General features: G+C 68.5%; 53 protein-coding genes and 1 pseudogene (1 of these 54 running past the window's edge). 33 read left to right on the plus strand and 21 right to left on the minus strand.

Annotated elements, in window-relative coordinates:
* Positions 1–452 precede the first annotated feature (452 nt).
* The 4 genes from AB0H43_RS02205 to folE all read left to right on the plus strand — a co-directional run bounded on the left by AB0H43_RS02205 (position 453) and on the right by folE (position 7,254).
* Positions 453–3,587 carry a S8 family serine peptidase gene (locus AB0H43_RS02205; protein ID WP_359995069.1) on the plus strand — a complete coding sequence of 1,045 codons (3,135 nt, stop codon included), beginning with the start codon at positions 453–455 and terminating at the stop codon, positions 3,585–3,587.
* Between the two features lie 224 nt (positions 3,588–3,811).
* Entirely contained in the window at positions 3,812–4,384 is a 573-nt protein-coding gene (gene hpt / locus AB0H43_RS02210) for a hypoxanthine phosphoribosyltransferase (protein ID WP_359995072.1), read from the plus strand.
* A 159-nt stretch (positions 4,385–4,543) separates the two neighbouring features.
* Positions 4,544–6,565, plus strand: a complete 2,022-nt coding sequence (ftsH, locus tag AB0H43_RS02215) for an ATP-dependent zinc metalloprotease FtsH (protein ID WP_359995075.1) — start codon at positions 4,544–4,546, stop codon at positions 6,563–6,565.
* A 14-nt stretch (positions 6,566–6,579) separates the two neighbouring features.
* Positions 6,580–7,254, plus strand: a complete 675-nt coding sequence (gene folE, locus AB0H43_RS02220) for a GTP cyclohydrolase I FolE (protein ID WP_359995078.1) — start codon at positions 6,580–6,582, stop codon at positions 7,252–7,254.
* A gap of 3 nt (positions 7,255–7,257) precedes the next feature.
* Here folE and AB0H43_RS02225 read toward each other — a convergent pair whose 3' ends face one another.
* From AB0H43_RS02225 to AB0H43_RS02250, 6 genes are all read right to left on the minus strand, one after another.
* Complete coding sequence (locus AB0H43_RS02225; RefSeq protein ID WP_359995079.1) at positions 7,258–8,124, minus strand: hypothetical protein; 867 nt, start codon at positions 8,122–8,124, stop codon at positions 7,258–7,260.
* 110 nt (positions 8,125–8,234) lie between these two features.
* Positions 8,235–8,495 (minus strand): hypothetical protein, encoded by a 261-nt coding sequence (locus AB0H43_RS02230; protein WP_359995082.1) that lies wholly within the window; start codon positions 8,493–8,495, stop codon positions 8,235–8,237.
* Between the two features lie 27 nt (positions 8,496–8,522).
* Entirely contained in the window at positions 8,523–9,224 is a 702-nt protein-coding gene (locus AB0H43_RS02235) for a hypothetical protein (protein WP_359995085.1), read from the minus strand.
* The gene (locus tag AB0H43_RS02240) at positions 9,221–11,935 is read right to left on the minus strand and encodes an FtsK/SpoIIIE domain-containing protein (protein ID WP_359995088.1); all 2,715 of its coding nucleotides are present in this window, start codon (positions 11,933–11,935) and stop codon (positions 9,221–9,223) included. The genes AB0H43_RS02235 and AB0H43_RS02240 overlap by 4 nt, the downstream gene beginning before the upstream one ends.
* A 104-nt stretch (positions 11,936–12,039) precedes the next feature.
* Positions 12,040–12,660, minus strand: a complete 621-nt coding sequence (locus tag AB0H43_RS02245) for a YDG/SRA domain-containing protein (protein WP_359995091.1) — start codon at positions 12,658–12,660, stop codon at positions 12,040–12,042.
* Complete coding sequence (locus AB0H43_RS02250; protein ID WP_359995755.1) at positions 12,584–12,982, minus strand: YDG/SRA domain-containing protein; 399 nt, start codon at positions 12,980–12,982, stop codon at positions 12,584–12,586. Before AB0H43_RS02250 ends, AB0H43_RS02245 begins: the two co-directional genes overlap by 77 nt.
* A gap of 83 nt (positions 12,983–13,065) precedes the next feature.
* On the opposite strand from AB0H43_RS02250, the gene AB0H43_RS02255 reads away from it, so the two are divergent.
* On the plus strand, positions 13,066–13,545 hold the full coding sequence (locus AB0H43_RS02255) for an SRPBCC family protein (RefSeq protein WP_359995094.1): 480 nt from the start codon (positions 13,066–13,068) through the stop codon (positions 13,543–13,545).
* A 97-nt stretch (positions 13,546–13,642) separates the two neighbouring features.
* Here AB0H43_RS02255 and AB0H43_RS02260 read toward each other — a convergent pair whose 3' ends face one another.
* The 4 genes from AB0H43_RS02260 to AB0H43_RS02275 form a co-directional block, all read right to left on the minus strand.
* Positions 13,643–14,392 (minus strand): hypothetical protein, encoded by a 750-nt coding sequence (locus AB0H43_RS02260; RefSeq protein ID WP_359995096.1) that lies wholly within the window; start codon positions 14,390–14,392, stop codon positions 13,643–13,645.
* Positions 14,385–14,855 (minus strand): SigE family RNA polymerase sigma factor, encoded by a 471-nt coding sequence (locus AB0H43_RS02265; RefSeq protein WP_359995098.1) that lies wholly within the window; start codon positions 14,853–14,855, stop codon positions 14,385–14,387. Before AB0H43_RS02265 ends, AB0H43_RS02260 begins: the two co-directional genes overlap by 8 nt.
* 37 nt (positions 14,856–14,892) lie before the next feature.
* Positions 14,893–16,434 (minus strand): sodium:proton antiporter, encoded by a 1,542-nt coding sequence (locus AB0H43_RS02270; protein WP_359995101.1) that lies wholly within the window; start codon positions 16,432–16,434, stop codon positions 14,893–14,895.
* A gap of 61 nt (positions 16,435–16,495) precedes the next feature.
* Entirely contained in the window at positions 16,496–17,023 is a 528-nt protein-coding gene (locus tag AB0H43_RS02275; RefSeq protein WP_359995104.1) for a hypothetical protein, read from the minus strand.
* A 138-nt stretch (positions 17,024–17,161) separates the two neighbouring features.
* Between AB0H43_RS02275 and AB0H43_RS02280 the strand changes: the two genes are divergently transcribed.
* The 3 genes from AB0H43_RS02280 (at position 17,162) to AB0H43_RS02290 (ending at position 20,601) form a co-directional block, all read left to right on the plus strand.
* The gene (locus AB0H43_RS02280) at positions 17,162–18,742 is read left to right on the plus strand and encodes a hypothetical protein (RefSeq protein WP_359995106.1); all 1,581 of its coding nucleotides are present in this window, start codon (positions 17,162–17,164) and stop codon (positions 18,740–18,742) included.
* Between the two features lie 38 nt (positions 18,743–18,780).
* Positions 18,781–19,857 (plus strand): S8 family serine peptidase, encoded by a 1,077-nt coding sequence (locus tag AB0H43_RS02285; RefSeq protein ID WP_359995109.1) that lies wholly within the window; start codon positions 18,781–18,783, stop codon positions 19,855–19,857.
* 240 nt (positions 19,858–20,097) lie between these two features.
* Complete coding sequence (locus AB0H43_RS02290) at positions 20,098–20,601, plus strand: hypothetical protein (protein ID WP_359995112.1); 504 nt, start codon at positions 20,098–20,100, stop codon at positions 20,599–20,601.
* On the opposite strand, the gene AB0H43_RS02295 is transcribed toward AB0H43_RS02290, so the two are convergent.
* Genes AB0H43_RS02295 through AB0H43_RS02325 form a run of 7 tightly spaced genes read right to left on the minus strand, consistent with a single transcriptional unit; the run spans position 20,579 to position 28,409 of the window.
* Positions 20,579–21,169, minus strand: coding sequence for a hypothetical protein (locus tag AB0H43_RS02295; RefSeq protein ID WP_359995115.1), 591 nt, complete (start codon positions 21,167–21,169; stop codon positions 20,579–20,581). The two genes, AB0H43_RS02290 and AB0H43_RS02295, sit on opposite strands and share 23 nt — an antisense overlap.
* Before the next feature lie 18 nt (positions 21,170–21,187).
* Complete coding sequence (locus AB0H43_RS02300; protein ID WP_359995118.1) at positions 21,188–22,339, minus strand: M23 family metallopeptidase; 1,152 nt, start codon at positions 22,337–22,339, stop codon at positions 21,188–21,190.
* Positions 22,336–22,878: a hypothetical protein gene (locus AB0H43_RS02305; protein ID WP_359995121.1), complete on the minus strand. Its 543-nt coding sequence runs from the start codon at positions 22,876–22,878 to the stop codon at positions 22,336–22,338. Before AB0H43_RS02305 ends, AB0H43_RS02300 begins: the two co-directional genes overlap by 4 nt.
* Positions 22,879–22,880: 2 nt before the next feature.
* A complete protein-coding gene (locus tag AB0H43_RS02310) occupies positions 22,881–24,731 on the minus strand; it encodes an MFS transporter (protein WP_359995124.1) in 1,851 nt (616 codons plus the stop codon).
* Between the two features lie 4 nt (positions 24,732–24,735).
* Positions 24,736–27,720, minus strand: a complete 2,985-nt coding sequence (locus tag AB0H43_RS02315) for an ATP-binding protein (RefSeq protein WP_359995757.1) — start codon at positions 27,718–27,720, stop codon at positions 24,736–24,738.
* 41 nt (positions 27,721–27,761) lie between these two features.
* Positions 27,762–28,124: a hypothetical protein gene (locus tag AB0H43_RS02320; protein ID WP_359995127.1), complete on the minus strand. Its 363-nt coding sequence runs from the start codon at positions 28,122–28,124 to the stop codon at positions 27,762–27,764.
* A gap of 9 nt (positions 28,125–28,133) precedes the next feature.
* Positions 28,134–28,409, minus strand: a complete 276-nt coding sequence (locus AB0H43_RS02325) for a hypothetical protein (RefSeq protein WP_359995760.1) — start codon at positions 28,407–28,409, stop codon at positions 28,134–28,136.
* 297 nt (positions 28,410–28,706) lie between these two features.
* On the opposite strand from AB0H43_RS02325, the gene folP reads away from it, so the two are divergent.
* The 6 genes from folP (at position 28,707) to AB0H43_RS02355 (ending at position 33,777) form a co-directional block, all read left to right on the plus strand.
* A complete protein-coding gene (gene folP / locus AB0H43_RS02330) occupies positions 28,707–29,522 on the plus strand; it encodes a dihydropteroate synthase (protein WP_359995761.1) in 816 nt (271 codons plus the stop codon).
* Entirely contained in the window at positions 29,507–29,878 is a 372-nt protein-coding gene (gene folB / locus AB0H43_RS02335) for a dihydroneopterin aldolase (RefSeq protein WP_359995764.1), read from the plus strand. Before folP ends, folB begins: the two co-directional genes overlap by 16 nt.
* The gene (folK, locus tag AB0H43_RS02340) at positions 29,875–30,396 is read left to right on the plus strand and encodes a 2-amino-4-hydroxy-6-hydroxymethyldihydropteridine diphosphokinase (protein ID WP_359995129.1); all 522 of its coding nucleotides are present in this window, start codon (positions 29,875–29,877) and stop codon (positions 30,394–30,396) included. Before folB ends, folK begins: the two co-directional genes overlap by 4 nt.
* Positions 30,397–30,415: 19 nt before the next feature.
* Entirely contained in the window at positions 30,416–30,943 is a 528-nt protein-coding gene (locus AB0H43_RS02345) for a DUF3180 domain-containing protein (RefSeq protein WP_359995132.1), read from the plus strand.
* Positions 30,944–31,160: 217 nt separating this feature from the next.
* On the plus strand, positions 31,161–32,405 hold the full coding sequence (locus AB0H43_RS02350; protein ID WP_359995135.1) for an ABC transporter permease: 1,245 nt from the start codon (positions 31,161–31,163) through the stop codon (positions 32,403–32,405).
* 223 nt (positions 32,406–32,628) lie between these two features.
* Positions 32,629–33,777 carry an NADH-quinone oxidoreductase subunit D gene (locus tag AB0H43_RS02355; RefSeq protein ID WP_359995138.1) on the plus strand — a complete coding sequence of 383 codons (1,149 nt, stop codon included), beginning with the start codon at positions 32,629–32,631 and terminating at the stop codon, positions 33,775–33,777.
* A 30-nt stretch (positions 33,778–33,807) separates the two neighbouring features.
* On the opposite strand, the gene AB0H43_RS02360 is transcribed toward AB0H43_RS02355, so the two are convergent.
* The 4 genes from AB0H43_RS02360 to AB0H43_RS02375 form a co-directional block, all read right to left on the minus strand.
* Positions 33,808–35,097, minus strand: coding sequence for a hypothetical protein (locus AB0H43_RS02360; RefSeq protein WP_359995141.1), 1,290 nt, complete (start codon positions 35,095–35,097; stop codon positions 33,808–33,810).
* 76 nt (positions 35,098–35,173) lie between these two features.
* Complete coding sequence (locus AB0H43_RS02365; protein WP_359995144.1) at positions 35,174–35,458, minus strand: hypothetical protein; 285 nt, start codon at positions 35,456–35,458, stop codon at positions 35,174–35,176.
* Positions 35,428–36,381: an SAM-dependent methyltransferase gene (locus AB0H43_RS02370; RefSeq protein ID WP_359995147.1), complete on the minus strand. Its 954-nt coding sequence runs from the start codon at positions 36,379–36,381 to the stop codon at positions 35,428–35,430. The genes AB0H43_RS02365 and AB0H43_RS02370 overlap by 31 nt, the downstream gene beginning before the upstream one ends.
* Positions 36,382–36,386: 5 nt before the next feature.
* Positions 36,387–37,361, minus strand: coding sequence for an aldo/keto reductase (locus AB0H43_RS02375; RefSeq protein ID WP_359995150.1), 975 nt, complete (start codon positions 37,359–37,361; stop codon positions 36,387–36,389).
* A gap of 39 nt (positions 37,362–37,400) precedes the next feature.
* Between AB0H43_RS02375 and mqnC the strand changes: the two genes are divergently transcribed.
* The 19 genes and pseudogenes from mqnC to nuoN all read left to right on the plus strand — a co-directional run.
* On the plus strand, positions 37,401–38,591 hold the full coding sequence (gene mqnC, locus AB0H43_RS02380) for a cyclic dehypoxanthinyl futalosine synthase (RefSeq protein WP_359995153.1): 1,191 nt from the start codon (positions 37,401–37,403) through the stop codon (positions 38,589–38,591).
* Between the two features lie 68 nt (positions 38,592–38,659).
* Entirely contained in the window at positions 38,660–39,475 is an 816-nt protein-coding gene (locus AB0H43_RS02385) for a hypothetical protein (RefSeq protein WP_359995156.1), read from the plus strand.
* A 44-nt stretch (positions 39,476–39,519) separates the two neighbouring features.
* Positions 39,520–40,281, plus strand: a complete 762-nt coding sequence (locus AB0H43_RS02390; protein WP_359995158.1) for a hypothetical protein — start codon at positions 39,520–39,522, stop codon at positions 40,279–40,281.
* A 35-nt stretch (positions 40,282–40,316) separates the two neighbouring features.
* On the plus strand, positions 40,317–41,009 hold the full coding sequence (locus AB0H43_RS02395) for a demethylmenaquinone methyltransferase (RefSeq protein ID WP_359995160.1): 693 nt from the start codon (positions 40,317–40,319) through the stop codon (positions 41,007–41,009).
* Positions 41,010–41,382: 373 nt separating this feature from the next.
* Positions 41,383–42,639, plus strand: a complete 1,257-nt coding sequence (locus AB0H43_RS02400) for a geranylgeranyl reductase family protein (RefSeq protein WP_359995767.1) — start codon at positions 41,383–41,385, stop codon at positions 42,637–42,639.
* A gap of 19 nt (positions 42,640–42,658) precedes the next feature.
* Positions 42,659–43,024 carry an NADH-quinone oxidoreductase subunit A gene (locus AB0H43_RS02405; RefSeq protein WP_359995163.1) on the plus strand — a complete coding sequence of 122 codons (366 nt, stop codon included), beginning with the start codon at positions 42,659–42,661 and terminating at the stop codon, positions 43,022–43,024.
* Positions 43,025–43,039: 15 nt separating this feature from the next.
* Complete coding sequence (locus tag AB0H43_RS02410) at positions 43,040–43,750, plus strand: NADH-quinone oxidoreductase subunit B family protein (protein WP_359995165.1); 711 nt, start codon at positions 43,040–43,042, stop codon at positions 43,748–43,750.
* Positions 43,747–44,442 (plus strand): NADH-quinone oxidoreductase subunit C, encoded by a 696-nt coding sequence (locus tag AB0H43_RS02415; protein ID WP_359995168.1) that lies wholly within the window; start codon positions 43,747–43,749, stop codon positions 44,440–44,442. The genes AB0H43_RS02410 and AB0H43_RS02415 overlap by 4 nt, the downstream gene beginning before the upstream one ends.
* Positions 44,442–45,770, plus strand: coding sequence for an NADH-quinone oxidoreductase subunit D (locus tag AB0H43_RS02420; RefSeq protein ID WP_359995171.1), 1,329 nt, complete (start codon positions 44,442–44,444; stop codon positions 45,768–45,770). Before AB0H43_RS02415 ends, AB0H43_RS02420 begins: the two co-directional genes overlap by 1 nt.
* Positions 45,767–46,438, plus strand: a pseudogene (gene nuoE, locus AB0H43_RS02425) (NADH-quinone oxidoreductase subunit NuoE); the annotation flags it as partial. The gene AB0H43_RS02420 and the pseudogene nuoE, both read left to right, overlap by 4 nt.
* A 26-nt stretch (positions 46,439–46,464) precedes the next feature.
* Positions 46,465–47,766: an NADH-quinone oxidoreductase subunit NuoF gene (gene nuoF, locus AB0H43_RS02430; protein WP_359995174.1), complete on the plus strand. Its 1,302-nt coding sequence runs from the start codon at positions 46,465–46,467 to the stop codon at positions 47,764–47,766.
* Positions 47,766–50,243 carry an NADH-quinone oxidoreductase subunit G gene (locus AB0H43_RS02435; RefSeq protein ID WP_359995177.1) on the plus strand — a complete coding sequence of 826 codons (2,478 nt, stop codon included), beginning with the start codon at positions 47,766–47,768 and terminating at the stop codon, positions 50,241–50,243. Before nuoF ends, AB0H43_RS02435 begins: the two co-directional genes overlap by 1 nt.
* The gene (nuoH, locus tag AB0H43_RS02440; RefSeq protein ID WP_359995180.1) at positions 50,240–51,589 is read left to right on the plus strand and encodes an NADH-quinone oxidoreductase subunit NuoH; all 1,350 of its coding nucleotides are present in this window, start codon (positions 50,240–50,242) and stop codon (positions 51,587–51,589) included. The genes AB0H43_RS02435 and nuoH overlap by 4 nt, the downstream gene beginning before the upstream one ends.
* Before the next feature lies 1 nt (position 51,590).
* Positions 51,591–52,127 carry an NADH-quinone oxidoreductase subunit NuoI gene (gene nuoI / locus AB0H43_RS02445; protein ID WP_359995183.1) on the plus strand — a complete coding sequence of 179 codons (537 nt, stop codon included), beginning with the start codon at positions 51,591–51,593 and terminating at the stop codon, positions 52,125–52,127.
* Entirely contained in the window at positions 52,124–52,900 is a 777-nt protein-coding gene (locus AB0H43_RS02450) for an NADH-quinone oxidoreductase subunit J (protein ID WP_359995186.1), read from the plus strand. The genes nuoI and AB0H43_RS02450 overlap by 4 nt, the downstream gene beginning before the upstream one ends.
* 5 nt (positions 52,901–52,905) lie before the next feature.
* Positions 52,906–53,205: an NADH-quinone oxidoreductase subunit NuoK gene (nuoK, locus tag AB0H43_RS02455; protein ID WP_359995189.1), complete on the plus strand. Its 300-nt coding sequence runs from the start codon at positions 52,906–52,908 to the stop codon at positions 53,203–53,205.
* Positions 53,206–53,212: 7 nt separating this feature from the next.
* Entirely contained in the window at positions 53,213–55,099 is a 1,887-nt protein-coding gene (gene nuoL / locus AB0H43_RS02460) for an NADH-quinone oxidoreductase subunit L (RefSeq protein ID WP_359995191.1), read from the plus strand.
* A 13-nt stretch (positions 55,100–55,112) separates the two neighbouring features.
* Entirely contained in the window at positions 55,113–56,648 is a 1,536-nt protein-coding gene (locus AB0H43_RS02465) for an NADH-quinone oxidoreductase subunit M (protein ID WP_359995193.1), read from the plus strand.
* A protein-coding gene (gene nuoN / locus AB0H43_RS02470; RefSeq protein ID WP_359995195.1) for an NADH-quinone oxidoreductase subunit NuoN crosses the window boundary here: on the plus strand, positions 56,648–57,038 show its 5' portion. The gene runs 1,154 nt beyond the window's last position; only the first 391 of its 1,545 coding nucleotides appear in the window; the start codon lies at positions 56,648–56,650; the stop codon falls past the right edge of the window. Before AB0H43_RS02465 ends, nuoN begins: the two co-directional genes overlap by 1 nt.

A 57,038-nucleotide genomic window follows, 5' to 3' on the forward strand; every position in this document is an offset into this window, starting at 1 on the left:
ATCCCCCCTCGGTTTCCCTCTTTATCTGTTTTCTCGGACTAACTACCCCCCAAGATTCGACCGAGAACCCTGATCCAGCGCCGTGAGGCAGCTAGCGCCGTGAGGCAGCTAGCGCCGTGAGGCAGCTAGCGCCGTGAGGCAGCTAGCGCCGTGGGGGAGCCGGCGCCGGGGGGAGCCGGCGCTGTGGGGAGCCGGCGCTGTGGGGAGCCGGCGCTGTGGGGAGCCGGCGCGTACGGGGGGAGGGGCGGCGAGCCGGGTGACGGCTAGGCGACAGGTCGAAGTGTCGGCGGGGTCGCGCGGCCGAACTGCGGCAAGATCTGCGTATGTTTTCGCGGCTTTTGTTGCCACTTGCACTAGTTGTCGTATCCATCCCGGCCCTCGCGAACGCGGCGGCGCACGCGACAGGGGCGACTCAAGCGACAGGGGCGACGCAGGAACAACGAGTCAGTCTGGTGTCGCGCTACACGGCCGCGAAGACGAGTGCGATCGCGCGTACCGACCGCTCGCTGCTGGGGCGTACGGACGCCGCTCAGGTGAGCGTGCTCGTGAAGCTGGCTCACGATCCCGTGGCGACCTATCGGGGCGGCGTACCGGGGTTCGCGGCGACGAGTCCGGCGGTCACCGGGCGGCCGCTGTGGGGCGGTCCCGCCGAGCAGGCGTACGAGCGGTTCCTGGCGCAGCAGGAGGACGTCTTCGGCAAGGCGGCCGCACGGGTGCCCGGCGTACGCCTGGGCCAGGGTCTGCGCACCGTCTACGGGGGACTGGCGTTGACCGTCCCGGCGAACCGGGTCGGCGATCTGCTCAAGATCCCCGGTGTCGGGGCGGTGCAGCGCGACGAGGTACGCCAGCCGCTGACCGACGCCAGCACCCAGTTCATCGGGGCCGACACCGTCCAGCGTGCCCTCGGCGGCCCGGCCGACGCGGGTGAGGGCGTGATCTTCGGGGTGCTCGACACGGGCGCGTGGCCGGAGCATCCGTCCTTCGCCGATCACGGCACCCTGTCCGCGCCACCGGCGAAGGCCGACGGCAAGGCGCGGGTCTGCGACTTCGGCACGAACCCGTTGACCGGCGTGAAGTTCCGGTGCAACCACAAGCTCATCGGCGGGCAGCCGTTCCTGGACGCCTACCTGAAGACCCACGGCAAGGAGAAGTACACGTCCGCCCGGGACAGCGACGGCCACGGTACGCACACCGCGTCGACTTCGGCCGGTGACGTCCTGAGCAGCGCCAAGGTGTTCGGGGTCGAACGCGGTCCGCTGCGCGGCGTCGCGCCGGGTGCCTGGGTCAGTGTCTACAAGGTCTGCGGGGCTGAGGGCTGTTTCTCGTCCGACTCCGCCGCCGCCGTCGCGCAGGCCGTCAAGGACGGCGTACGCGTCATCAACTTCTCCATCTCCGGCGGGACCGACCCCGAGACCGACCCGGTCGAGCTGGCCTTCCTCGACGCGTACGCCGCGGGCGTGTTCGTCGCCGCGTCGGCGGGCAACGAGGGCCCGGACGCCGAGACGGTGAACCACCTCTCGCCTTGGGTCACCACGGTGGCGGCGAGTACGCAGCGCCGTGAGTTCGACTCGACGATCACGTTGAAGGCCCCGGGCGCGAAGGACCTGACGCTGACCGGCTCCAGCATCACCGCCGGGATCTCCACCGCGACCCCTGTCGTGCAGGCCTTGGACGTCAAGGGGTACGACGGCGGCGCGCGCTGCCTGACCAAGCCGAAGAAGAACCTCTTCCAGGGCAAGATCGTCGTCTGCGAGCGCGGCGAGAACGCGCGCGTCGAGAAGGGCTACTTCGTCAAGCAGGGCGGCGGGCTCGGGATGCTGCTCTACAACCCCACGCTTTCCGACACCGAGACGGACAACCACTGGCTGCCCACCGTGCATCTCGCTGCCGGTGCGCAGCTTCTGGCGTACCTGAAGAACAAAAGCGTGACGGCGAGCTTCACCTCGGGGCGCGCCACGACCGGGCGGGGCGACGTGATGGCGGCGTTCTCCTCGCGCGGGCCCGGCGGGCTCGCGCTGAAGCCGGACGTGACCGCGCCCGGCGTGCAGATCCTGGCCGGCACCACGCCGACGCCCGAGGATCCGACCGGCGGCCCGGCCGGGCAGTACTTCCAGGCGATCGCGGGCACGTCGATGTCCGGGCCGCACGTCGCGGGCGCGGGCATCCTGCTGCGGGCCGCGCACCCGAGCTGGACCCCTGGTCAGATCAAGTCGGCGCTCATGACCACGGCCGTCACCAGGGTCGTCAAGGAGGACCTGAAGACGCCGGCCGACCCGTTCGACTTCGGCGCGGGCCGCATCGCGGTCGACATCGCCACCAACCCCGGCCTCACCTTCGACGAGAGCGCCGAACGGATGGCGAAGCTGGCCGCGGACCCGGTCGACGCGGTGCACCTGAACACGCCGTCGATCAACGCGCCGGTCATGCCGGGTCGCCTCACGACGATCCGGACCGTCCAGAACGTCTCCGGTCACCTGCAGACCTACCGGCTGACCAGCACGTCGCCGGCCAAGTCCGCGATCACCGTCGATCCGCCGACGCTGACCCTCGCGCCCGGCGCCGTCGGGCGGTTCGCCGTCGGCATCGCGTCGTGGGCGCCCAAGCGCCAGCTCTTCGGCGAGGTCCGGCTCGAGCCCGTCGGCGGTTCGGTCCCCACGCTGCACCTGCCGGTCGCGTTCGTCCCGCAGCAGGGCTCGGTCGCGCTCACCGCGAAGTGCGCGGGCTCGTCGTGCTCCTTCACCGCGACGAACAAGGGGTACGCCGAAGCACGCGTCTCGATGACGTCACGCTTTCCCTCCGGAGCCGCCGTCGGCCAGGTCACCGGGGCGTCGCGTACGTCGCTGGACACGATCGGACGCTCGAAGGTGACCCTCGCCGGGATCACGCCGGGCAAGCCGTCGCTGGCCGCCGCCTCGGGGTCGTACTACCAGCGCCCTGACGTGGCCGCCGACCCGATCGGCGACGAGGAGATCATCAACTACGACACCCCGAGGTTCCAGTACGCCGGCCAGGCGTACACCCGGATCGGGGTGACCTCCGACGGCTACCTGGTCGTCGGCGGCGGGACCGGCCAGGATGTGACCCCCGAGCCCAACGGGCTGCCGGATCCGAAGCGTCCCAACAACGTGCTCGCTCCGTTCTGGACGGACCTCGACGGCTCGTCCTCCGACGGCGTACGAGTCGACGTGGTGGACCGCGACGGAGCCCGCTGGATCGTCGTGGACTGGGACATGACGGTCTTCGGGACGTCCTCGGCGCGACGCTTCCAGGCGTGGCTGCCGGTCTCCGGAGTTTCGCCTTCAGCGAACAACATCCGGTACGCCTACGACCCGTCGGCGCTGCCGAAGGCCCCGCCCGGCGGCCTGAAGTACCTCGTCGGCGCGGAGAACGTGGCGGGGGCCGCCGGGGCTGCGCGTACCGGGCTGCCGACCGGCGACCTGTCGGTGCCGACGACCGCCGGTAAGCCGGGCGGGTCGCTGACCTACTCGGTCACGCTCTCGGGAGGCTCGGGATCCGTCACGACCTCGATGACCTCGTCCACGGTCCCCGGCACGACCGTCCTCCACACTCCGCTCTCCCCGCACTGACCTGCCCCGCCGTCCCTTCCCGCGCGACTTTCCGCGCGCTTTTCCGCGCGATCATGAACTACCGGCCATGATCGCCCGGCGTGTCGCGTACCTAGGTTCATGATCGATCCCGGCGGGCCATGATCAGCGCCGCCAAAGTCCGGCCGGGAAGGAGGCCGGGTCCTGCTGGGAAAGGGTGCAGCGTCACTGCTTGGCGGCCATCCGGGCTCGATAGGCTGTAAGGCATGGCTGATCTGCCCGGGTGGTATGACAACGACATCGACCGCGTGATCGTCTCCGAGGACGACATCCGCGCCAAGACCGATGAGCTGGCCAAACAGGTCGCCGCGGACTACGCGCAAGCGGACAGCGTCCTGCTGGTCTGCGTGCTCAAGGGCGCGATCATGTTCATGGCCGACTTCGCCCGGGCGCTGAGCCGCTATGGCCCACCCGCCGAGCTGGAGTTCATGGCGGTCTCGTCGTACGGCCAGGGGACCACGTCCAGCGGCGTGGTCCGCATTCTGAAAGACCTCGACCGGGACATCGCCGGCAAGCGCGTGATCGTGGTCGAGGACATCGTCGACTCCGGGCTGACCCTGAGTTGGCTGCTGAAGTACCTCGAGTCGCGGTCCGCCGCGAGCGTGGACGTGGTGGCGCTGCTGCGCAAGCCCGACGCGATCAAGGTGCCGGTCCCGGTGAAGTATGTCGGGTTCGACATCCCGAGCGAGTTCGTGGTCGGTTACGGCCTGGACTATGCGGAGCGCTACCGTGACATGCCATATGTCGGAGTTCTGAAGCCCGAGGTATACCAGAGATAGCGGTTACGGGTCTACGAGGCGTAGGCCCGTCGTCTCTCAGGGTGTTCACAGGGGCGCGCTGTTGCGGCAACTGTGACATCTACGGTGTACCGTCAAGTGACCTGACGGCCTACGTATCGATCGGGAGGTTTCGGGTGCGCCGCACCCGACAACAACGGTATGGAGCGACTCCCCTTTTATAAGCGCCCGTGGTTCTGGTTCGTGCTCGTCGCGGCCGCGATCGCGGTGTTCTTCGCGACCTACAGCAGCTCGGGGACCTACCGCGACGTCGATACCTCGGTCGCGCTCGCAGAGCTCAACAAGCCGGACAACGTCAAGAAGGTCCTGATTCAGGACAAGGAGCAGACGATTCAGCTCGAGCTGGCCAACAAGGCCAAGTTCGGCAGCGTCGAGACCGACAAGATCCAGGCCGAGTATCCCGCGCAGAGCGCCGATTACATCTTCGACCAGGTCCGGAACGCGAACCTCGCCGACGGCGGGAGCTACAACACCGAGGTCACCCAGGACTCCTGGATCACCTCGCTGATCTTCTCCTTCGCACCGCTGCTGCTCATCGTCCTGTTCTTCTTCATCATGATGTCGCAGATGCAGGGCGGCGGCTCGCGAGTGCTCAACTTCGGCAAGTCCAAGGCCAAACTGGTCAGCAAGGACATGCCGAAGACCACCTTCGCCGACGTGGCGGGGGCCGAGGAAGCCGTCGAGGAACTGCACGAGATCAAGGACTTCCTGCAGAATCCCTCGAAGTACCAGGCACTCGGCGCCAAGATCCCGAAGGGCGTCCTGCTCTTCGGCCCGCCCGGAACCGGTAAGACGCTGCTCGCCCGGGCGGTCGCCGGCGAGGCGGGGGTCCCGTTCTACTCGATCTCCGGCTCGGACTTCGTCGAGATGTTCGTCGGCGTCGGTGCGTCCCGCGTACGTGATCTCTTCGAGCAGGCGAAGTCGAACGCTCCGGCGATCGTCTTCGTCGACGAGATCGACGCCGTGGGCCGCCACCGTGGCGCCGGCCTCGGCGGTGGCCACGACGAGCGGGAGCAGACGCTGAACCAGCTGCTCGTCGAGATGGACGGCTTCGACGCGAAGGGCGGCGTCATCCTGATCGCCGCGACCAACCGGCCGGACATCCTCGACCCGGCGCTGCTGCGCCCGGGCCGGTTCGACCGGCAGATCGCCGTCGACACGCCGGACATGGAGGGCCGCAAGGCGATCCTCCGGGTCCACGCCAAGGGCAAGCCGTTCACGCCCGACGTCGACCTCGATGCGGTGGCTCGGCGTACGCCGGGCTTCACCGGCGCGGATCTCGCGAACGTGATCAACGAGTCGGCGCTGTTGACCGCCCGCAACGACAAGCGGGCGATCACCAACGACTACCTCGAGGAGTCGATCGACCGCGTCGTCGCCGGCCCGCAGCGGCGTACTCGGGTCATGTCCGACCACGAGAAGAAGATCACGGCCTACCACGAGGGCGGCCACGCCCTGGTGGCGCACGCGATGCCGCACTCGGCCCCGGTCCACAAGGTCACCATCCTGTCGCGCGGGCGGTCGCTCGGGCACACGCTGGTCCTGCCGACCGAGGACAAGTACACGCAGACGCGGGCCGAGATGATCGACACCCTGGCATACGCGCTGGGTGGCCGGGCCGCCGAGGAGCTCGTCTTCCACGAGCCCACCACCGGCGCCGGCAACGACATCGAGAAGGCGTCGGCGATCGCGCGGGCCATGGTCACCCAGTACGGCATGAGCTCCAAGCTCGGTGCGGTCAAGTACGGCACCAGCGGCGACGAGCCGTTCCTGGGACGCAGCTACGGTCACGAGAAGGACTACTCCGACTCGATCGCGGCCGAGATCGACGCCGAGGTTCGGGCGCTGATCGAGCTGGCGCACGACGAGGCGTACGCGGTGCTCGTGGAGTACCGCGACGTGCTCGACAACATCGTGCTGGAGCTGATCGAGAAGGAGACCCTCTCGACGGCCGACATGAACCGGATCTGCGCCCGGGTCACCAAGCGTCCGCCGATGGCCCCGTTCAACGGGTTCGGGAAGCGTACGCCGTCCGACCTGCCGCCGGTGCAGACCGCTGCGGAGCGCGCGGCGGCCGGTTCGGCCTCGGCCGGTTCCGCGGCCGCGACCGGCGGCCCGCAGTCGGTGACCGACGGCGCGACCCTGATCGAGGGGTCGAACTGAACAGCAGCACCCCGGTGACCCCGGACCCCGTTGACGCGGGTTCCGGGGTCACCGCTTCCGAACTGGACCTGCTCGCTGCCCGCCTGGTCGACGGGTCCATCAACGGCGGCCCCGTCGAGAAGGCCGTCGACCTCGAGCGCATCGAGCGCGCCGTACGCGAGATCCTGATCGCCGTCGGCGAGGATCCCGATCGGGACGGCCTGGTCAAGACACCTGAGCGGGTGGCCCGGGCGTACGCCGAACTCTTCGCCGGCCTTCGGGTGGATCCGCGGCGGGTGCTGCGGACCACGTTCGAGGCCGATCACGAGGAGATGGTCCTCGTGCGCGACATCGAGGTCTTCAGCCTCTGCGAACACCATCTGCTGCCTTTCCGGGGCGTGGCCCACATCGGCTACATCCCGAACGAGGACGGCCGGATCACCGGACTGTCCAAACTGGCCCGCCTGGTCGAGGTCTACGCCCGCCGTCCGCAGGTCCAGGAGCGCCTCACCTCGCAGATCGCCGACCTGCTGGAAAGCCAGCTCGGGGCGCGCGGCGTGATCGTGGTGCTCGAGTGCGAGCACATGTGCATGGAGATGCGTGGCATCCGGAAGGCCGGCGCGCGTACGGTGACGAGTGCGGTGCGCGGCATCCTCCGCTCGGACTCGAAGACCCGCACCGAGGCGCTGACCCTCATCAGCGGCCGGTAGCCGTCAGGGGCACCAGCCCCGAGCCAGCAGCACCGCTCGCAGCTCCCGGACGATGGTCGCCTGTTCGCGGTCGACGCGATACCGGTGGACCCGCAGGACGCGCCAGTCCGCCTCCTCATAGCCCTCACCGCCGTCACCTGGTCGCGAGAAGACCAGCGCCACCCGGAACCGGGGCCAGCCGAGTTCGGGCTGCAGCAGCACGCCGCGGGGACCTTCCACTGTGTAATGCGGGATCGGCCGGGGCAGCCCCTGTTGCAGGACGGCCAGCCGGAGCCGGGATGCGTCGGCGTCCCTGGAACGCCCGTCCGCCAGCTGGAAGGCGTGCTCTGCCTTCCGATACCCGCGGACGCCGGTTCGGCTCTCTGCGTACGCCTGAAGCTCGTCGGGAGTGACCAGCGCCCGCGCGAGCAGCCCGTCGAGGGTGGGGATGGCCTGTTCCAGCGAAAGCGACGCGGCCAGGTCCCATGCGGTACGCCGGGGCGACGTGACCATGAGCCCGTCGAGCACGTCGACGTCGGGCGGGTCGAGGGCGGTCTGGTGCACCTTGACCGCGGACCAGCCGCCCGGCTTGGCCGGCGGCGGAACCGTGACGTGCACCGGATCCCCGTAGTCGGCAGCGAGGTCGACGCCGTGCAGCCATGCCGCCGACGTATGCGAGAAGCAGGCCCGGCCGGGCAGGACGAGGGCGGCGGCGTGACAGTCGACCCCGTGGTCGAGCAGTACGCGCGAGTCGACGTAGATGTCGCGGCGGACGCGCCGCCACTCCTTGGTACGCAGTTGGTCGGTGGTCAGCAGCCCCTCGGCGACGGCGGCGCTGCCCCGGAACACCGTGAAGCTGAGTTCGGCGGGGCGGTCAAGCAGTTCCTCCATGACAGAGAACATTCGCGTCCCGCGTACGGCTGGCTCAATGCCTGTGGACAACGGGCCGCGCGTGATCGGCGGAGGGGTGTGGACGGCGTTGCGGGACCTTTGTGGATCTGTTATGCGGTGGCCCGCCACGCGTCCGCGTCGCCGATGGCCCCCGTGGCCAGGGTATGCGCCTCGTTGAGCCGCTCCCGGGCCTGTTCCAGCTTGCTGATCGCGTCGATGAGCGTGGGGGAGACTGTCCCGGCGGCGGTCAGCCGGAGCATCATGAGTGCCTCGTCGAAGGTCTGCCCGACCGCCCGCAGCCGGATCAGCGCCTCGCCCGTCTGCGACACCGTGGCCGCCACCCGCACCTTGACGTCCTCGACGCTGCTCATCGACCTACCTCACGATCCAGAGAGATGTCACCGGGTGATCCAGAGAAGCGTGAAGACCGCGGTCGACAGGAGCAGCGGCAACGCGACCACGGCCAGCCCCACCGCGGCCGTCCTCGTCCGGCTGACGACGCCGGTGACGATCCAGCCGATGCCGAACGCGCCGAACCCCAGCAGGAAGCCGGTGCACCCGGCGTAGAGCGGGCGCGTCCGCTCGTCCACGAGCAGCACGAACACGATCTGCGCCAGCAGCGCCACCGCGGCGAGACCACCGTAGACCCCGAGGTTCCGCGTGGTCGCCGACGGCGGCCGCGTGGGCGCCTGCGCCAACGCGCCGTCCGCGACGTCCACAGTCGACATCGCCTGCCGCAGCGCCGCCAGCACCACGGCCGGACCGCCCGTGACGGCCCGCTCCGCGCTCGCCGTCTCCGCCGGGCTCGGCACCAGCACCGGCATCGGGCGACCGCTCACCGTCGCCATCTCGGCCATCCGCTGCTGCTGCAACGCGAGCCGCGCGCGGATCGGCGGCAACTCCTCCCGTGCCGCACGCACCGCCGACTGCTCCGCCGCGACACCTGCGGCCGCCTCACGGCGAACCGCGTCCAGGCGCTCGGCCGCCTCCAGGTACTCCTGCCAGACCCCGGTCAGCTGCCGACCGCCGTCGCCCGCCGCCCGTCCGCCGCTCTCCGCCGCCGGGTCGTCGTCGCTCATGCCCGCGCTGTCGTCGCTCATTGGCCGGCCGCCGATCGCCCGCGCGGCGCTGTCTGTTCGTAGGACCCGGCTTGTTCACGGGGCGTCGCTTGTCCGGGGGGCGCTGCTTGTTCGCGGGGCGTCGCTTCGCTCGCTTGTTCGCGGGGGGTCGCTTGCCCGCGGGGCGTCGCTTCGCTCGTTTGCTCGCGGGGGGTCGTGAAGGGCACCATCACGGCGGTCAGGCCCGTGTGCCGGTCGTGGACCAGCGCGCGGCCCGGCCGCGGCTCCCACTGGATCGACTCGCCCAGCATCAACGCCACCTCAGGCCCCGGCACGTTCAAGAACACCAACCCGGCCACATCCTCCCGGCCCGTGGAGAACCCGACGTCCTCGGAGAACCGGCGCAGCTGCCGCCACCAGCCCAGCAGGTGCAAGCCTCGGCCCGGGTCCTCGCGGATCAGCGTCCGCGCCTCGCTCCCGGCCGTCTCCATCCCCCAGACCACGAGATACGCGTTGACGCGTGCCACGGTTTCCGGGATGTCGGCCTTCTCGGTGGTGATCGCGTCGTGGCCTTGGCTCTGCAGCTCAGCCCGCAGCGCCTCGACGGCGGCCACGCTCTGCGGGATCATCGGCGCCAGGACGAACCGGACCGAGCCCGGCCGATGCTGGGCGGCCAGGGACCGAACCGCCGCGACCAGGATGTCGGCGCCCTCGGCCGACGGCCCCAGGACGGCCAGATGCCGGCCGGGCGTCGCGTCGAACGGGAACGCGACGGTCGTCATGTTCACGTCGACCTGCCGCCCCAGCAGAGCCGCCTTCGTCGTCTCGGTCTGGGTCTCCTTCAGCGCCTGGTACAGCGGATCGTTGTCGAGATGCTGCTCGGCGTATCCGGAGAAGACCACCGGCGGCTCGTCGTGCTCGTCGCGGGCCTGCCACAGCCGTTGCCGCAACGCTGTCAGGATCTGCTGGTCGGCGTGCGGATCGGGGAACCGGACGAGCTTCTCGTGGGCCCGCCGGGAACCCCGCGGCCCGCCGAGGCCGCCCGCGGTGTTCACGATCGCCGTGCCCAACTGCAACGTCGCCGCCGACTCGTTCGTCGGTTCGAGCACGTCCGCGCCGCCCGGCAGCGCCACGCGTACGGGGAACTGGCCGAAGATGGAGTCGCGCTTGGCGTAGAGCGCCTCGATGCCCCGCACGGTCTGGCTCGCCAGAATCAGATGTATGCCGAACGACCGCCCCTTGCGGGCGACCGATTCGAGCAGCGCCACCGCCTCGGTGGCGATCCGGTCGGTCCCGGCCAGCAGCACCTGGAACTCGTCGATCACACAGACGATCCGGGGCAGCGTCTCACCAAGGTTCCGCAGGTCCACATAACGCGATACGCCGTTGGCCTTGAACATCTCGGCCCGCCGCGTCATCTCCGCGTCCAGCTCCCGCAGCACGGCCAACCCGTATGTGCGATCGCTCTCGACCCCGACCGCGCGCGCGTGCGGCAGCCAACTCGCGTCCCGAGGCGTCGGGATGAACTCGGAGAACGACACGCCCTCCTTGAAGTCCAGCAGGTAGAGGGCCAGCTCCTCCGGGTCGTACCGCGTACATAATCCGTAGAGGACGTCGATGAGGAACGCCGTCTTCCCGCCACCCGACCGGCCACCGACGAGCCAGTGCGGGGTCAGATCGGCGAAGTGCAGACTGATCGGCGTCTCCCCGGAGATGCCCACCGTCACGCTCAGACCGCCCGCCGACGACTCCGCCCACCAGCCGTGATCCGGATCCGGCAGCAGATCCAGCAAATGCACCGAGCCCTGCTGGGCGAACTGCGACCCCAACTCCTGACACACGCGGTCGATCAGCTCCAACGGCGGATCGGGGTCGAGATAGACGGGAACGTTGAACGGCTCCCGGCTCCGGCTCAACGACGCCCCCGGCGGATTGCCGACGAGCACATGCGGATTGCGTACGGAGATCTCGGTCGCCAACGGCAGCCGATCCTGCGTCGTCTCCGGCGTCAACGGTGCTGGCGGCCACCCGGCCACCACCATGTGCAGCCCATGCGCCGGACCCCGCTTGGCGAGGTCGACGATCCGGGCCAAGTCCGACGCGTCGGCCAACGCCGGCAGCCCGGCGATCACCAGCAACATGCTCCGGTCGCGACGCCTCGGTTTCGCCTTACGCTCCTGATCCGGGCGGCTGGGGCGTACCCAGTGCTCCGCCTCGGCGAGCACCGCCCGCAAGCCCTCCCGATCCGTCGCCGGCTCCGGCAGCAGACCAGTCTCCGACAGCGCCGCGAACGGCCCGAACACGTGCCCGTGCCCATCCACCGCCCGCACGATCAACGTCCCGGACGGCGCGGTAGCAAGCAACCGAACCACGATGCTCCGGATCGCCCCCGTCACCCGAGCGTCCCGAGCATCGGCCGAGAACGCCAAATGCCCCACGCCCAACAACGGCACAATCAACGGGAACCGGGCATCGTCCAACGGCTGCGCCGTCCCCACCCGCACATACTCCGGACGACGCTGACCGCCCAGCGGCGTACTGGCCGGCAGAGCGTCCAGCGGCTGCCCCAACCAACTCGGGGCCAGACTATGCGCCGCCGAACGCAGCCGCTCCGCCAACTCATGCTGCTCGGCGATATCCGTCCGCGGCAACGGCAGATAGGTGTCCAACGCACCAGCCGCCGCCGCGACAACCGCCGCCGCGTGCCGGTGCAAGCCGGCCGCCTGATCGAGAGGTGCGCTCGCCTCCGCCACGCCAGACCGCCTCCCATCTGCTTCCGGCCAAGACGGTAGCGCACGAGGCGGACATCGGCGTGTCACGCCGCGCGGCCGATCTCGATCGTGAGCGGAGACTCCGACTAATGCGGGAAGTGGAGCTCGTCGTGGATCTCGAGTCGAATCGGATCGATTGTGTGCGCCTCAACCGTGTTGAGGCGCTTTGCGACGGCGATGAGGCCGCCTCGAACGTTCAGATCCGGATCGATGCGGATTTCGTCCGCGTCAAACTGGACGTGGCAGTTAGGGCACAAGCACAGCACATTTTCTGGCACATCCGGCCCACCATGAGCGATGGGATCGATGTGAGCGCCATGTGCATGAGGCTTGCCCCGGAGGACGATCCTCGTCCGACAGATCTGGCACGTGTGTCGGTGCTGCAACTTGACCCAGCTGGTCACTTTCGTGTCGCGAATCCAGCCGACCACGGAGCGCATGCCACGGACGGGCGCGACGTTGCCCTTGGGGCTGGCTTGCTTGGGATCTCTGATGAAGTCAGTCAACGTGGCAAGGTCGACCGTTAGCTGATCATCTGGATTGACAAACTCCAGAGAGTAGAAGCACATGACGAAGCCTGCTTGCCCCTTCGCACGCCAATGATCGGTCACCTTGTACAGGCCGTCGTATCTAAAGCCAGCGGAAGGTGCGAAGCGTGACTTGCGGTGCCGGCCACGGATCAGCCGAACCGGCCGGCCGGGTCGCAATACTCATGATCAACGCGGCGTTCCCACGGTCAGCTGGACCCTGGTCCTGTACTTGTCGCCCGTTGAGCTGCCCGCCGTGGCCGGTGTACTTGACCTCGTATCCCCGGTCCTCATCGTCCGGGTAGCCGCCCGACATGACAATGGACTCGGCGCCGAGTCCTGGATCGCCAACGATTCCCGCCTGCAACGCCCGATGCAGACCAGCCGCGTATACCTCGCGGCGAGACTTGAACGTCGCCAGCAGGTCAACGCCTGGAATGGGTCCGTAACGCTGGGCCGAGGGGGCAGGCATACGAATGATGGTGGCGTACAAGTACGGCATTTCCAAACTGGCTAATGTCCGCTTGCGCGGGTCATCCCGACCAGCAAATGCGGCGCCATTGTCGGCTAGGCGAGGATAGGGGTGTGCCGGTCGTCGAAGCCTCCCTCATCGTCCCCGTCCCGCCCGAGGTCGCGTACGCGGTCTCGCAGACCACGGGCGAGATCCGCTATCGCTGGGATCCGTTCGTACGCGAGCAGCACTTCCTCGACGGCGCCAGGAAGCCGGCCAAGGGGGTCAGGACGTTCACCCGGTCGCGGCATGGGTTCACGATGGTCAGCGAGTATGTCTCCTACAACCCGCCCAGCAATGTCGGCATGAAGATGGTCGAGGGGCCGTGGTTTTTCGAGATGATGGGCGGCGGCTGGCGGTTCAGTCCGGCCGACGAGCCCGGGCATAGTGTCGCGACTTGGCGGTACAACTTTCGCTGCCGGCCGCGGCTGATCCGCCCGATCGCGGAGTGGGTCGGCCGGTGGCTGCTGCAGCGCGACATCGACCGGCGGATCGCCGGGTTCCGGAAGGGCTGCGGGGATCCGGTCGTCCTCGCCGCGGTCCAAGAACGATGACCCACAGCCCGAAAAGTGTCGCTGCGGCGCTGAAATGCGACACCGATCGGGCTGTGGATCATGCATCCCGAATCCATAGCCGAAGCCAAGCGAGCGGTCAGCCGTAGATGGCGAGCGATGGGGCGGTGACGAGCTGGATGAGTTGCGCCTGCGTGAGGATCGGGTCGCCGCCGAACGTGGGCGGCCGCAGGGTGCGGTAGTTGTCCGCGCTGGCGGTGATCAGCGTCGCGCCCGTCTGGAAGAGCACCATGAGGACGCGGGACCCGGGTCCGAGCAGGTCGCGATGAGACTCGATCATCACCTCGCGACCGTCGGGCAACGAGACGGTGGAGTCGAACCGCGGAGGCGACGTAGAGGATCGGCTGATTGTCACGTTCAGGCTGCCGGTGGGCGTACGCGCGCTGGACAACAACTGATCTGACAAGCCGACGGTCTGGAACGGCGCGGCGGCACGCCACGTCGACGGCAGATAGCGTACGCCGGGCAGAAGTGCGGGAACGGCGTCGACGAGGTAGCAGGAGACGCGCTCCGCCAAGGCGGGATCCGTCGGCAGGAGGGGAGAACTGGCGGCCAACGGGTCGGCCGTGATGTCGGGCGTCACATCAGATACGAGCGGTACCCGGGCCAGGCAGGGCGCCTCGCCGGAGAGCACCGTTCGCGGCTCGTTCGACGGCAGCAGGAAGCCGGCGAATGACAAAGCCACCAGGGCGACTGCGGAGAAGGCGCTGAGGCGGAACAGTCGCCGCCGTGCCCCCTGCGCTAGCAGGCCGGCCGAGGTGAGCGTCAACGGTGGTTCGTTCTCGACGACATACGTGCGCAGCTTTTCGCGTACCAGAAGATCATCCATGGGAATCTCCGAAGAGTGACCGAAGTTTGGCCAGGCCGTGCGCGGTCTGGCTTTTGACCGTTCCTTCCGCGATGCCGAGCAGGTCCGCGGCCTCGGCGACCGATATGTCCTCGAGGTGCCGTAGCACCACGAGCGCGCGTTGACGGGGTGGCAGCGCGTCGAGCGCCGCGCGGACGTCTAGGTCCAGGTCAGGCACCGGGTCCGCAGCGCGGTCCGGCACGTCGGCCACCGCGGTTTCGCGCTTCTTGCGCCGATGCGACAGGTACGCGTTGACGAGCGTCCGCCGTGAGTAGGCGTCGAGCGTGCTCGGATCGAGCCGCCGCCAATGCCGGTAGAGCTGTAGGAAGGTGTGCTGGACGAGATCCTCGGCGAGATGCCAGTCGCCGCTGAGGCCGTAGCCGAGCCGGCGCAGTGGAGCGGCCCGCGCGGCGAAGTATTCGGAGTAATCGGCCTTCCAGGTCATGCATCACATACGCGCCGACCCGACGCGGGGTTGCATGTCAGGCGTTGGCGATCTGCCGGTCGATGATGCGCAAGATGCGATCGACTGCGGCCGGGTCGATGCCTTCGTCGGCCCGTAGCCGCAACGCCTCGGCCTGCGCGGCGGCGTGGAGTTCGAGGTTCACCGCGCGCATGTGCCGGAACTGAGCGCGCTCCTCGATGAGACTCTCCGTCTCAGGGTTTGGACTGACCATGGCCACAATTCGCCGTACGCGCTGCCGCCACCGTTCGGCGTTCTCGTCGTCGAGGTCGCCGTCGGCGTGCAGTTCGGTGATCCGTTCGTTCATCGCGCCAACCACGCGAACAGCGATCTCCCGAGTCGCCCTCTCCGGGTCGGCCGTCGCGACCCCGATACGCTTGACCAGCCACGGAAGCGTGATGCCGGGCAAGATCAGGGTGACCATGACGACGACGAACGCGATGAGGATGAGCGTGCCGCGTTCGGGTGTCGCGGCCGGCAGCGACAACGCGGCGGCGATCGTGACCACGCCGCGCATGCCGGCCCAGCCGAGGATGATCGCCTCGCGCCAGTTCCCCGGCACCGTGCTCCGCAGGAAACGGTGCGCGAACAGGCCTGACGCCACCAGCCACACCATGCGTACGCCGATGAGAACGGCGGCGACCGCCAGCCCGATCATGATCTGGCGCCAGATGTCGTTTCCCGCATCGTCGATGATGGGCCGCAGCTCCAGTCCGATCAGGATGAACGCGATCGAGGTGAGCAGCAGATCCAAGGTCGCCCAGAACGCCGATCCCACCAACCGGGACTCCGCATCCTGAATGTGGTAGAAAGCTCCCCCCAAGACGAGTCCCATGGCGAGCACCGCGAGCACCCCGGAACCGCCGATCTCCTCGCCGGCGGCGTAGGCCGCGAACGGCAGGACCACGGTGAACGCGCCGGCGAGCACCGGATCGGTCAGCCAGTCGAGAATCTTGCCCGCGACCAGCGCCAACAGCAGCCCGACGCCGATGCCGAGCACGGACGCCGCGAGAAACTCGCGGCCCGCGCTGCCGAACGAGATGGTCCCGCCCACCGCCGCCGCGGCCAGGGCCGTATTGAAAAGCGTCAGCGCAGTCGCGTCATTGCCAAGCCCTTCGCCCTCGATCACCGCCACCATCCGGTGCGGCAGGCCGAGCTTCCCGGCCACACTCGTCGCGGCCACTGGGTCCGGCGGCGCGCAAGCCGCGCCCAGCGCGAACGCGATCGCCCACGGCACCTGCGGCAACAGGCTCGACAACACCGCCGCCACGGCGAACGCGCTCACCGCGACCAGCGCCACCGCCAGCGTCAGGATCGGCCGCAGGTTCGCGCGGATATGAGCCCAGCTTGTACGCGTAGAGGCGGCCCACAACAGCGGCGGCAAGAGAAAGGGGAGCACGAAGTTCGGATTGATCTCGATCTCCGGTACGCCCGGGATCAGCGCCGCGGCGATGCCGACCATGGTCAGCAGCACGGGATAGGGCAGCCCGAGCTTCGACGCGACGGGCAACGCCACGACCAGCGCGCCGACCGCGAGGATGAGCAGCTCGATACGATCCACGCCGATCATCCTCACCCCCGCGTACGCCACCAGCCGGCTGCCAGGCGGCGTGTCGCCGGGCCTACCTCTGGCTTCTCGCCAGCAGGTTCATGACGGCCCCGACGACCGCGACCAAAGCGCCGATCAACATCAGTACGCCGCCCCACCCGAACTCGCCGGCAGTCGTGGCGCCGACCTGAATCCGCGCGCCCAGGAACTCGGCCGACGTCGCCGTCTCCGAACTCTTCTCCGCCAGCGCATATCCGATCAGGACGCTAGCCGCGTACGCCGCCACCACCAGCTGCAACTGGCTCGTCCGGAAGGTCAGCAGACTCCGATCGCCGTTGAGCGCCCGGCTCAGCCCGAGCGCGAGCAGCAATAGCCCGCCCACTACGACGAACCACGTCAGTGGAGCGAGGAAGCCAGTCCACTCCCACGCCGAATACTCCACCGCCGAGCTGTTCCGAGTAACCGGCTGGTAGCTCATGAACGGAGCGAACGAAAAGCCCAGAATCAGTACGCCGCCCAGCATCACCAGCGCATCCGAGATCGGTACGCGCAAGTCGACCGGCTGCGCGACTGGCTGCTGCTGTGCCACGGGCTGCGTCATGCGCGCCACTATCCCGTCGGGTGTCCGATCTGTCCAGGGCGGCCTGTGTGACCAGCTGAGTACTTGGAGTTATCCACAGGCCCTTTCATCGATGTCTTGAGCGGTTTACGCTGCCTCCTGCGGCGATGGGGGATATCGATGACGATGCGCGGGATCGCGATCGACCTGCAAGCGGTGACGGACCTGTTCACCAAACTCAGCTCCGATGTGGACGTCGGCCTCGTGCCCGACGGAGAACGTGCGGCGCTCGGCGTCGGCTGCGGCGCCCGGTTCGGAACCGGATTCGCTGCGCTCGACGTCCAAGGGCACGTGAAAGCCAGCAACGTCGCGTTCAGCGGCGCGATCTCGCGTTACGTTGGCAACCTGCACGCGCACGTTGCCAACGCGCGGGCGCTATTGGCGTCTGTTGAGCAGGTGCTGAAGAACTACCGCTCGGCGGACGGGGTCGCGGCCGCGCTGGCGACTGCGACGATGAGTCGCTCGGGTGAGTACTCCGACGAAGCCACGGCTGCATCAGCAACCGCCCTCGCTGACGGCGTGACCTCGAGCCTTACGCCGCCACCACTTCCATCAGCGACGGTTCTGGAGTCGTCCGAAATCGCCTGGGGGAAAGCCTTCGACGTGCAGCGGATGAAGGACATCCTCTTCCGTGACAATCTTGGCGAGGCATGGAGCCAAGTGTCGGCATTGCGACTGCTCGGGCAGGCACTGGAAAATCACTACCGCAGAATCCTTGAGCTACGGCCGAAGCTGGCCTCGATCTGGCCAGCAGGTGCCTCGATCACCGCTGCAGAGGCCCAGACCAAACTTGACGATCACGCAAAGGCCGTCTGGCAGGATGCCCTGTGCGCACAGACCACCGCGAAGACGTTGGACGGCATAGTCTCCGCGATAACAACCGCGCGCACGAAGATCGCGCCGATCCACGACCGATGGCAGACCGTAACCGTCGACTTCGTGCCGAACGACTGGAACCCTGCGGCGATGGCGCTCAATAAGCAGGGCCGGCAGGTAATGAAGGAACTGGATGCGACAGTTGCCGACCTGCGTACGCAAATCTACTGGCCAAACGAGGCTTGGGTGGATCGCTCGGGGCCTGACGGAACAAGGGTAATTTCGGGAGCGTCGGAGAGTAATCCCTCGTCGGCGCCGGAGCGCCGCGCCAGCGCCCGTCGCCACGCCGGCGGCCTTAGGCCCGTGCCGCCAGCACCCGGAGTTAATCCCGCTGAAGGACCCGGACTCGCGAGTGGCACAACGCCGATTGGCGTTTCACCCGGAACACCCCCATCTACCTTGCCGGTACCACCAGGCCTAATATCCGAGGCTCCGTTCGGTGGCGCCTGGGTTCTTCCAAGTTCAAGCACAAGCGCTTACGGTCGGCTCCTGCCCATTCGAGGAAACACCTACACCACACCTGGCATGGCTAACGCCAACGTCGGCAGTCGGGTGCCTGGCGTATCCGGTACCAATCCTTCCGGAATGATGGGCGTTCCAATGAGCGGGTATGGGGGAGGGGCGGCCGCGCCTGGGGCCATAAGCCGACAGCGGATGGCTACAGAGCAATGGGAGGTTGAGGAGGGCGTGCCGCCTGTAATTGGCGAAACTGGGCCGTTCTTTCTGGAAGAAGACGAAGAAGTCGACGACGAGCAGCGGATACGCGAAGACTTTGAGGACTGGTACAACCGATACATGCTGCCCTGGAACGAGGGCCCGCAGTGACACGGTTGAGCCGAACCGTCCGATCGTGCGGTGCCGCAATGGTCGTCCTTATTGGGCTGATCGCCACCCCGGGGATAGCCCGTGCTGATGATCTGACGAGCGGGCAATGGTATGTATCCTTCCTCAAGCTAGCCGCAGCTCACAAGGTCACCACAGGCGCTGGGGTGACGGTGGCAATTATCGACAGCGGTGTTGACGCCACGCATCCCGATTTGAGAGGGCGTGTGGTTTCCGGGGCCGACTTCACAGAGGGTGGTCAGGTAAGCACTGGCGACGGGACCCGGGATATTCGTGGCCACGGGACGCAAATGGCTGGTCTTATCGTTGGGAACGGCAGGGTTCAGGGCGTTGCGCCCGGTGCGACGATTGTCCCGATCAATGACCATACCACTACCGATGCGCCGTCCTCTGGCGCACTCGTGGAAGGAATTAAGTGGGCGGTCGCGCACAACGTGGACGTAATCTCGATCTCGGCGGGTGGGCCTGATAGCCCGCTGCTCAAGCGGGCTGTGGACCTGGCCATTCAGCACGACATAGTGGTGGTCGCGGCCGCAGGAAATGTGGGCCAAAGTACCGAACTCAGGTATCCTGCGGCGTATCCCGGCGTCGTGGCTGTGTGCGGCGTCGACAGGCAAGGAAATCACTCGTCAGTCTCGGCGACCGTGCCACCGCCCGTCCTGTGTGCACCGAGCGATAACATTTCCAGCACTTATCCAGGAAGCCGGTACGCCGTTGGTTCGGGTACGTCCCAAGCGACGGCTCTCGTTGCGGGATCTGTGGCGCTTATCCGCGCGAAGTTTCCCAGTATCTCGGCCGCTGATGTCGTCAATCGACTCGCCGATACCGCGACTGACAAGGGAGAACTGGGACGCGATAATGTCTATGGCTATGGCATAGTCAATATTCTCGATGCTCTGGTGAAAGACGTTCCTCTGCTTGGAGAATCGGCTGCCGTTGCGGCTTCGACTGGCCAGCATGGGACCAACGACGGCGGCTCCTCCGGCAGGTGGGAGCCGTGGTATCTAGCGTTGGGTGGCCTCGTATTCCTTGTGTTCATGGCCGTGGCAGGCGCGGCATCGGCGGCTCTAGTTACTAGAAGTCGACGTCAAAGATGAGCCGAACGGCAGGTATTCGGAATCGCCCGGTCAGTCGATGCAGAACAGCTTTGAGGCATCCGAATTATGGATCCCGGCAGAGAAGCCCTCTTGACGCCTTTTGCCGTATTAGCGCTGATCTGAAGGGGCGTTGTGGCATCACGAACATTACCCTGAGTGAGCTGTTGACCGGAAAGGTTGCTCTGGCTGACTGGCGGGCCTGATCGCGGTTCGAGACCCGGATAAGCTACCGATGTGGCGATGGGAAGGCTCAAGCGGGCGATGTTGATCGTGTCGGCAGCTATCGCGATCGTTGCCATTGGCGGTGGCGTGATGATCTTTCGGGCGTACGACCAAGCGACGAAGATCGATCGTAGTGTGTCTAAGGTCGTGGTAAGGAACTTCGTTGATGCATTCTTGGTGCGTCGCGACGATCAACGTGTTGAACTCTTTACCTGCAAGGACGGGGCAAAGTTGGGCGCCATCGCCGCGCTTCGCGAGCAGCTCAAGAGTGAAGAGGCCGCTGGTGGCGTCACAACGAGGGTCGTCATAACGCAGTCCGTCGAGGAAGACGAAGGCCGCCGCGTCGATGTCGAACTGCAGCTGAACCAGGGCTCCGGACTGCATACGGACCGTCGTACGCAATATTGGCGGTTCACGATGGTGGATCAGGATGGCTGGCGCGTCTGCGGAGCCGAGCAGCTTCCAGAGCCAAGCCCCAGCGCAAGCACCACGCCGTCGGCTACTCCACCCACAGCAGGCTGAGGAAGACCGCACGAGTGGGCGGCACCAATCCTGTTGCTGCCCACCGGTACCAGTCTCCTTCGGCGGCGACGCGTACCTGGGCCTGCGCCTTGCCTGCGTAGGACTCGGTCACGGCGCGAAGTCCGCGCTCTGCGGTGAAATCGTCGGATCGTTCAGGCATGGCGACGAGGCGCCGGCCGGTGAGATACGGGACCTCTTCAGCTCGGATGGCGCGGCGTACTGGTGGTTCGTCGAGGCTGACGGGGCCTTGCTTCTTTGCGTCGGGCCCGTCGTCGCCGACTGTTTCCACCCACACGCGTTCGGCCGGGATCAGTGGGGCGAACACTTCGATCCGGTCTTGCTCAGCGCGATACCAGTCTGCCTCCGGCATCACCGGTACGAGGCTTCGGGACTCTTGGCGTACCAGTGAGTCTGCGCGGAGATCGGTGCGCCAGCCATGGCCTGGCAGTCCCACGATCACGCGTTTTCCGCGGAGCTCGCCCGCGTACTTCATGGCCGGAACCGGCACGATGGGCGAGGGCCAGCGGTAGAGCTCGTTGGCCCAGCTGGCGAAGTCCGCTTCGGTCATGGGTGCAACTCCGCAGGGTTAGGGCGCTTCTCCGAGGGGCGCGCCACGGGCGGCCATGAACGGCACCGGATTGACACCGCCTGCGAATGACCGATCGCCGTTCAGGTGCGTTTCAAAATGAAGGTGAGGCCCGGACGAGTGTCCGGACGTGCCGACGAGGCCGATGATTTGGCCGGCCGAGACCCGGTCGCCGACGGAGACGAACGGCCGTTGGACCATATGGCAGTACCGCGTGATGACCTGGTCAGCGTGCAGAATGTCGACGAACCAGCCGCAACCCGGGGTACTGGGTGAACCGTCGCGGTCGCAGTTTCCGACGTCGCACTTGCTGACGATGACAACGCCAGCCGATGCCGCGCGGATACGCGTGTAACGCGAGGCGCCGAGGTCGACGCCGTTGTGGGTGGGTCGGTCCGCGGTTCGGAACCCGGAGACGATGCCCGCCTTCACCGGCACCGTCCAGCCCGAGGCCGCGATTTCTCCAGGCCCGGCGCACTTCAGGTCCGCGGCGGCTGCGGCCGCGAGGCCCGCGCCGTCCGCCAGCGTGTTGACGATCGTCGTCGCGAGCGGCTCGTGCTTCGCATAAGCATCTGGATACGCCGACCGCTGAACGGCTTGGGCGGCAACCGTCAACGGAATGGTCGCCCAGTCCGGCACCTTGAGGAGCTTCTGATAAAACTTCTTCGACGCGTAGCGGGGATCCATGATCTGTTCCGGCGTGCCCCAACCTTGGCTCGGCCGCTGCTGGAATAGGCCGAGCGAGTCGTGGTCGTTGCGTTCGCCGAGGAAGCCGTGGTTCGTCAGGCTGCTTTCCTGCATCGCGGTCGCCACTGCGATGATCCAGCCTCGCGGTGAGACCTTCATCTCGTGACCCACGTTGATGATGATGGCCGCGTTGCGGATCTGCTCCTCGCCGTAAGGCCCGATGCGCGGCATCTGCTTGTTGGGGTCGATGACCCCCTTCTGCCCACAGGTGAACGCGTTGTTGCCGACGCTTGTGCCGCCGAGCTGATCGAGCGTGAAAGCGCCGAGGCCACCTCCGCAGCAGAGGAGGACGAGCGTTGCGACCAAGGCGATCCAGAGCGCTGGGCGCGGACGCCGGCGACGGCCGCGAAGTGTTTCGTGCTCCTGAGCGTCGAGGACCGCAGGGTCCGGCCCGTCGCTGCTCATGTCCGCTCCCAGTCGACGCCGTCGACAAACCAGTGTCCAGCGGGTCCCACGAGGCGGAGCACCAAGCGTCCACTATCGAGTGGAATGCTCGCTTGGGCGGCGGACTCGGAGTAGATCACAAGTGCCACGTCCCCGGTGACCTTGCTGGCCGGGACGGCGCCGGGATCCACATCCTTGAGCTGGTCGATCAGCTGCTGAGTGCAGTGCGGTCGGAGTGCGTCCAGCCACTTGTCGGCCGAGCGCGTCCGTTCAAGCCAGCTTGCCGCGAACGCCGAGGCCACTTGGGTCGGCGGCGCAGCGCCTTTGGCGACGCTGGGGCTGACTGTCGGCATGGCGGACACCACGCCGTCGTCCGGACCGTAGCTCTTCGTCGTGGTGATCTCCACGCCACTCTGGCCGACCGAGTCCGGTGCCCAGCCAGAATGCGACGCCTTGTCGCCGAAGAGACGCGCAGCACCCACCAAGAGAGCCACGATCGCGGCGAGAACCAGGGCGACGCCTACCCGAGAACGGAGGATACCGGTGAGCACCGCGCGCATGACTATCTCGCCTCTGCTCTCACCACCGGCCTGGCGGAGCTCGGCTCCGACGCGGAGTCGCGGGCGGCGTCAGGCCGGTAGAGGGCCTGGCTCGGCGCGGCCTCGGGAAGATTCGGGTCCGACCAGCGGCGCTGCTCCGGCAGAGCCTCGCTGCGAACGAGTTCGCGCTGAATGGTCTCGGTGACCACCGGGCGTGTCTCGCCGGGCGAGTCGGGTCGCGTCTCGGGCCGTCCGGCGATCGCGACGGCTGCACCGGCCGCGGCGCCACCCGCAGCCGTTGCTGCTGCTGTTGCGGCTGCTGGCCGGACGAGGGCGCGGGCCCATCCGTTCGACGGCGTGCTGCCGCCGAGCTGCGTCACCCGCCGATACGGGCGGAGCAGGATCCACGCCACGATGCCGCAAAGGAGCATCAGCACAACCTGCAGCCAGCCGGGCAGGCTGGGGGTGCTCATGATCAGATCCACCGCAGACAGGTAGACCGCCGCTCCGGTGCCGAAGATCGCGATGTTGAAGACAGCGGCGAGCACCGAGCCGGCGAGGCGCCGAAGGCCGGCGCTGGCCGGGCGCAGGAGGCCGACCGTGCCCAGTGCCGGAGCGGCGATCACGGCCCACCGGAAGATCAAGAAGCCCAGCAGGACCAGGATCGACGCGACAATGTCGAAGATCGCGAAGGAGATGGCCGAGAGGATTGCGACGAAGCCGGCGCCGATGCGTTCCATGCCCTTGGTGCCGCGGAGGTACTCGTAGGCGTCGGGGTCTTCGGTGCGAATCTGCTCCGCAACCTTCATCCAGTTCTGCTGCTTAGCACGGATGAGTTCGTCGCGGTCTTGCGCGCGCTTAACGGGGTCGGTCTCCCTCTGAAGAGCAGAAACGTCTCCCCAGGTTAGTGACTTTGCATCGTAAAGCGCTGGGCCGTACTTCAACGCCGTCTCGCTGTCAGCGGAACCGAGCGCGCCGCGTACCCAGTTCCGGTAAAGCAACGTCTCCGTCGCCGTGTCGCTAGACCTGACGGCGGGCGGCCGGTTGTCGGTGCAGTCAGGGGTCTCGTTGACCTTCCCCTTGCATCGCTCAGGCACGTGGGTGGTGGATGACGGTCCCACCGCGTCATGGACGACACCGAGGGTACTCGTGAGCGCCTGGTCGGCGAGGTTCGCCGAGTGCACGGGCCAGGCTGCGATCGCTGTTACGGCGACCATGACGAAGATCGCCCATCCGGCGGTGGTCATGGCTCCCGACATGTTGGCGTTCCTCGACCGCCAGATCAGGTAGAGACCAACAACCCCGAGGGTGATGATGCCGAAGACGGAGAAGACCTTCGAGTAGATGGCCTGAGTCGCGTTCTTCACCAGCGGATCGGCCCAGCCCCACATCTGGCCTGGGTCCCACGCGCGCTCGCGGAGAGCGTTGGAAGCACCGACGATTCCGCTGGCCAGCATGAACTCGCCGTTAGCGACGGTGTTCTCGAACTTGTAATCGGGATGCATCAAGGTTTGAGCGCATCCGATGTCGTAGGTCGTGTAGTCGTACCCGGCGTATCCGTAGGAGCTGTAAAGGCCAAGGCCGATGCTCGCATCGTCATTCCAGGTGGGTTTGCTGAGGAACCACCCAGCCATCCCGTTGTCCGGCGCTTCCGGCGTGGGTGCTTGGAGGCACTGCGCCCGGGACGCCGCCACGTCCTGCAGCCGGTCGATGCAGGTCTGGAGGGGGTACTTCTGCCATTCCTCCAGCGAGCAGGCGGGTTCGCCGGGGGCGGCGGCGACCACCGTCGAAGGTCCCGCGACTGCGGGCGTACCGAAGAGCGTGCCGATCCCGAGAACCAGGGTGGCGAGCACCCCGTAGACGAGTCGCCGCATCGGGTCACCCCGCCTGGGCAGGTGCGGCAGCGGGGTCGCCGAGCGGCGTGGTGTCGAGCGCACTGAGCAGCCCCTCCACGTAGGAGACGTCCACACGTATCTTCTGCACTCGTCCGTCCACGTCTCGGACAACGAATTCGCGGTAGCCGAGGCGCGCGGAGGATGCCCCGTCGGCTGCGGATAGTCCGGCTAGGACTGCCTCGTAGCCCACGTCGGTCGGTACGCGTAGCAGCCGCAGCGCTTCGGAGGCGATCTCGGTGTCTTCGGCGATGCGGCCGACGAAGACGGTGGAGACGAGGTTCTGGACGTCCAGTCCGAGGATGTCTTTCGGGTTCTGGGAGGCGACCAGGGCGGCGAGGTTCCATTTGCGGGAGTCGCGGGCGAGGCGTACGAGGAAGGAGCGGCCGGACCGCCAGCCTTCCATGAAGTGTGCCTCGTCCAGGCCGACGAGTTTGCGCTGGTGCATGTCGCCGGAGTAGCAGCGGCGTACGGCGAGCCGGTGTGCGGTGTGGAGCATCGGCAGCGCCAGGGCTTCTTCCGCCGACCAGTATTCGCGTTCGATCTTGAGGTCGGGCAGCCGGAGGCCGGCCATCGTGATGACGGTGAGGGCCGCGTCGGAGCCGAGGAGCCCGGCCGGTGGTGCGCCGAAGAAGAGCAGGGCGAGCGGCATCTCGGCGGTGTCGAGGAGCAGGTTCGCCAGTTCGCGGCCTTCGCCGCCGTCCAGGCCGCGGAGGCATTCGACGACGTCGTCCAGCGTGGAGCTTTCTTCGGCGGGGATGGTACGCACGGCGTGCCGCAGCAGGGTGGCGGTTGAGGCTTCCCGGGCGACCTGTGGCGGGACCAGCATCGACGCGATGTCCTGGACGAGCATGCGGCGTTCGGCCCGGGCGTTCGACACGGCGATGTCGTATTCGCGGTCGCCGTCCATCCCGGCCGGGAACTCGTCCCGGGAGGGCGTCGGGATCAGTGCGTACGGGGCGAGGGTGCCCTGCTCCGAACCGGTCAGGTTGATGACGCGGGAGTACGGGCGCAGTTCTGGCATCGCGGTGAGCCGCGCGAGCGGGCCGCTCGGGTCGAGGAGCGTCACGCGTACGCCGCGGCGGGCGGCCAGGTAGCCGAGCGCGCCGAGCAGGGTCGATTTGCCACCGCCGGGTTCGGCGACGAACACGCCGAGGCCGGAGCGTTCGCGTACCTCCATCGGGAAGTGCAGGTCGAGGAAGACCGGGCGGCGGGAGGTGCCCGCTGTCCGCCCGATGAGGTCGCCGCGGTGGTCGCCGACGGTGGACGCCGCCTGCGGCAGCGCTGCCGCGAGCAGCTTGACCGGCATCCGGCGCAGGTAGCCGGAGTTGGCGATCGGCTCGCCCGGGATGAACTCGCGGACGAGCTGCTCCTGCTGCTTGGGGTGCTGCAGGGCGATGCGCATCTCGCGGCTGTAGAGCTGGGTGACTCGGCGTACGCGTTCCAGGCATTCCTCACGGGAGGAGCCGGCCACGGCGAGGCGATGCCAACCGTGCGCGCGTGCCGAGTCGACCGGCAGTCCGGTGGTCATCTCGTCGCCGATGACCAGGGCCCGCTTCGCGAGCCGTTCCAGTTCCGGCGGGGCGTCCATGCCGTGCTCGAGGTAGTCCAGCTGCTGCGAGCGGATCATGCGCAGGCGCTGTTCGAGGTTCCGGAAGCTGTCGGACTGGCCGAGGATGTCGATCCGGCTGGAGATCTCCATCGGATACGGCAGCCGCTCGTGGAAGTGCAGCCACGGCTCGTGCCGCTCGGGGATGTCCAGTGGCTCCATGCGTCCGACGGTGAGCACGGCGACGTGCTTCTCCTCGCCGGTGAGCCGGTTGACGAGTTTGACGCTCGACCCGTAGGGCGCGCGGTAGCGTTCGATCTCCTCGGTGAGGGCGAGCAGATCACCGGTGTCCCAGTGGCCGTGGCCGACGGCGCCGATGTGGGTCGGCGGGTCCATGCAGAGCGCGACCGACCGATAGAGCAGCCATTCCAGCTCCTCGGCGGTGGCCCGGCGGCCCCGCATGCCGAACGCGCCCAGCACCTCGTCGAACTGCTCGACACTACGCTCCAGTTTGGACCGTTCGGACAGCGTGCTGCCCTTGCCGAACGCACGCAGCAACCGCCCGGAGAACGAGTCGCCGAGGCTCCGGCGGGCGAAGGTCACGCCCAGGTAGGTCCGGCCTTCGGCGTGGTTGGAGCCCACGAGGTGCTTCTGCGCCGCCACGAGGTGGTCGCCCCACGAGGTCGCACCGGCCACGCCGGGCAACGGCCGCGGCGTCAGGCGGTCGATCTGGCGGGCCCATTCGGCCGCCGGGAACGGCCGCGAGGTCCGTCGAATGTGCAGGCGGAAGCCCGCGAGACCGGCGTACTGCTCGGCGATCGCGTCGATCAGCGCCTCGCGCTCGGGGTCCGGCCGGAACGCCCAGCGGACCTCGGGCACCCAGTACCACGCCGTCACGGCGTGCTGCGTGAACGTCAGGTGCCCCGCGATCTCGGTCAGCGCCAGCTCGACCGCTGCGCTGCGCACCTTCTCCGTCTTCGGCCGTGGTACCTGACTCCCACCCGAGCGCTTCTTCGCCGAAGGCGCGGGCTCTGACCTGCGCTCGGGGGCACCGGTTCGCGCGGGTCCAGGCTTCTTCCTGGTCTCGGCCGTGGAAACGGCCGGGCGTGCCTCCCGGCGCGAATCGTCCGCGTGCCGGTCACGCTCCAGAGCTTTCGGTGATACGCCCAGCGCAGGGACCTGAGTCGGTGGGCGGCCCGGGGGGTTGGACGTCGCCGGTGAGGCCGACTGAGTGGGCCGCGCCTGCGCGGGGGGAGAGGACACCGGCGGGCGGCCGGGGGGCAGTTCGCTGCGGCGGAGGACCGAGACCGCGGCCGGGCTGGGTGCGTCGGGATCGAAGAGGTTGAGGAACGGCGACTCGACATCGCTTGCGGCCCGCGGCGCCGGGGTGGCCGGGCCGGGATCGTTTGCGGGCTCTTCCACGATCTCTCCGGAGAGGACGGTGTCGTCGAGCTCGTCGGTGGTCACGTGATCGACCTCCGGACGACGATGCGGCGGGCGACGATGCGCGGCTCGGTGTTCTCGTGGGCCGCCTCGCGGGACCGCCGCCAGTCGGTGAGTGCGGTCCGGATGACCAGACGGGCCGGCCGATCCGGATCGACGTGGCGGAAGATGTAGGACGTCGTGACCATGGCCAGGGCGATCTCCCACGCCGGGAAGGCGTCGACCGACTGGGTCAGCAGGAAGTGCAGACCCATGTAGAGGGGGACCAGCAGGATGAACAGGCCGTATTGCGCGTAGGGCAGCTGAACCGGGAGGGTGTAGCCGGGCGGGCCGAGATAGACCAGGCGGGCCCGGTAGATGTCATCGTCGGTGCGCAGCCTCATCGTGCCGGGTCACCCGAAGATGAGGTTGACGAGGTATTCGCCGAAGAAGAAGAAGGCGCCGGCGCCGGCGATGAACAACAGGCCGACGATCGCGATCGCCGAGCTCGTCATCACTTTGGACATCTCGCCCTTGCCGGCTCGGCCGATGAAGATCACGCCGAGTGCCGCCAGCAGGATCGGCACGATGTTCTTGACGAAGAACCCGAGGACCTTGTCGGTGTTGACGCCTTGGCCGCCGGGGCTCGGCGACGGAGCCAGCTCCATCATGGAGCTGACGTGGTGCATCGCCGCGTGGGCGAGCCCTGTGGCGATCATCGTGCGTCCCTCCCCGATGCGAGTCGTCAGCCGGTCCGTTCAGCTTTTCAGCCTCGGACCGGTTGAGCACGGACCCTGTGTGCGGGGACCGGCGTGTCTCGCAATTTTGTCCATTTTTGCACCTCACCGCGAGGTTCAATAGGGAAGCGTACGGGGCTCCCCGGCCGCTTACAAGCGTGTGCCCGGCACTCGCCGTGGCCAGTTCATGCGCCCGAGTAGGGTGAGGTCGTGCTGCCGATCGACCGCAAATGGTCACCGCCCGTGGTCATGGGTGTCCTCAACGTGACGCCCGATTCCTTTTCGGATGGCGGTCGCTACGAAAATTTCGACGCCGCCGTCGACCACGGTTCGTCTCTCGTCGGTGACGGAGCGCAGATCATTGATGTAGGTGGAGAGTCCACTCGACCGGGTGCCGCCCGCATAGATGCAGAGACTGAAATCGGTCGAGTTGTCCCGGTCATCCGCGCGCTTTCGGCACAGAATGTGCCAACGAGTATCGACACCACCCGAGCGGCCGTCGCCGCGGCGGCGTTGGCGGCCGGAGCGAGTGTCGTCAACGACGTCTCCGGTGGACTGGCCGATCCGGCGATGGCCAAAGTGATCGCCGACGCCGGCTGCCCGTACGTGATCATGCACTGGCGTGGGCACTCGGAGCGGATGCAGGACCTCGCGGTCTACACCGACGTGGTCGCCGAGGTACGCGCTGAGCTGCGCGAACGCGTGGACGAGGCGGTGGCGGCCGGCGTACGCCCGGAGCAGATCATCCTCGATCCCGGGCTCGGCTTCGCCAAACGCCCTGCGCACAACTGGGCGCTGACCAGGAATCTGCCGGCTCTGCTCGATCTGGGGTTCCCGGTGCTGTTCGGGGCCAGCCGGAAGAGCTACCTCGGCGCCCTGCTCGCCGGTCCCGACGGCGTTCCCCGGCCGACCGGCGATCGGGAGGCGGCCACGCTGGCGACCAGCGTGCTGGCCGTCGCCGCGGGGGTGTGGGGCGTACGCGTCCACGACGTGCGCGCGACCGTCGACGCGCTCGCGGTCTGGCGTGCGTCCGGGGAACCTCGGCTGACCTGGGGTGCCGCGTGATCGAGCTGACCGGGCTGCGGGCCTTCGGCCGGCACGGCGTCTTCGACTTCGAACGCGAGCAGGGCCAGGACTTCGTCGTCGACGTACGCCTGGAGCTCGACCTGAGCAAGGCGGCGGCCAGCGACGACGTGGCCGACACGGTCCACTATGGCGAACTCGCCGACGCGCTGGTGGCGATCATCGGCGGCGAACCGGTGAATCTGATCGAGACGCTGGCCGGCCGGCTGCTCGACGCCTGTCTGACCGACGAGCGGGTCACCGCCGCCACCGTCACCGTCCACAAGCCGCAGGCCCCGATCCCGCACGCGTTCGCCGATGTCAGCGTCACTTTGAGCCGACGGCGTACCGAGAAGTGATCACGGTCGTGCTGAGCCTGGGCAGCAACCTGGGCGATCGGGAGGAACACCTGCGCCAGGCCGTACGCGGTCTCGGCGACAGCCTGCTGCTGGTCAGCGGGGTCTACGAGACGCCGCCCTGGGGCGACACCGAGCAGCCCGCGTACTTCAACGCGGTGGCGCTCGTCGGGGAGGAGGGGCGCGGCGTCGACGAATGGCTGTCGGTGGCGCAGCAGCTCGAGCGGGATGCCCGTCGAGAACGTGACCCGAGCCGTCGCTTCGGTCCGCGTACCCTTGATGTCGATTTGATCACCGCGACCACCGCGGAGGGTGAGCCGGTCCTGAGCGACCGGCCCGAGCTGACTCTTCCGCACCCCCGCGCCCACCTGCGCGCTTTCGTGCTGCGGCCGTGGCTGGAGATCCAGCCGTACGCGAGCCTGCCCGGTCACGGGTGGGTGTACGACCTCATCCGCACCGAGCCGGTGGCCTCCGACGTGTTGGCGATGACGGCTCGGCCGGAGATCTCGCTAGAGTCGTAGCGGACGGAAGGGGACGGGGATGACCGAGCCGAAGCCATCGCTGCGGCCGACCAACCCGGCGACGCTGGTCGTGGCAGGGCTGGTCGCGGCGGCGGTGACGTGGTTTCTGACCAGCAACTGGTACGAGACGTTCGCCCGGGACGTTCCCTGGGTTTCGGCGGTGACCCTCGCCGGCCTCGCCCTGTTCGAGGCGGTTCTGGCGAACAACACCCGGGCCCGGATCGCGCGGAAGCCGGGGCGACCGCCCGTGGAGCCGCTCGCGGTCGCCCGATACGTCGTGCTGGCCAAGGCTTCCTCGCTCGCGGGATCGATCTTCGCGGGCGTCCTGGGCGGCTTGGTGCTCGTGTTCGTCATGCGGAACGAGTTGGCCCACTCGCAGCACAACATGCCGCCGGCGATCGGGGCGCTCATCGGTTCGCTGATGCTCGTCGCGGCGGCGCTCTGGCTGGAGCACTGCTGCCGGGTCCCGAAGCAGCCGGACGACAAGGACGAGCGGAACGGGGAGAACGGCCGCAGCGACGAGCCCGGCCGGCGGTCGCCCGCCTGATCCACCGTTCGGGTTCGGCGCGTCGGCCACACGGGGTATGGCGGCGCAGCGCTCCCAGCTTCTTCGATCGGGAATCGGACCCGCTCCAGGGGCTTTTGCGAACGCCGCTCACCCGGTAGGTTCGCAGCCTGTGGCGGCCCGCACTCCACGGCCGCCTGCGGCCATGACGGCCGCTCGACGGCCGCCCCCGCGGCCGGACCCGATGGAGGCGGCCCCGATGCCCTACGACGACGGCGACCAGACGCGATTTCGCGGCGAGCCGGGTTTTCGTGAGGAGCCCGACTTCCGCACGTCGACGTCGACCGGGTCGATTCCGCCGGTCCGGGCCTCGTCCGGGCCCCTCGACGACATCTTCGACGACCCGGCGCACGGCGACCCCGGCCGCGATCGCATGGCGGTGCACTTCGCCTGGGAGGCGATCCTGCTGATCGGGGCGGGCGTCCTCGCCTTCCTGCTCTACAGCCAGCACAAGTCCGCGGTGAGCGGGCAGAACCTGCGCGAACTCGTCGTCTTCGCCGCCGCGCTCGGCCTGCTGGCGTTCGGCGCCGCGGCGTCCCTGCGCGCGGCCGCCCCCAACCTGGCGGTCGGGCCGGTGGCCGTCGCCGCCGCGCTCTCCTTCGCCGAGCAGGGCAGCGACGGCGTGAGCGCGGCCGGCCCCAAGATCGTGGGCCTGGCGGCGCTGATCGGGCTGGTGATCGCCGTCCTCGTGGTCGGCTTCCACGTGCCGGGATGGGCGGCGAGCCTCGCCGGAGCGCTGGTCGTGATCGTCTGGATCCAGAAGCACGCCACCCCGATCACGGTGGCGGGCGAGTTCGACCCGACCGACCGGTCCTGGTACTACTTCGGCGGCTTCGCGGCCGCCTCGATCCTCGGCGCCGCGTTGTGTGCCATCCGGCCGTTGCGCCGGGGAGTCGGCCGGTTCCGCCCGGTCGGCGATCCCGCCGCCCGCCGCGGCTTCTTCGCCGCCCTGGTCACCGGCGGCGCGATCGTCGGCTCGACGGTGCTGGCCGCCGTCGCCGGCATCCTCGTCGCCGGTTTGAACAGCAGCGTCCGGCCCGAGGTCGGACTCGACTGGACCGGTCTCGCCATCGGGGTCGCGCTCGTCGGCGGAGTGAGCGCCTTCGGCCGGCGTGGAGGCGTCTTCGGCACCGTCCTCGCGACCGTCGTAGTCTCCCTGGTCATCCGGCTCGGCGAGGCCGGCGACTGGCGGCTCTCGCCGTACGCCGTCGCCGCGGTCACCGTCGCGGCCGGGCTCGTCGTCACGCGGCTCGTCGAGACGTTCGGCAAGCCGCTGCTGGCCCCCGACGAGGAATCGTGGACGTCGGAGGCCGCCTCCACCTGGACCGGCGGCACCGGCTGGGGCGGTGCGGATACCGGGTCCTGGTCGTCGGCGCTGCCGACGCAGCCCACGGTCAACCGGCCCGACCCGTGGCAGGACGACCGCTGGGGCGCCGGCCGCTAGCCCACCCCCGGCCCGCGCCACCTGCTCTCTACCCGCCGGATCCTTGTGCGCTGGATCCTTGCGCTGGTTCCTTGTGCGCTGGATCCTTGCGCTGGTTCCTTGTGCGCTGGATCAGGGATCTCGGCCGAATCTTGACGCAAGATTCGACCCGGAAGCCTGATCCAGCGTCCTAACCGCGCCGCCGCACGACCCGGCAGCAGGCGTAGGTGAGTAGGCTCAGCGCATGACGGAGTCGGGCCTGCGCGAGCTGACGGTCGGCACGGGGACGGGGATCGAGACCGAGGACATGATCCTCAACATCGGCCCCCAGCACCCTTCGACGCACGGTGTGCTGCGGCTGAAGCTCACGGTGGACGGCGAGCGTGTGGTCACCGCCGAGCCGATCATCGGCTACATGCATCGGGGAGCCGAGAAGCTCTTCGAGGTACGCGACTACCGCCAGATCATCGTGCTGGCGAACCGGCACGACTGGCTCAGCGCGTTCTCCAACGAACTCGGTGTCGTCCTCGCCGTCGAGCGGCTGATGGGCATCGAGGTTCCGGAGCGGGCGGTCTGGCTGCGTATGGCGCTCGCCGAGTTGAACCGAGTCCTCAGTCACCTCATGTTCCTGGGCTCTTATCCGCTGGAGCTGGGCGCGATCAGTCCGGTCTTCTACGCCTTCCGCGAGCGGGAGGTTCTCCAGGTCGTCATGGAGGAAGTGTCCGGCGGTCGCATGCACTACATGTTCAACCGGGTCGGCGGGGTGAAGGAGGAGGTCCCGGCGGGCTGGTCCCGGCGGGCGCGGCAGGCGATCGACGACGTACGCCGTCGCATGCCGGATCTCGACGCGCTGATCCGCAAGAACGAGATCTTCATGGCGCGTACGGTCGGCGTGGGGGTGCTCACGGCCGAGCAGGCCGCGGCGTACGGGGCTTCCGGTCCGGTCGGCCGGGCCAGCGGACTGGACTTCGACCTGCGGCGCGACGACCCCTATCTCGCGTACGACCAGCTGGACGTGCCGGTGGTGACGCGGACGGCGGGCGACTGCCATGCCCGGTTCGAGGTCCTGCTGGATCAGGTCTACGTCTCGCTCGACCTGGCCGAACAGTGCCTGGACCGGTTCGACCGCACGTCGGGCCCGGTGAACGTGCGGCTGCCCAAGGTGGTGAAGGCGCCCGAGGGCCACACCTACGCCTGGACGGAGAATCCGCTCGGCGTCAACGGCTACTACCTGGTGTCCCGGGGCGAGAAGACGCCGTGGCGGATGAAGCTGCGGACCGCCTCGTACGCCAATGTGCAGGCGCTGTCGACGCTGCTCCCCGGCTGCCTGATCCCGGATCTGGTGGCGATCCTCGGCTCGATGTTCTTCGTCGTGGGCGACGTCGACAAGTAAGGCCGCGACAAGTAGACCGCGACAAGTCGGTCAGTAGTCGTCGGCGTACCGGCGTCGGCGGGGTTCCTGTTCCCGGGCTGCTTCCCGGGCCGGCCACTGGTTCAGCCACTCCGAGACCGACGGTTCGTCACTTTGGGCGGGCAGTGCTCGCTGACCTCGCGGCTGGTCGGTCCACCGGTCGCCGTCCCAGGAGACGGAGTCGTGGCGGCCCGCTCGCGGCTCGTCCCGCCGGCCGGTGTCGTCTCGCCGGCTCGGCTCCTCCCGGCGGATGGCCGCCCAGCGGTCCTCGATCCGCAGTTCCGAGCCGTTCTCGTCGGAGTGCAACGAGGCTCGGCGTTCGCCCATCCGCAGCTCAGATCCCCGGTCGTCGTTGCGGACCGCGGCCCACCGGTCACCGGCGCGTACGCCAGGCCAGTCGGGCTCGGCCGGAGCCGGGTCGTTCCGCCGCTGGCCGGCGCTGGGGTCGGACTGGTCTTGCACCGCTTGTCTGCTCCACCGGTCCCGCGGGTTGTCCTCATGCGACAGCAGCGGCTCGCGGGGCGGCGCAGCCGGCGGGGCCTGGTCGGCGAGCCGCTTGCGCAGCTGCTGCTCCGTCCACGACTCCTGGTACTCGTCCGGGTAGGCGGCTCGGGCCGGTTGCGCCGGGTACGCCCCGGCAGCGGGGTACCCCGGCCACCGCTCGTCCTCGTCGGCCCGGCGACGGCCGCCGGATCGCGTGGTCGGCGACTGCCCGCTCTCGGACCAGGCCGGCGCGGGGGCAGTGGCCCGGCCGGTGTGCGCGGGCTCCTCGACGTGCGGGTCGACGATCGTGGATCGCGTGGTCACCTGCACCGTCTCGGTGTGCCGGACGACGCCGGCCGGAACGGAGCCGCTGGCCGTGCCGGGTCGCGGGGTCGCGGGGTGCGGCGACGGCGGCTGGGCCGAGCCGCGGGCCAGGTCTCCGCGCATCGCCTCGACCTGCGCCCGGAGTTGATCGACTGTCTCCTGCAGGTGCTGGAACCGCTCGGAGAAGGCCCGATGGGTCGCCCGCGCCGCGGTGGTGATGTCGTTGCGGACGTCCTCGCGCACCACGTCGATCTCGTCGTAGATGGTGTCCTCGAGTTCGACCTTCACCGAGTCCGGCGCCGGGCGCAGCACGATCGCCAGTCCGATCAGGACGACGGACAACAGCGCGAGCCCGATCGCGGCGCGCAGTGACCGGTCGCCACTGCCGATCAGCAGGGCCAATGCGGCGAGCGGTGCTACACCCACCCCAGCCCAGAGCAGGCCGGTGGGCAGCTTGCCGTTCTGCCGTTCGGGGGACTCGGAGGAGGCCGGCATGGCAGGTCAGCCTACCGACACGGGCTCCGAATGTCACTGTCGGACGGTCGCGTCGCCGCCCGGAATTCCGTGTTTGTCAGCCTTCGGGGGACAACAGATAGTCGATGAAGCGGGCCCGGATGAGCGGCTCGAGATCGCCGTAGTCGTGGCCCTTCAGCTCCCGCCACATGTTGTAGTAATCGTCGATCTGCGGGCCGATGTCGCCCAGCGAGTCGTCGCCCTGCTCCGCGTCGCCCGCCGACGGGAGGTGCTGCGCGAGGTCCACGAAGAAGCCGAGGTCGCGCTGGTCCCGGGCCCGCGTGAACGCCTGGTCGCGCAGCTCTTCGGTGGTCAGCGCGTCCAACTCTGCGAAAGTCGCCATGGCGTCCACTCTATGGTCACCGGCCGAACCGCCCACCAGTGATCTCCCAAACCGCCCTCGGCCAGCAGTTCTGCCGCCTGGCTCGCGCGGCTCAACGCCCGGACGTAGCCTGCCGGGTCGGCGGTGGCCAGGGCCAACGGTGGCCGCGCGCCGTCGACACCCAGCGCCGCCAGGGCCTCCCGCTGCCTGAGCAGGGGTACGCCTAAAGCATCGACCGCGACATGCGCGGTGATGTCGGTGCTCCCGTCGAAGCGAGGCTGGACCTCCCGGCCGTCCCGGAAACCGGTGAGCGTCGGCCGCCGGTCGGCCCGGGTGTGGCCGTAGTCGATCGCGACGGCGAGCCCGGCGGTGACCCGCCCGACGGCGTCGGCCCAGGCCCTGTCCCGGGGCAGGCCGATCTCGGCGACGTCACCGGGATCACGCAGTGGCCACCACTCGCCGACCCACCGAGCATCGTCGGAGGTGAGCGGCTCGCCGAGGTCGCCGTCGTCGAGCAGGTACCGCGGGACGCCGTCCGGGTCGAGCACCGCCACGTCGAGCGGGACGTTGTCGAGCCACTCGGTGGCGATGAGCAGACCGGCGAACTCGTCCGGCAGTTCCGGCCGCCATTCGACGCGGGGATCGAGGCCGGCCGGGCGATCGGCCAGTTCGACGGCGATCGGGCGTACGCGGTCATCCCGGCCGAGCAGCGTGAACACCTGCGACAGCAGGTCACCGCGCCCGGCGCCGACGTCGACGACGGCGAGGACGTCGGGGTGGCCGAGCGCTTTGTCCACCCCCGCGACGAGGTGGGCGATCGCGGTGGCGAACACCGGCGAGGCGCTCACACTGGTCCGGAAGTGGTCGGCCGGGCGCTCCCGCCGGAAGAACCCGTGCTCGCCGTAGAGCGCCGCCGCCATCGCGTCCCGGAGGTGAACCGCCACGGCGGCTACCGGCCGACGGTCCGGGTGCCCGCCGTGATCTCGTCCAACCGGGCCAGCTCCGCCACACCCGGGATCCACGCACCGGCCTGGGCGTTCGCGCGTACCTGCTGGGGAGTGGTAGCACCGGCGATCACCGTGACGACACCCGGCTTGGCGGCGAGACCGCCGATGGCGACGTCGAGCATCGACACGCCCGCCTCGTCCGCGTACGCCCGGAGCCCCTCGATGGTGTCCCAGTCGGCCGCCTTGAGCCAGGCCGCGTAGCGATCGTCGGCCATCCGCGAACCCGGCGGCGGGGCCTGGTCGCGGTGATAGACCCCGGAGAGCAGCCCGGACTGGAGCGGGAAGAACGGGATGAAGCCGACGCCGGCCTTCTCGCAGGCGGGCAGCAGTTCGGCCTCGGGTTTGCGGGTGAGCCAGTTGTACTGCTGCTGCGTGCTGATGAACGGGGTGAGCCCGGCCGTCTTGGCCGTCCACGCGGCGTCGGTCACCTGCCACCCGGCGAACTGCGAGGAGCCGAGGTAGCGGACCTTGCCCTGGTGAACCAGGTCGTCGAGCGCCCGGAGGGTCTCCTCGATCGGCGTGGCCGGGTCGGGGTAGTGGAACTGATAGAGGTCGATGTAGTCGGTCTGCAGCCGCCGTAGCGAGTCCTCCACCGCCTTCACGATGTAGCGGCGAGAGCCGCGCGCGCCGTCGGCTGAGCGCGGGTCGCCGGCCGCGGCGCCCATGTCCATCCCGAACTTGGTGGCCAGCACGACGCTGTCGCGACGGCCCTTGAGCGCCTCGCCGAGGAACATCTCGCAGGTCCCGCGGGGGGTGCCGTAGACGTCGGCCGCGTCGAAGAAGGTGACCCCGGCGTCGATCGCCGCGTCGACCACCGCCCGGGTCTCCTCGGCGTTGAGTTTCCGGCCGAAGTTGTTGCACCCCAGCCCGACGACCGAGACGACGAGACCGGAGTCGCCCAAGCGGCGGTAACGCATGGCAGCCATGATCGAAAACCTACCTGTAGTCTTCGGGATGTGACGAGCGTTCAACAGATCGACAGCATTCTGCAGCGTGCGGCCGATGGCGGTCGGATCAGTCCGGACGAGGCCCTGCTCCTCTACACCGACGCGCCGCTGCACCCGCTGGGCGAGGCCGCGGACGCCGTACGCCGCCGGAGATACCCCGATGGCATTGTGACCTACCTCATCGACCGGAACATCAATTACACGAACGTCTGCGTGACGGCGTGCAAGTTCTGCGCCTTCTACCGGGCGCCGAAGCACGCCGAGGGCTGGTCGCACCCGATGGAGGAGATCCTGCGCCGCTGCGGCGAGGCGGTCGACCTCGGCGCGACGCAGGTCATGCTGCAGGGCGGGCACCACCCCGACTACGGGGTCGAGTACTACGAGGAGCTGTTCTCCTCGGTGAAGCAGGCGTACCCGCAGCTGGCGATCCACTCGATCGGCCCGAGCGAGATCCTGCACATGGCCAAGGTCAGCGGGGTCTCGATCGAGGAGGCCGTCGTCCGGATCAAGGCCGCCGGCCTGGACTCTATCGCCGGGGCGGGCGCGGAGATGCTGCCCGACCGGCCGCGGACGGCGATCGCGCCGCTGAAGGAGTCGGGCGCGCGCTGGCTGGAGGTCATGGAGGTCGCTCATCAGCACGGGGTCGAGTCGACGGCCACCATGATGATGGGCACCGGCGAGACCAACGCCGAGCGGATCGAGCACATGCGGATGATCCGCGACGTGCAGGACCGCACCGGCGGCTTCCGGGCCTTCATCCCGTGGACCTACCAGCCGGAGAACAACCACCTCAAGGGGCGTACGCAGGCCACGACGCTGGAATACCTGCGGCTCATCGCGGTGGCCCGGTTGTTCTTCGACAACGTCAACCACCTGCAGGCCTCGTGGCTGACGACCGGTAAGGACGCCGGCCAGCTGGCGCTCCACATGGGCGTGGACGACCTGGGCTCGATCATGCTGGAGGAGAACGTCATCTCCTCGGCCGGCGCCCGGCACCGCTCCAACCTGCAGGAGCTGATCTGGATGATCCGCACCGCCGGGCGCATCCCGGCGCAGCGGGACACCCTCTACAACCACCTGCGCGTGCACTGGACGCCGGCGGACGACCCGACCGACGACCGGGTCACCTCGCACTTCTCGTCGATCGCGTTGCCGGGCGGCGGTGTCGGCAAGGCGCTTCCGCTGGTCGAGGCGCACTGACCGCGGCGAGGGCCGCGTACCGAGCCACCTTCGTGTTAGCGTCCACCGTTCGCTGAGGAGGAACGGGGATGTGGATACGACGTGCGCTGAGCGCCGCCGCGATCGGAGTGTTGGCAGTCGTCGGCCCCGGGGGTGCCGCGTACGCCGCCGCGCCGCAGGCCGATCTTGCGATCAAGGTCGCCGCACAAGGACACGCCGCGCTGGGGAAGACGGCGACCATCGTCGTGGAGACCCACAACTACGGGCCCGAGGCGACGCTCGGTGGAACGGTCTGGCGGGAAGTCCGGGCACCCGGAGGGACCACCTTTCTCGCCGCCACCGAACGGGCGTTGAGCGGCAATGGCTGCATCTGGCTCACCGCGCACCAGCACGTTCGCTGTCCGATCCAGGGAATGCTCTACCCGGACGACGACAACCCTTCGGGGGGCGTCTCGTTCGGGACGAACCTCTATTACTTCGAGGTCAAGGCGAAGTGCACGACGCCGGGAAAGATCAGTCTCCAGTACGGCGACGATCCCAAGACGTCGAACAACTCGGCGACGCTGCGGGTGACTGTGGACGGAGTGAGCGCGGCCACCTGCACGACAAAGCCGTCGGCCTCACCGAAATCGTCCGCCTCCGCCAAGCCTCGGCCGACCTCGGCTCCGTCGGCGTCTGCGTCGCTCGCAGCGACCGAGCCGACGGCGACGGCGTCGGACAGCATGGCGGCGATCGCCGAATCGCCGAGCGTCGAAGTCACGCCGATGATCACCCTCGCCGGAGATTCCGGCGGTTCCGGGCCGTGGGTGGCCGTGGCCGTCGTGGCGGCCGTCGGGCTGGTGGTGGCCGGCGCCGGGATTCTGTGGCGTATCCGCAGGCGGGGAGCTTTCTCGGCCGACCTGTGACGCTCGGGTGATACTGTCCGTCTTCACCTCTCAGGGAGCGGACCATGTGGATGCGTAGAGTGCTGGCCGCCACGGCGGCGGCGCTCGTCGCCGGGCTGGCGACCGGAGCCGCGACGGCGTACGCCGCACCGACGACGGCAGACCTGGGGGTCTCCGCGTCCGCCGTCACCGGCCGGGTCGGGCAAGCGGTCGACGTCCGATACGTGCTGCGCAACAACGGTCCGCAGAGCGCTGCTCCGCTCACCTACACCGTGCACATCACCGCCCCGCCCGGTACGCGGATCGTCAGCACCGGCGGTGGCGTCTGCCAACCGGCCACCGGGACGCAAGCCCGCTGTGTGTACAGCGCCGCCTTGGCCGACGGCGCCCGTCGCCAGTTGACGCTGCGGCTGCGCATCGACAGCGCGCCCACGGGCTGCGGCGCCGTGGCGATCAGTTACGCCGATGATCCCCGGCCGGGCAACAACAGCGCGGCGGTCCGGGTGGCCGTCGACGGCCGTCCGCGTACGTGTTCCGGCACCGGAACGTCGCCGACGCCGAAGCCCACGAAGTCCAAGGTGTCCCCGACGCCGACCGACGAGCCGACAGTGGACGTCACCGACGAGGTCGCGGAAGTGACCGCCACGGACAGCCCGCAGCCCCAGGTCATGCCCCGGGACACCGTCGGCGGACTCGGCCTCGGCTCCGTCCTCGTGATCGGCGGCGGCGCCGTGCTCGTGTCGCTGGGCGGCGTACTGCTGTGGTGGATGCTGCGCAAGGATCCCGAGGACGACCTCGACGACACCACCGGGCCGATCTACCGCTGACCGGTGCGGCGTACGGGCTGCGTAGAGTGGTGCTCGTGACCCGCGCAGACCTGGACAAGGACCGGCACGAGATCGCCGAGATGTTCGACGGTGTGGCCGACCGCTACGACCGGACCAACACGATCCTCTCGTTCGGCCGGGACCGGTCGTGGCGCCGGGCGACGTCGGCCGCCCTCGACCTGCGGCCGGGGGAGCGGGTTCTCGATCTCGGGGCGGGCACCGGCATCTCCACGGTGGACCTCGGCCGGTCCGGGGCGTACGCGGTCGGGGCCGACATCTCGCTGGGCATGCTCGGCGTCGGGCGGCGAGTACGCCCACAGGTGCCGTTGGTCGCGGGCGACGCCTTGGCCCTGCCCTTCGCTGACGCCTCCTTCGACGCGGTGACCATCTCGTTCGCCCTGCGTAACGTCAACGACACCGCCGGCGCACTGCGGGAGATGGCCCGGGTGACCAAGCCGGGCGGCCGGCTCGTGGTGTGTGAGTTCTCCCACCCCACCGTCCCGGTCTTCCGCACTGTTTATCTGTCCTATTTGATGCGCAGCCTGCCCGCCGTCGCTCGCAAGGTGGCGTCCAATCCGGATGCCTATGTGTATCTGGCGGAGTCGATCCGGGCCTGGCACAACCAGTCGAGCCTCGCCGCCGTGATCGCCGAGAGCGGTTGGTCGCAGGTCGGCTGGCGCAATCTGACCGGCGGGGTCGCCTCCCTGCACCGGGCCGTCCGCGTCTGACCTGCCCTTACTCCCGTTGGACCGGTGTGGGAGTACTGGGAAATCTCGGCGGCGGTTTCGGTGAGGAACCCGTCCGGATCGCCGATCTGGAAGCGGCGGCCGCGCAGACCGAGCGTCGGGAAGAAGTGCGAGCTGAGAAACGGTCAGTCAACTTAGTAGGTCGCCCACAGTGTGAAATACGCATTCCACGCGAACTGGACAGACGCTCCGAGCGTCCCGGATCTTGAGCTGCGCAAACGAGACCCAGCTCACTGGTTAGGGCAACCTAAGTCATACGCGTTCACAGAAGCGGTACTAGAGTGCGCCTGAGCCGAGCTTGTGAAGAGTTTCACGAGCGTGTTCAGCGGTGGAGGTGACCGTGGCCACGACTGATATGGACGCCGACGTCATCGTCGTCGGCGCGGGTCCGGGCGGTTCAGCGACCGCCTACCACCTGGCGCGGCACGGTGTGAGCGTCCTGCTGCTGGAGAAGACCGAGTTCCCCCGGGAGAAGGTCTGCGGCGACGGCCTGACCCCGCGTGCGGTCAAGCAGCTGATCGACATGGGCGTGGACACCGGCCCGGAGCAGGGCTGGCTGCCGAACAAGGGACTCCGCGTCATCGGCGGCGGCGTACGCCTGGAGCTGGACTGGCCGGAGCTGGCCAGCTTCCCGAACTACGGCCTGACGCGTACCCGCATGGACTTCGACGACCTGCTGGCCCGGCGGGCGGTGGCGGCCGGCGCGAAGCTGGTGGTCAACACGAACGTGACCGGACCGGTGCTGGACGAGGCCGACCAGGTCGTGGGCGTGACGGCCAAGACGCCGGAGGGCGAGGTCGCCTACCGCGCCCCGCTCGTGATCGCGGCGGACGGCGTGAGCGGGCGGTTCCCGCTGGCGCTCGGCCTGACCAAGCGGGAGGATCGCCCGATGGGCGTGGCGGTCCGCCGCTACTACCGCAGCCCGGCCAAGCACGACGACGACTACCTGGAGTCTTGGCTGGAGCTGCGCAGCCGGGAAGGCGGCGACAAGCTGCTGCCCGGCTACGGCTGGATCTTCGGCATGGGAGACGGCCGGGTCAACGTCGGCCTCGGCGTCCTCAACAGCTCCGTCGCGTACGGCAAGACGAACTACCGCCAGTTGCTGGTCGACTGGATGGGCAGCACTCCCGAGGACTGGGGGATGCGGGACGAGGCCAACGCCGACGGCCCGATCATGGGCGCCGCCCTCCCCATGGGCTTCAACCGCACGCCGCACTACACGCGGGGCGTACTGCTCGTCGGGGACTCCGGCGGCATGGTGAACCCCTTCAACGGCGAAGGCATCGCGTACGCGATGGAGTCGGGTGCGCTGGCCGCCGAGATCGTGACGCAGGCGCTCGCCCGGCCCGCCGGTCCGGACCGCGAACGCGCGCTGCAGGCGTACCCGCAGGAGCTGAAGATCCGCTACGGCGGCTACTACCGGCTCGGCGGGATCTTCGTGAAGCTCATTGGAAATCCGCAGGTCATGAAGCTGGCGACGAAGCACGGTATGCCGCATCCGACACTGATGCGCTTCGTTTTGAAGCTGTTGGCCAACCTCACCGATCCACGCGGCGGCGACGCGATGGATCGGATCATCAACGGCCTGAGCCGGGTAGCCCCGGCGGTGTAGGGAAGGGACGTCGAGCAACATGTCGCTCTCGCCATACGTACCGATAGTCGGGCTGTTCGCCCTCGCGGCGGCGTTCGCCCTCTTCTCGGTGGTGATCGCGCCGTTCGTCGGTCCCCGCCGCTACAACAAGGCCAAGCTCGACGCGTACGAGTGCGGGATCGAGCCGACGCCGCAACCGATCGGCGGTGGACGCTTCCCGGTCAAGTTCTACCTGACCGCGATGCTCTTCATCGTCTTCGACATCGAGATCATCTTCCTCTACCCGTGGGCGGTCAGCTTCGATCGGCTGGGCATCTTCGGCTTCGTGGAGATGGTTCTCTTCATCGGCACGGTCTTCATCGCGTACGCCTATGTCTGGCGGCGCGGCGGCCTGGACTGGGACTAGGGGACAGGGCGAGCCATGGGTATCGAGGAGAAGCTGCTTCCGAACGGGGTCCTGCTGACCACCGTGGAGAAGCTGGTGAACTGGTCGCGTAAGGCGAGCTTCTGGCCGGCGACCTTCGGCCTGGCCTGCTGCGCGATCGAGATGATGGCGACCGGCGCCGCCCGCTACGACCTGGCCCGGTTCGGCATGGAGGTCTTCCGGGCCTCGCCGCGGCAGGCCGACCTGATGATCGTGGCCGGCCGGGTGAGCCAGAAGATGGCTCCGGTCCTGCGCCAGATCTACGACCAGATGCCGGAGCCGAAGTGGGTGCTCTCCATGGGCGTCTGCGCCTCCAGCGGCGGCATGTTCAACAACTACGCGATCGTGCAGGGCGTGGACCACGTCGTGCCGGTCGACATGTACCTGCCCGGCTGCCCGCCGCGGCCCGAGATGCTGATCGACGCGATCCTCAAGCTGCACGAGAAGGTGATGGCCGAGCCGCTGGGTGACCGGCGCGCGAAGTCGATCGAGGCGAAGATCGCCGAGGGACGCGGCCCGATCGTCAAGCCCGGCTCGATGCCGTCCAGCTACCGCTACGACAAGCAGAAGCGGGCCGCCTGGGAGAAGGCGGTCGCCGAGGGGACCGAAGAGCAGCTGCGGATTTCGAACTGGATGAATCGGTCGGTGGCAGTGGACGCCAGGCGCGACGCTTCGAGCACCGCCGCGAACACCAAGGAGGGACAGTGACCGAGTCGTCCGTCAACGGCGGCCAGGGCCTGTTCGGGGTCAGCGGCAGCGGTGACACGTCCGGCTTCGGCGGCCTCGTACGCCGGACGCGCGTACCCGCCTCGCTCGGCCGCCCGGTCGGGGTCGAGGAGTTCGACGAGGTCCTCGACGGTCTGGCCGAGGCGCTCAGCGGCGGCGAGCAGGCCGAGGGCGAGGTCGAGCCGGCGTTCGCCTCGTTCGACGAGGTGATCGAGCGGATCGTGGTGGACCGCGGCGAGCTGACCCTCCACGTCAAGCCGGAGGCGATCGCGGACGTGTGCCGCACTCTCCGCGACGACGAGGGACTGCGCTACGAGCTGTGCTCCTCGGTGTCGGGTGTGGACTACCCCGCCCAGGACCGCCGGCTGCACGCCGTCTACCACCTGACCTCGATGACCTACCGCCGGCGTATCCGGCTGGAGTGCGCGATCACCGCTGAGAACCCGCACCTGCCGAGCGTCACCAGCGTCTACCCGACCGCCGACTGGCAGGAGCGGGAGACCTACGACATGTTCGGAATCGTCTTCGACGGCCACCCCAACCTCACCCGGATCCTCATGCCGGACGACTGGGAGGGCCACCCGCAGCGCAAGGATTACCCGCTCGGCGGTGTGCCGGTCGAGTACAAGGGCGCCGAGATTCCACCGCCGGACCAGCGGAGGGCATACAAGTAATGAGCGGCTACGACACCTACGCGCCGGAGCGCGAGACCACCCAGGGCAAGGTCTTCACCGTCACCGGTGGCGACTGGAACGACGTGGTCAGCGGCGTGGACCCGATCCATGACGAGCGGATCGTGGTCAACATGGGCCCGCAGCACCCGTCGACCCACGGCGTACTGCGGCTCGTCCTGGAGCTGGAGGGCGAGACGGTCACCGAAGCCCGTACCGTCATCGGCTATCTGCACACCGGGATCGAGAAGAACCTCGAGTTCCGCACCTGGACCCAGGGCACGACCTTCGTGACCCGGATGGACTACCTGGCTCCGATCTTCAACGAGACGGCGTACTGCCTCGCGGTGGAGAAGCTGCTCGGCATCACCGACGACATCCCGGAGCGCGCGACCACCATCCGCGTCCTGATGATGGAGCTCAACCGGATCTCGTCGCACCTGGTCTGGCTGGCCACCACCGGCATGGAGCTGGGCGCGCTCTCGATGATGATCTACGGCTTCCGCGAGCGGGAGTTCATCCTCGACATCTTCGAGCTGATCAGCGGCCTGCGGATGAACATGGCGTACGTCCGGCCCGGTGGCGTGGCTCAGGACGTCCCGCCCGAGGCGATCAAGAAGATCCGCGAGCTGCTCGACTTCATGCCCAAGCGCATCAAGGAGTACGAGGACCTGCTGTCCGGCCAGCCGATCTGGCTGCAGCGTACGCAGGGCGTCGCGATCCTCGACGTCACCGGGTGCCTGGCACTGGGCATCACCGGCCCGGTGCTCCGCAGCGCCGGCCTGGCCTGGGACCTTCGCAAGACGCAGCCCTACTGCGGGTACGAGACCTACGAGTTCGACGTGCCGACGCAACCGGAGGCCGACGTCTACGCCCGGTATCTGGTGCGCATCAACGAGATGCGGGAATCGCTGAAGATCATCGAGCAGGCGCTGGAGCGGCTCAAGCCCGGCCCGGTCATCGTGGCGGACAAGAAGATCGCCTGGCCCGCTCAGCTGGCCGTCGGCCAGGACGGCATGGGCAACTCGCTGAACCACGTCGCGAAGATCATGGGTCAGTCGATGGAATCGCTGATCCACCACTTCAAGCTGGTCACCGAGGGTTTCCGGGTCCCGGCCGGCCAGGTCTACGTCCCGGTCGAGGGTCCGCGCGGCGAGCTGGGCGCGCACGTCGTCTCCGACGGCGGTACCCGGCCCTACCGGGTGCACTACCGCGAACCCAGCTTCGTGAACCTGCAGGCCATCCCCGCGATGGCCGAGGGCGGCCTGCTGGCCGACGTGATCGCCGGCGGGGCGTCGCTCGACCCCGTCATGGGAGGGTGTGACCGCTGATGACGTTCTCAGCCGAGACCTACGCGCGGGCGAAGGAGATCATCGCCCGCTACCCCGAGGGCAAGCAGCGTTCCGCGCTGCTGCCGCTGCTGCACCTGGTGCAGAACGAGGACGGCCACGTCTCCCCGGACGGCGTCGCCTTCTGCGCCGAGCAGCTCGGCCTGACCAAGGCCCAGGTCGGCGCGGTCGCGACGTTCTACACGATGTACAAGCGCCGGCCCACCGGTGAGTATCTCGTCAGCGTCTGCACCAACACGATGTGCGACGTGCTCGGCGGCCAGGCGATCTTCGACGCGGTCAGCGACCACCTCGGCGTCGGCCACGACGAGACCACGCCGGACGGCAAGATCACGCTGGAGCACGCGGAGTGCCTGGCGGCCTGCGACTACGGTCCCGTCGTCACCGTCAACTACGACTTCGTCGACGGGCTCGACCCGGAGTCGGCGGTGCAGCTGACCGAGGACCTGGCCGCCGGTCGGCCGGTCCAGCCCAGCCGGGGCGCGCGACTCTGCTCGCTCAAGGAGATGGCGCTGCAGCTCGCGGGCTTCGCCGACGAGCGCGACGGTGCGGTCGCCGACGGCCCGGCGGGCGAGCCGACGCTCCGTGGCGTCAAGCTCGCTCAGCAGTACGGGATCAGCCCGGCCGGCTTCGACCTCAACACGCCGATCCCCTCTGCGGCGAACGGAGCAAGCAAGTGAGTGTCTTTGAGAAGCTCACCCCGGTCCTGACCAAGCGGTGGCTGTCGCCCGACGCGTGGCGCCTGGACGTCTACGAGCAGCTCGACGGGTACGCCGCGCTGCGCAAGGCGCTGCAGGCGCACCCGGACGACCTGATCGCGCTGGTGAAGGACTCCGGTCTGCGGGGACGCGGCGGCGCCGGGTTCCCCACCGGCCTGAAGTGGGGCTTCATCCCGCAGAACGACGGCAAGCCGCACTACCTGGTGATCAACGCCGACGAGGGCGAGCCGGGGACCTGCAAGGACCTGCCGCTGATGACCTACGACCCACACGCGCTGGTCGAGGGCGCCATCATCGCCTCGTACGCCATCCGCGCCAACCGCGCCTTCATCTACATCCGCGGTGAGGCCGTCCACGCGGCGCGCCGGCTGCGGCACGCGGTGCAGGAGGCGTACAAGGCGGGGTATCTCGGCCAGAACATCCTGGGTTCGGGGTTCGACCTCGACCTGGTGGTGCACTCCGGCGCCGGGGCGTACATCTGTGGCGAGGAGACGGCTCTGCTGGACTCGCTGGAGGGCATGCGCGGCCAGCCCCGGCTGCGCCCGCCGTTCCCGGCGACGCACGGCCTGTACGCCTGCCCGACCGTGGTGAACAACGTCGGTACCATCGCCAGCGTCCCGTACATCGTGCTGGGCGGCGCGGCCTGGTGGAAGACGATGGGCACCGAGAAGTCGTCCGGCCCGATGATCTACTCGCTGTCCGGGCGCATTCAGCACCCCGGCCAGTACGAGTGCTCGCTGGGCATCACGCTGCGGGAGCTGATCGAGCTGGCTGGAGGCATGCAGCCCGGCCACAACCTGCGGTTCTGGACGCCGGGTGGCTCGTCGACGCCGCTGCTGACCGCCGAGCACCTCGACGTCCCGCTGGACTTCGACAGCGTCGCGGCGGCCGGCTCGATCCTCGGCACCACGGCGACGCAGATCTTCTCCGATCAGGACTGCCCGGTCTACGCGACCTACCGGTGGCTGGAGTTCTACCACCACGAGTCGTGCGGCAAGTGCACTCCCTGCCGAGAGGGCAACTACTGGATGGTGCGGGTCTACCGCCGCATCCTGTCCGGTCAGGGCTCGCACGAGGACCTGGACACCCTGCTCGACACCGCCGACAACATCCTCGGCCGCTCGTTCTGCGGCCTCGGCGACGGTGCGACCAGCTCGGTGACCAGCTCCCTGCAGTACTTCAAGCAGGATTACCTGGACTACATCGAGGGCCGGAAAGCGCCGAAGCTCTCGGAGAAGGCATTGGCAGGTGCTCACTGATGACGTCCGCCGAAGTAGCCAAGAGCACCGACGAGGTCACTCTCACCATCGACGGGATCGAGGTGACCGCGCCCAAGGGCACGCTGCTCATCCGGGTCGCCGAGAAGATGGGGATCGAGATCCCGCGGTTCTGCGACCACCCGCTGCTGGCCCCGGCCGGCGCCTGCCGCCAGTGCCTCGTGGAGGTCGAGGGGCAGCGCAAGCCGGTCGCCTCCTGTACGCAGACCGTCGCCGACGGCATGGTCGTGCGTACGCACCGGACCAGTGAGGTCGCGCAGAAGGCGCAGTCGGGGATCATGGAGATGCTCCTGATCAACCACCCGCTGGACTGCCCGATGTGCGACAAGGGCGGCGAGTGCCCGTTGCAGAACCAGGCGATGAGCACCGGCCGGACGGATTCGCGGTTCCACGAGCACAAGCGCGAGTACCCCAAGCCGATCAACATCTCCAGCCAGGTGCTGCTGGACCGTGAGCGCTGTGTGCTCTGCCAGCGCTGCACCCGGTTCTCCGAGGAGATCGCCGGGGACAAGTTCATCGACCTGATGGATCGGTCCTCCGCCGAGCAGATCAACGTCTACCGCGACGAGTTCTACGGCGGCGACGGCGACGGCATGTCGATCGACGAGGGCGACGAGCCCTTCAACTCCTACTTCTCCGGCAACACCGTGCAGATCTGCCCGGTCGGCGCACTCACCGGCGCTCAGTACCGGTTCCGGGCGCGGCCGTTCGACCTGGTGTCGTCGCCGAGCGTGTGCGAGCACTGCTCGGCCGGCTGCTCGCAGCGGACCGACCACCGGCGCGGCAAGGTGCTGCGGCGGCTGGCCGGCGAGGACGCGCAGGTCAACGAGGAGTGGAACTGCGACAAGGGCCGGTGGGGTTTCCAGTACGCCACCGCGTTCGATCGCCTCACCACGCCGCTGGTTCGCGACAAGGAGACGGGCGAGCTGCGGTCGGCTAGTTGGAGCGAGGCGCTGACGGTCGCCGCCGAGGGTCTGCGGGCCGCTCGGGACGGGGCGTACGGCGTCGGCGTGCTGACCGGCGGCCGGCTGACCGTCGAAGACGCGTACGCCTACGCGAAGTTCGCGCGGGTGGCGCTCAAGACCAACGACGTGGACTTCCGGGCCCGGCCGCTGTCGACGGAGGAGGCCGACTTCCTCGCCTCCTCGGTCGCCGGTGAGACCTCGGTGACCTACGCCGACCTGGAGAAGGCCCGGCACGTGGTCCTCGTCGGGCTGGAGCCCGAGGAGGAGTGCCCGATCGTCTTCCTGCGCCTGCGCAAGGCGGCGGTCAACAAGCGACTGCGGGTCACCGGGGTCGCCCCGTTCGCCACGCGCGGCCTCGCGAAGCTGTCCGGCACGCTGGTCACCGCCGCCCCGGGTGAGGAGCCCGAGGCGCTGGACCGGATCGTCGGCGTCGACGCGGAGACGATCATCCTCGTGGGCGAGCGGCTCGCCACCGTCCCGGGCGGCTTCTCGGCGGTGGCCGCGTTCGCCGCGCGTACCGGGGCCAAGGTGGCCTGGGTGCCCCGGCGGGCCGGGGACCGCGGTGCGGTCGACGCGGGCTGCCTGCCGAACCTGCTGCCGGGTGGTCGGCCGGTGGCCGACCCGGCGGCGCGCGCGGAGCTGGCGCAGCTGTGGGGCCTGGAGCCGGGGGTGATCTCGAGCCAGGCCGGCAAGGACACCGACGCGATGCTCGCGGCGGCGGCCGACGGCCGGCTGGGCGCGCTGGTCGTGGCCGGGGTGGACCCGGGCGACCTGGCCGACCCGGCGCTGGCTGAGCAAGCTCTGACGAAGGTCGGCTTCCTGGTGAGCCTGGAGATCCGGGCCACCGCGGTGACCCGGCACGCCGATGTGGTTCTGCCGGTCGCGACGACCTCCGAGAAGGCGGGGTCCTTCGTGGACTGGGAGGGCCGGTTGCGGCCGTTCGACCAGGTCTTCGAGTTCACCACGACGCAGGGCGGACGCCAGGCGGCGGCGATGATGGCCGACGCGCGGGTGCTCGACGCGCTCGCCACCGAGCTGGGCGTCACGCTCGGCACGGCGGATGTCACCGCGGTACGCCAGGAGCTGGGCAGCCTGCCCACGACGGCGGCGGACAAGCCGCTGGCCCCGACGTACGCCCCGGCGACGCGACCCACGCTGGCGCCTGGGACGGCGGTCCTGAGCTCGTGGCACTACCTGCTGGACAACGGCAGCCTGCTCGACGGCGACGAGGTGCTGATGGGCACCGCCCGCCCGAGCGTGGCGCGGCTGGCCAAGGCGACCGCGACCGGGTTGGGCGTCGCCGACGGCGACCTCGTCACGGTCAGCACCGAGCGCGGCTCGGTGACGCTGCCGGCGCTCATCACCGACATGCCCGCGGACGTCGTCTGGGTGCCGGCGAACTCGCCGGGCTCGACGGCGAACCGGACGCTCGGCGCCCACTCGGGCGCGGTCGTCACGGTCGCCGCGGGAACCACCGCTGGAGGTGCGCAGTGATCCTCGCCCAGGATCCGACCCTGGAGAACTTCGGCCAAGATCCATGGTGGCTGGTTCTCATCAAGGTCGTCGCGATCTTCGTCTTCCTCGTCGTGATGACGCTGTTCGCCATCTGGTACGAGCGGCGGGTCGTGGCGCGGATGCAGGTCCGGCCCGGACCGAACCGCAACGGCCCCTTCGGCCTGCTGCAGTCCCTCGCCGACGGCCTCAAGCTGGCCTTCAAAGAGGACATCATGCCGAAGCTCGCCGACAAGGCGGTGTTCTTCATCGCCCCGGTGATCTCGACGGTCTGCGCCTTCACGGCGTTCGCGATCATTCCCTTCGGCCCGATGGTCTCGATCTTCGGCACGAGGACGCCACTCCAGCTCACCGACATTCCGGTGGCCGTCCTCCTGGTGCTCGCCTGCTCCGGCATGGGCGTTTACGGGGTGGTGCTCGCGGGTTGGGCCAGCGGCTCGACCTACCCGCTCCTCGGCGGTCTGCGCTCCAGCGCTCAGATGATCTCCTACGAGGTCGCGATGGGCCTGTCGATCGTGGCGGTCTTCATGACGGCCGGCACGATGAGCACCTCGGGGATCGTGGCCGCGCAGGCGAACGGGACCCAGTTCGGATCGTTCACCGCCCCCAGCTGGTACGCGCTCCTGCTGCTGCCGAGCTTCGTGATCTACTTCGTCTCCGCCGTGGGTGAGACCAACCGGGCCCCGTTCGACCTCCCGGAGGCCGAGTCGGAGCTGGTCGGCGGTTTCCACACCGAGTACTCGTCGCTGAAGTTCGCGCTGTTCTTCCTCGCCGAGTACATCAACATGGTGACGGTCTCGGCGCTGTGCACAACGCTCTTCCTGGGCGGCTGGCGCGCGCCGTGGCCGATCAGCCTGTGGGACGGAGCCAACGACAACTGGTGGCCGCTGCTCTGGTTCACGATCAAGGTCCTGCTGCTGCTGTTCGTCTTCGTCTGGCTGCGGGGCACACTGCCCCGGCTGCGGTACGACCAGTTCATGCGGTTCGGCTGGAAGGTGCTCATTCCGGCCAACCTGATCTGGATCCTGGCCCTGTCCGGCATCAAGACGCTGCAGAACAGCAACGCGACGCGTACGCAGACGCTGCTGTGGCTGGGCGCGGCAGTCGTCGTCCTGATGGCGATCGCACTGCTGTGGCCGTCGAAGAAGGAGCCGACCCCGCTGACCCTGGACGAACAGGTCGCGCAGCGTCCGGCGGGAAGTTTCCCGCTGCCGCCGCTGGACCTGGTCGTGCCGGTCAACCCGCGGGCGAAGCGGATCTCGGCCGACCGCGCTTCGGCCGGGACCGACAACGACCAGCCGGTGGGTTCCGGCGCGAAGGAGGCGTGAGATGGGTGCCTTCACCGGAATGGCCAAGGGCTTCGGGGTCACCTTCTCGCACATGTTCAAGAAGGTCGTGACCACGGAGTACCCGGAGAAGCCGGACGCCACCGCGCCGCGCTTCCACGGCCGGCACGTCCTCAACCGGCATCCGGACGGACTGGAGAAGTGCATCGGGTGCGAGCTGTGCGCCTGGGCCTGCCCGGCCGACGCGATCTACGTGGAGGGTGGCGACAACACCGAACAGGCCCGGTTCTCCCCGGGCGAGCGGTACGCCAGCATCTACCAGATCAACTACGCCCGGTGCATCTTCTGCGGCCTGTGCATCGAAGCGTGCCCGACTCGCTCGCTGACCATGAGCAACGAGTACGAGTTGGCCCGCGACGACCGCCGGGACCTCATCTTCACGAAGGAGCAGCTGCTCGCGCCGCTGCTGCCGGGCATGGAGCAGCCGCCGCACCCGATGTTCCTGGGTGAGACGGAGAAGGACTACTACCTGAGCGGGCCGACGAACCCGGGCGTCTCGGTGGGAGCTGAGGGGCGATGATTAGCGCACTCCAATTGGCCGCCGCGGCCGGGGAAGTCGGCACCTCCGAGAAGGTCGTCTTCTTCATCCTGGCCCCGATCGCGCTCATCGGTGCGATCGGCATGGTCGCCAGCCGCAACGCGGTGCACTCCGCGCTCTGGCTGGTGCTCACCATGCTCTGTCTGGGCGTCTTCTACATCGTGCAGGCCGGGCCGTTCATCGGCATGACGCAGATCATCGTCTACACCGGCGCGATCATGATGCTGTTCCTCTTCGTGCTGATGCTGGTCGGCCGGGACGCGTCGGATGCCGTGATCGAGACATTGCGCGGTCAGCAGACCGCCGCGATCATCCTCGGCGTCGGCTTCGCCGGTCTGCTCGGCACCGGGCTGCTGCGGGTCGTCGAGAAGATGACGGTCACCGGGCTCGACGAGGCGAACGCCAAGGGCAACGTCCAGGGCCTCGCCTCGTTGTTGTTCACCAAGTACGTCTTCGCCTTCGAGATCTCCAGCGCGCTGCTCATCACCGCCGCGGTCGGCGCGATGCTGCTGGCGCACGTCGAGAAGCGTAAGGAAGACAAGATCAGCCAGCCGGAGATGATGCGGGCGCGGTTCGCGCCGGGCAACTACCCCGGCCCCAAGCCGGGTCCGGGCGTGTTCGCCTCCTCCGACTCGGTCGCCACCCCGGCGAAGCTGCCGGACGGTACGCCCGCCCAGCGCAGCATCTCGCCGATCCTGCCGACCCGGGAGCTCACGGCCGCCGAGGTCGCCGACAAGCACACGGAAGGCCGGTGATCTAGATGACTCCCATGTGGTACATCGTCCTCTCGGCGGCACTGTTCACCATCGGTGCGGTGGGCGTACTGATCCGCCGGAACGCGATCGTCCTCTTCATGTGCATCGAGCTCATGCTGAACGCGGCCAACCTCGCGCTGGTCACGTTCAGCCGGATCAACGGCTCGCTGGACGGTCAGATCATGGCGTTCTTCTCCATGGTCATCGCCGCGGCCGAGGTCGTCGTCGGCCTCGCCATCATCATGGCCATCTTCCGCACGCGACGCTCCGCCAGCGTCGATGACGCGAACCTGCTGAAGTACTGAGGTCGCAATGCAGACATTGATCACCCTGGTGGTGGCGATCCCGGCGGTCAGCGCGGCGTTCCTGCTGCTGTCGGGCAAGCTGACCAACAAGTGGGGACACTGGCTCGGCGTACTCGCGACGGCGACGTCGTTCGTGCTCGGCCTGGTCGCCTTCATCCGTCTCGCCGATCTGCCCTCCGACAATCGCGAAGTCTCGGTGCACCTGTGGGACTTCATCCAGTCCGGGAAGCTGGACGTCGGGTTCGGCCTGCTGTTCGACCCGCTGTCCGCGGTCTTCGTGCTGCTGATCACCGGCGTGGGCTCGCTCATCCACCTGTACGCCGTGGGCTACATGGCGCACGACGAGGGACGCCGCCGCTTCTTCGGGTACTTCAACCTGTTCGTCGCGGCGATGCTCCTGCTGGTGCTGGGCAACAACTACGTGATGCTCTACCTCGGCTGGGAGGGCGTCGGTCTGGCGTCGTACCTGCTGATCTCGTTCTGGTACAACCGGAACTCGGCCGCGACCGCCGGCAAGAAGGCCTTCCTGATGAACCGGGTCGGTGACGCGGGCTTCGCCCTCGGCATCTTCCTGATGTTCTTCACGCTCGGGACGACCGACTACGACAAGGTCTTCGAGGGCGTGGGCGGCCTGGCCGCCGGCACGGTTCTGATGATGGGCCTGCTGCTCCTGTTGGGCGCGACCGGCAAGTCCGGCCAGTTCCCGCTGCAGTCCTGGCTTCCGGACGCGATGGAGGGCCCGACTCCGGTCTCCGCCCTCATCCACGCCGCGACGATGGTGACCGCCGGTGTGTACCTGATCGCGCGGTCGAACCCGATCTTCTCGGCCAACCCGACGCTTCAGACCGTGGTCGTGAGCGTCGGAGCGCTGACGCTGTTGCTCGGCTGCATCATCGGCTGCGCCAAGGACGACATCAAGCGCGTTCTGGCCTGGTCGACCGTCAGCCAGATCGGCTACATGTTCCTGGGCGTCGGACTCGGCGGGGTGGCGTACGCCCTGGCGATCATCCACCTGCTCGCGCACGGCTTCTTCAAGGCCAACATGTTCCTCGGCGCGGGTTCGGTCATGCACGGGATGAACGACCAGACCGACATCCGCCGTTTCGGCGGGCTGGCCAAGTACATGCGGATCACCTGGCTGACCTTCATGATGGGCTGGCTGGCGATCATCGGCATCCCGCCGCTGTCGGGCTTCTTCACCAAGGACCCGATCATCGAGGCGGCGTTCAACCGTCCCGGGTGGACGGGCTGGCTCTTCGGTGGCGCGGCGCTGCTGGGCGCGGGTCTGACGGCGTTCTACATGACGCGGTTGTTCGTCCTCACCTTCCACGGCCCCAAGCGGTGGACGGAAGACATCGAGCACCCGCACGAGTCGCCGGCGATCATGACGATCCCGCTGATCTTCCTGGCCATCGGCTCGATCGTGGCCGGTTACCTCATGACACTGGACGACAGCGTCGTGAATTGGCTGACTCCAGTGGTGGATCCGGAGGGTGTCACGGAGGAGGTGCATCGGGTCAGCGCGACAACCGGCGCGCTGCTCTCGGTGGCCTTCACCGTCGTCGGTGCCGGCTTCGCGTACCTGCTGTTCCGCCGGGGCACCGCGCTGGTCGAGCAACCGGCCGGGCCGGTCGTCACCGCGGCCCGGAACAACCTGTACGCGGACGCCTTCAACGAGGCGGTCTTCGAGAAGCCCGGCCGCTGGCTCACCCGGGGCCTGGTCTTCCTCGACAACCGTGGCGTGGACGGGTTGGTGAACGGCCTGGCCGCGCTGACCGGCGGCGGGTCGAGCCGGCTCCGGCGGCTCCAGAACGGTTTCGTGCGCTCCTACGCGCTGTCCATGCTCACCGGCGCGCTCGTGGTCGTGGGCGCGTTCCTGATGGTCACGCTCTGATGGCGAGGTTGTGATGTACCTGTCGATCATGACGGCGGCGCCGCTGGCCGGTGCGATCGCCGTGGCCTGTCTGCCGCGGAGTCGCGGCGCCCTGGCCAAGCTGATCGCGCTGGTGGTGTCGCTGGCAGTGCTCGTCGTCGCGGTGGTGGCCTGGTTCAAGTTCCAGCCCGGCGGCGACCGGCTCCAGCTCACCGAGAGCTACACCTGGATCCCGGCCTGGGGTGCCCGGTTCAGCTTCGGCGCGGACGGCATCGCCCTGGTGATGCTCGGCCTGATCGCGCTGCTGGTGCCGCTGGTGATCATCGCCAGCTGGAACCACGCCGAGCAGGAGAGCCGGCGCTCCGTACCGGCGTTCTTCGCGCTGCTGCTGTTCCTCGAGGGCTCGATGATCGGCGTCTTCGCCGCCACCGACGTCCTGCTGTTCTACGTGTTCTTCGAGATCATGCTGGTTCCGATGTACTTCCTGATCGGCTCCTACGGCGCGGACGTGCCGCAGAAGCAGCGGCAGTACGCGGCGGTGAAGTTCTTCCTGTACTCCCTGGTCGGCGGTCTGTTCATGCTGGCCGCCGTGATCGGCCTGTGGGTGCTGGGCGGGCACACCTTCGACTGGCAGACGCTCACGAGCGTCGAGTTCTCCCGGGGCGCCGGCCGGTGGATGTTCCTCGGGTTCTTCCTCGCCTTCGCGATCAAGGCCCCGTTCTTCCCGTTCCACACCTGGCTGCCGGACGCCGGTGGGGCCGCCCCCGCCGGGGTGGCTGCGCTGCTCGTCGGCGTCATGGACAAGGTCGGGACGTTCGGCATCCTGCGGTACTGCCTGACGCTGTTCCCGGAGGCGTCGAAGTACTTCGCCCCGCTGGCGATCACGCTGTCGGTGGTCGGCATCCTGTACGCCGCGCTGCTGGCGGTCGGTCAGAACGACCTGAAGCGGCTGGTGGCGTACACGTCGATCGCGCACTTCGGGTTCATCGGGGTCGGCATCTTCGCCTTCACCACGCAGGCGGCCACCGGTGCGGTGCTCTACATGCTGAACCACGGGCTCGCGACCGGACTGCTGTTCCTCGTCGTCGGCATGCTGGTCTCCCGGCGCGGCAGCGCCGCGATCAGCGACTTCGGCGGTGCGGGCAAGCTGGTTCCGGCGCTCGCCGGGGTCTTCTTCTTCGCGGGAATGGCGTCGCTGGCCCTTCCCGGGCTCGCGCCCTTCGTCTCCGAGTTCCTGGTGCTGATCGGCACGTTCACGGTCAACAAGACGGCGGCCGTGATCGCCACCGTCGGCATCATCCTCGCGGCGGCGTACGTGCTCTGGATGTTCCAGCGCACGATGCAGGGCACGCTCAACCCGACGCTGAAGGAGGTCAGCGGACTGCGCCAGGACATCTCCAAGCGGGAGATCCTGGTCGTCGCGCCGCTGATCGCGCTGCTGCTGGTCCTCGGCTTCTACCCGAAGCCGGTCCTCGACGTGATCAACCCGGCGGTGTCGGTCACCCTGCAGCAGGACCTGGGCGTGCAGGACCCCGCACCAACCCACTCCACGACTGAGGCGGGCAAGTAATGGACAACCTCACTCTGCCGCACCTGAACTACGCGGCACTGGCGCCGATGCTGATCCTGTTCGGCGCGGCGTGCGTCGGGATCCTCGTCGACGCCTTCGTGCCGCGGAAGGGCCGGTACGGCGTACAGCTGATCGTGGCGCTGGCCGGACTGATCGCCGCGTTCTTCGCGATCATCGCCCGGATCGGCAAGGTGACCGCCGACAACGCGGTCACCGCCGGCGGCGCGGTCGCGGTGGACAAGGCGGCGCTCTTCCTGCAGGGCGCGATCGTGGTGCTGGGCGCGGTGGCGCTGCTCCTCATCGCGGAGCGCTCGCTGGAGCGGGGTGGCCCGTTCGTGGCCCAGGCCGCGATCACCGTCGGCTCCGAGGCCGACCAGCAGCAGGCCAAGA

The sequence above is a fragment of the Hamadaea sp. NPDC050747 genome (assembly GCF_040654195.1).
Classification (GTDB): domain Bacteria; phylum Actinomycetota; class Actinomycetes; order Mycobacteriales; family Micromonosporaceae; genus Hamadaea.

Excerpts from the sequence above, each read along its gene's own strand:
- AB0H43_RS02375 (WP_359995150.1), bottom strand. The coding sequence starts at position 37,361 with ATGCGTTACCGCCGCTTGGGCGACTCCGGTCTCGTCGTCTCGGTCGTC.
- AB0H43_RS02225 (WP_359995079.1), bottom strand. The coding sequence starts at position 8,124 with ATGGAGGAACTGCTTGACCGCCCCGCCGAACTCAGCTTCACGGTGTTC.
- AB0H43_RS02465 (WP_359995193.1), top strand. The coding sequence starts at position 55,113 with ATGTACCTGTCGATCATGACGGCGGCGCCGCTGGCCGGTGCGATCGCC.
- AB0H43_RS02400 (WP_359995767.1), top strand. The coding sequence starts at position 41,383 with ATGGACGCCGACGTCATCGTCGTCGGCGCGGGTCCGGGCGGTTCAGCG.
- AB0H43_RS02360 (WP_359995141.1), bottom strand. The coding sequence starts at position 35,097 with ATGCCGGCCTCCTCCGAGTCCCCCGAACGGCAGAACGGCAAGCTGCCC.
- AB0H43_RS02405 (WP_359995163.1), top strand. The coding sequence starts at position 42,659 with ATGTCGCTCTCGCCATACGTACCGATAGTCGGGCTGTTCGCCCTCGCG.
- ftsH (WP_359995075.1), top strand. The coding sequence starts at position 4,544 with ATGGAGCGACTCCCCTTTTATAAGCGCCCGTGGTTCTGGTTCGTGCTC.
- AB0H43_RS02355 (WP_359995138.1), top strand. The coding sequence starts at position 32,629 with ATGACGGAGTCGGGCCTGCGCGAGCTGACGGTCGGCACGGGGACGGGG.
- AB0H43_RS02285 (WP_359995109.1), top strand. The coding sequence starts at position 18,781 with ATGGTCGTCCTTATTGGGCTGATCGCCACCCCGGGGATAGCCCGTGCT.
- AB0H43_RS02410 (WP_359995165.1), top strand. The coding sequence starts at position 43,040 with ATGGGTATCGAGGAGAAGCTGCTTCCGAACGGGGTCCTGCTGACCACC.
- AB0H43_RS02290 (WP_359995112.1), top strand. The coding sequence starts at position 20,098 with ATGGGAAGGCTCAAGCGGGCGATGTTGATCGTGTCGGCAGCTATCGCG.
- AB0H43_RS02420 (WP_359995171.1), top strand. The coding sequence starts at position 44,442 with ATGAGCGGCTACGACACCTACGCGCCGGAGCGCGAGACCACCCAGGGC.
- AB0H43_RS02325 (WP_359995760.1), bottom strand. The coding sequence starts at position 28,409 with ATGCACCACGTCAGCTCCATGATGGAGCTGGCTCCGTCGCCGAGCCCC.
- hpt (WP_359995072.1), top strand. The coding sequence starts at position 3,812 with ATGGCTGATCTGCCCGGGTGGTATGACAACGACATCGACCGCGTGATC.
- AB0H43_RS02280 (WP_359995106.1), top strand. The coding sequence starts at position 17,162 with ATGACGATGCGCGGGATCGCGATCGACCTGCAAGCGGTGACGGACCTG.
- AB0H43_RS02385 (WP_359995156.1), top strand. The coding sequence starts at position 38,660 with ATGTGGATACGACGTGCGCTGAGCGCCGCCGCGATCGGAGTGTTGGCA.
- nuoI (WP_359995183.1), top strand. The coding sequence starts at position 51,591 with ATGGGTGCCTTCACCGGAATGGCCAAGGGCTTCGGGGTCACCTTCTCG.
- folP (WP_359995761.1), top strand. The coding sequence starts at position 28,707 with ATGGGTGTCCTCAACGTGACGCCCGATTCCTTTTCGGATGGCGGTCGC.
- AB0H43_RS02295 (WP_359995115.1), bottom strand. The coding sequence starts at position 21,169 with ATGACCGAAGCGGACTTCGCCAGCTGGGCCAACGAGCTCTACCGCTGG.
- AB0H43_RS02260 (WP_359995096.1), bottom strand. The coding sequence starts at position 14,392 with ATGGATGATCTTCTGGTACGCGAAAAGCTGCGCACGTATGTCGTCGAG.
- nuoK (WP_359995189.1), top strand. The coding sequence starts at position 52,906 with ATGACTCCCATGTGGTACATCGTCCTCTCGGCGGCACTGTTCACCATC.
- AB0H43_RS02390 (WP_359995158.1), top strand. The coding sequence starts at position 39,520 with ATGTGGATGCGTAGAGTGCTGGCCGCCACGGCGGCGGCGCTCGTCGCC.
- AB0H43_RS02265 (WP_359995098.1), bottom strand. The coding sequence starts at position 14,855 with ATGACCTGGAAGGCCGATTACTCCGAATACTTCGCCGCGCGGGCCGCT.
- AB0H43_RS02235 (WP_359995085.1), bottom strand. The coding sequence starts at position 9,224 with ATGAGCGACGACAGCGCGGGCATGAGCGACGACGACCCGGCGGCGGAG.
- AB0H43_RS02365 (WP_359995144.1), bottom strand. The coding sequence starts at position 35,458 with ATGGCGACTTTCGCAGAGTTGGACGCGCTGACCACCGAAGAGCTGCGC.
- AB0H43_RS02230 (WP_359995082.1), bottom strand. The coding sequence starts at position 8,495 with ATGAGCAGCGTCGAGGACGTCAAGGTGCGGGTGGCGGCCACGGTGTCG.
- AB0H43_RS02250 (WP_359995755.1), bottom strand. The coding sequence starts at position 12,982 with ATGCCGTACTTGTACGCCACCATCATTCGTATGCCTGCCCCCTCGGCC.
- AB0H43_RS02320 (WP_359995127.1), bottom strand. The coding sequence starts at position 28,124 with ATGAGGCTGCGCACCGACGATGACATCTACCGGGCCCGCCTGGTCTAT.
- AB0H43_RS02275 (WP_359995104.1), bottom strand. The coding sequence starts at position 17,023 with ATGACGCAGCCCGTGGCACAGCAGCAGCCAGTCGCGCAGCCGGTCGAC.
- AB0H43_RS02345 (WP_359995132.1), top strand. The coding sequence starts at position 30,416 with ATGACCGAGCCGAAGCCATCGCTGCGGCCGACCAACCCGGCGACGCTG.
- AB0H43_RS02435 (WP_359995177.1), top strand. The coding sequence starts at position 47,766 with ATGACGTCCGCCGAAGTAGCCAAGAGCACCGACGAGGTCACTCTCACC.
- AB0H43_RS02305 (WP_359995121.1), bottom strand. The coding sequence starts at position 22,878 with ATGCGCGCGGTGCTCACCGGTATCCTCCGTTCTCGGGTAGGCGTCGCC.
- AB0H43_RS02450 (WP_359995186.1), top strand. The coding sequence starts at position 52,124 with ATGATTAGCGCACTCCAATTGGCCGCCGCGGCCGGGGAAGTCGGCACC.
- AB0H43_RS02300 (WP_359995118.1), bottom strand. The coding sequence starts at position 22,339 with ATGAGCAGCGACGGGCCGGACCCTGCGGTCCTCGACGCTCAGGAGCAC.
- nuoL (WP_359995191.1), top strand. The coding sequence starts at position 53,213 with ATGCAGACATTGATCACCCTGGTGGTGGCGATCCCGGCGGTCAGCGCG.
- AB0H43_RS02310 (WP_359995124.1), bottom strand. The coding sequence starts at position 24,731 with ATGCGGCGACTCGTCTACGGGGTGCTCGCCACCCTGGTTCTCGGGATC.
- AB0H43_RS02350 (WP_359995135.1), top strand. The coding sequence starts at position 31,161 with ATGCCCTACGACGACGGCGACCAGACGCGATTTCGCGGCGAGCCGGGT.